The organism is Micromonospora sp. URMC 105, assembly GCF_051386295.1.
Classification (GTDB): Bacteria; Actinomycetota; Actinomycetes; order Mycobacteriales; family Micromonosporaceae; genus Micromonospora.
The window spans coordinates 1-40490 of record NZ_JBPQTL010000049.1 but is presented as its reverse complement, the minus strand read 5'-3'; the positions used below and the strand labels follow the sequence as shown (position 1 = coordinate 40490).

Here is a 40490-nt window from a genome sequence, read left to right as displayed (position 1 = left end):
GTACCAGCGCGGTACGCCGGCGCGCCCGGCCCGCCTCCCGCCGGGCGATCCGCAGCGCGGCCCGCCACGACCCGAGAGACGGTGAGGAGGAGGTGGTTGACGGTCAGGGCGGTGAGGGCCTGTCCGGCCAGCCACCAGCGGCGGGCCGGGGCGGGCAGGTGTGCGGCGGCGACCAGGAGCCACACCGCGAACGGCAGCCAGATCCGCTCCACCTCGGCCTTGCTCATCCCGGACAGGTCCGCGCCGACAGCCGCCAGCGTGGCCGCCGCCGGCAGCAGCACGGCTGGCCCGAGTAGCCGTACCCGGGACGCGAGCCCGGCCCAGCGCTGCGCGACGAGGCCGCCCCACACCTGACCGGCACGCGCGGGAGCCGCCGCCGGAGCCGATCCGGCACGGTGGGCCGCCGACGCGGGTGCGGCCGGGTCCGCCGGGTGGACCGGGGACCGCCAGCCCGCTCGGGCCGCCAGGTACGCGCGGCGCAGCGCCGGCCCGGCCACCGGCCCGGCGGAGAGCAGCAGCGCCGCCAGGTTGGCCCAGACCCAGTAGCCGTACGGGCGGTCGGCCGCCCAGCCCTGGTAGTAGCGCTCCACCACCCGGTCGTACCCCTGCCACCAGTGGAAGCCGGCGAGGCTGAACGCCGCCACCACCGCGGCCACCCCGGCCGTCCCGGCGAGCAGGGCGTTGCGCCGTCGGGCCGGTCGCAGCGCCAGCACCGCCAGGGCCAGCGGCCCGACCAGCACGAAGCCGTACGACAGGTAGAGCGCGAAGCCGAGCAGCAGCCCGCCGGCCAGGGCGGTCACGGGGCCGCGTACCGCCAGCAGGGCCAGGCCGGCGGCGACCACGCCGGTGAAGGCGCCGTCGGCGGACGCGCCGACCCAGACCGCGCCCGGCAGCAGCACCAGGAACGGCAGCACCGCGCGGGCCGCCTCGCCGGCGCCCAGCGCCCGCAGCGCCACCGGTACGGACACCGCGACGCTCGCCCCGACCAGGACGCAGGCCAGCGCCGCCGCCGTGCCGCCGCCCAGGCCGACCCGGTCCAGCCCGACGAAGACCAGCAGCGCGCCCGGCGGGTGGCCGGCGGTGTGGGTGGACCACGAGTCGGGCTGGAAGTCGAGGATCCGGTCGGTGAAACCGGCCAGCATCCCCCGGACTTCGGTCACCCGAGGCACCTCGTGCAGGTACTCCGCCTGCGGGGTGAGCCGCCGGGTCAGCCCCGCCGACCAGCCGTCCACCAGTGCCAGGGCCAGCGTCCAGGCCACCGCGGCCAGGTAGCCGGCGCCGAGCAACGGCGTCCAGCGGGCGGTCCGGGCCCAGCGCAGCCCGGGGCCGAGCACCACGACGGCGACCAGCACCGCGGCCGGGGTGCCCCAGCCCAGGTGCGGCCGCCAGGTGGCGAAGAGCGGCGCGGCGTCGGCGTGCAGGCCCACCCCCCGGTGGTTGAGCACCGCGCCCACGATCACCGCGGCGGCCAGCAGCGCCGCCTCGACACCCAGCACGACGACGTCGCCCCGGTCGTGGGCCGGGGCCCGGTCGGGGGCGGGGGAGCGGGGGAGCGTGGCGCCGGGTCTCATGTCGACCGGACGGTACGGCCTGCCGCCCCGGCCCGTCAGCCGAACCACCGGTACGTCACCGGACGGTAAGAATCACCTGGTCGGTAAGCGTTCCGTAAGGCCGAACGCGGGGCGGGCCGGTGCCTGCGGACCTAGCGTCGGCGGTATGCGGACACAGATCGACGTGGTGCTGCCGTGCCTGGACGAGGCCGCCGCGCTGCCCGGCGTGCTGACCGCCCTGCCGCCCGGCTACCGGGCGATCGTGGTGGACAACGGCTCCCGGGACGGCTCGCCCGAGGTGGCCGCCCGGTACGGCGCGCGGGTGGTGCACGAGCCCCGCCGCGGCTACGGCGCGGCCGTGCACACCGGCATCGAGGCCGCCGAGACGGAGCTGGTCTGCGTTCTGGACGCCGACGGCTCCTTCGCCCCCGCCGAGCTGCCCGCGCTGGTCGCCCCGGTCGCCGCGCAGGTCGCCGACCTGGCCGTCGGTCGCCGCCGGCCGGTCCGCGTCGGGGTCTGGCCGTGGCACGCCCGGGCCGGCACCGCGCTGGTCGCCGCGCTGCTGCGGCACCGGGGCGTACCGCTGCGCGACCTGAGTCCGATCCGGGTGGCCCGGCGCGAGGCGCTGCTGGGGCTGGGCGTCACCGACCGGGCCTTCGGCTACCCGCTGGAGCTGCTGATCCGGGCCGCCGCCGCGGGCTGGCGGATCCACGAGCTCGACGTCGCGTACGCCCCGCGCGCCGCGGGCACCCGCTCGAAGGTCTCCGGCTCGGTCCGTGGCACCCTGCGCGCCACCCGCGACTTCGCCGCCGTGCTGCGCAGCGTGGAGGGTCGGCGATGACGGTGCTGCTGGTGGTCGCGAAGGCGCCCGTGCCGGGCGCGGTGAAGACCCGACTCTGCCCACCGGCCACCGGGGTCCAGGCCGCCCGGGTGGCCGCCGCCGCGCTGCGGGACACCCTGGACGCCGTCCGGGCCACCCCCGGTGTGACGCCGGTGCTGGCGTTGGCCGGACGCCTCGCCGACGCCGAGGACGCCGCCGAGCTGGCCGCCGCCGTCGCCGGTTGGCCGGTCCTGCCGCAGCGGGGCGCGGACTTCGCCGCCCGGCTGGTGCACGCCCACGCCGACGTCGCCGACGCCTTCCCCGGCCGCCCGGTGCTCCAGATCGGCATGGACACCCCGCAGCTCACCCCGGCCCGGCTGGCTGCCGCCGTACGCCGGCTCCGTACCGCCGACGCGGTGCTGGGGCGGGCCGCCGACGGCGGCTGGTGGGCGCTGGGGCTGCGCGACCCCCGGCAGGCGGTGGCGCTGCGGGCGGTGCCGATGTCGACCCCGGACACCGGCCGGTCGACCTGGTCGGCGCTGGCCGAGCGGGGGCTGCGCACCGTGCCGCTGCCGGTGCTGCGGGACGTCGACGACTGGTCGGACGCCCTGGCGGTGGCCGCTGCGGTCCCGGGTGGCCGGTTCGCCCGGGAGGTCGCGGCGGTGCGCCGGGCGATGGTGGTGCGGGCGTGACCGTCCCTACCGTGGACGGCTTCGCCGCCGCGCTGCGTGACCGGGGCGTGGGCGCGTACTGGCTGGTGCCGGCCGACGGGCTGCGCCGCCGGCTGCCGGTGGACCGGTGGCACCGCCCGGCCGACCCGGTGGACGCGGCGGTGCTCGCCCGCTGCGCCGGCCCCACCCTCGACCTGGGCTGCGGACCGGGCCGGGTGACCCTGGCGCTGACCCGGGCCGGCCTGACCACCCTCGGCGTGGACACCTCGGCGCGGGCGGTCGCGCTGACCCGGGGCCGGGGCGCGGTGGCCGTGCAGGCCGACCTGTTCGGGCCGCTGCCGGCGGAGGGACGGTGGGCGCATGCGGTGCTGCTGGACGGGAACATCGGCATCGGGGGTGATCCGGCGGCGCTGCTGCGCCGGTGCCGGGAACTGCTGCGGCCGACCGGCACGGTGCTGGTGGAGCTGGAGCCGCCCGGGTCCGGCGCCTGGCAGGGGCAGGTGCAGGTGGTGACGGGGCGCGACCGGGGGCCGAGCTTCCGCTGGGCCTGGCTGGACCCCGCCGCGGTGGCGGGCCCGGCGGCGGCGGCCGGGCTGGTGGTCGGCGAGGTGTTCCGGGCCGGCCGCCGGTGGTTCGCCGAACTGACCCGCCTGGAGCGCCCGCCCGCACGGTGACCCGCCGCGGCGGCGGCGACCGTGCGGAAGCCGAGCGGAAGCCGCCCTAGGCGTCGGCCAGCGGCAGCCGGACGACGAACCGGCACCCGCCGGCGACGTTGCGCACGTCGACCCGGCCGCCGTGCGCCTCGACCAGCCCGCGCACGATCGCCAGGCCCAGCCCGCCGGAACCCTCGACGCCGCCGTTGCCGCTGCGCGGGGTGCGGGCCGGTTCGCCCCGGAACGCCACGTCGAAGAGCCGGGGCAGGTCGGTCTCCGGGATGCCGCCGCAGGTGTCCGCGACGGCCAGCCAGGCGGTGTCGCCGTCGCGCCCCGCGTCGACCCGCACGGTGCCGTCGTCCGGGGTGTAGCGCACCGCGTTGAGCAGCAGGTTCCCCACCACCCGGGCCAGCTCCGGCTCGCTGGCGGTCACCGTCGGCCAGCCCGACTCGGCGGCGACCAGCCGGATCCGGCGGGCCGCGGCCAGTGGCGCGGTGCCGGCCAGGGCGTCGGAGACCACGTCGCCCAGCGGTACGGCGGACAGCGACAGCCGCAGCGCCCCGGCGTTGATCCGGGACAGTTCGAACAGGTCGTCGACGAGCCGGGTCATCCGGTCGGTCTCCACCCGGACGCGGCGGTGGTACTCGTGCACCGTCTCCGGGTCGGCGACCACCCGGTCCTCCAGCGCCTCGGCCATCGCCCGCAGCCCGGCCAGCGGGGTCCGCAGGTCGTGCGACACCCAGGCGACCAGGTCCCGGCGTCCCTTCTCGATCCGCCGCTCCCGCTCCCGCGCCTGGTCCGCCCAGACCGCCGCCGCGGCGAGCCGCCGGCCGAAGAGCCAGCCGACGGCGAGGCTGACCACCGCCGCCGCGGAGACGGTGATCAGCACCACCTCCAAATCGTGCGGTGAGAGGAACATCGCCTCGGCGATCACCGCGACGCCGGCTGCCACCGCGGTCACGGTCATCGCCAGCAGGACGGAGATGTGCACGGTGATCGACCGGCCGCGCAGCAGCCGCAGCGCCCCCGCGCCGAGCAGCCCGACACAGCAGGCCGCCCCGAGCGCGGCCCCGAAGATCAGCGCGAGGTCAGCCATCGACCGGCTCGTACCGGTAGCCGACGCCCCACACCGTGACGATCCGGCGCGGGTCGGCCGGGTCGGCCTCGATCTTTTCCCGCAGCCGGCGCACGTGGACGGTGACGGTGGACTGGTCGCCGAAGCTCCAGCCCCAGACCCGCTCCAGCAGTTCGGCCCGGCGGAACGCCCGCGCCGGGTGGCGCATCAGGTGGGCCAGCAGGTCGAACTCGCGCAGCGTGAGGGCCAGTTCCCGGCCGTGCAGCCGGGCCACCCGGGGGCCGGTCTCCACGACGAGGCCGCCGTCGGCGAGCACCTCGGCGATCGCGGCGGCCGGCTCGCCGCCGGCCCGGCGCAGCACCGAGCGCACGCGCAGCACCAGCTCGCGCGGGGAGAAGGGCTTGCTCAGATAGTCGTCCGCGCCCAGTTGCAGGCCGAGGATCCGGTCGGCCTCGTCGCCGCGCGCGGTCAACATCACGATGGGTACGCCGTCCGGCCGCTCCCGCAGCCGCCGGCACACCTCCAGCCCGTCGACCCCGGGCAGCATCACGTCGAGCACCACCAGCTGCGGCGGCGCCGCGGCGACGGCGGCCAGCGCGGCCGCACCGTCGCCGACGTGGTCCACCTGGTAGCCGGCGTGTGCCAGGTAGCGGCAGACCACGTCGCTGACCGTCCGGTCGTCGTCGACGACCAGCACCCGCTGCGCCACGCGTACCTCCCCCTCGTGCCGGTCAGCGTAGTGGCGGCGGCGCGCGCGACGAGTCGCGCAGACCTTGCGAGGTCCTTACGGATCGCCGCCGCCCCCCGGCGGGCGGGTCAGCCGGCGCGGGTGTCGGTCCGGCCGGCCCGCTCGGCCATGGCCTCGACAAGGTCCGCCCGGGCCCGCGCCACCCGCGAGCGGATGGTGCCGACGGGGCAGTCGCAGACCTGCGCCGCCTCCGCGTACGACAGGCCGAGGACCTGGGTGGCGACGAACGCCTCCCGCCGCTCGGCCGGCAGCTCGCGCAGCAGCGCGTCGAGCACCACCACGTTCTCGAACCGGCCCGCCGACGGCGGGTCGTACCCGTCGATGGTGGTGGCGGGCGGGCGGGCTCGCCGGGACCGCAGGTGGTCGGCGGCGACCCGCCGGGCGATGCCGAAGAGCCAGGTCCGCGCGGAGGACCGGGCGGCGAACCGGGGCAGCGCCCGCATCGCCCGCAGGTACGTCTCCTGCACCAGGTCGTCGGTCTCCGCGTCGGCCAGCAGGTGGTGCAGGAACCGCCAGGTCGGGCCCTGGGTGGCCCGGACGAACGCGGCCAGCGCCAGCGGGTCGCCCCGCCCGGCGGCCAGCGCCCACGCGGTCACCTGCTCGTCGCCCTCGTCCACCACAGCCGCTCCCTCGTCCGCACGTCCACCCGTTACGACAAAGCGTAGTAGGGCGCTCTTCCGTGTCGGCCGGTGGTACGGACGAACCGGCTCGCCGGTTCAGGCGTCCGGGCAGCGCGGCGACAGGGCGTACCGGACGAGCACCACGTCACCGATCTGGCGGGCCTCGACGACCCGGGCCCGCCGGCCGGGGTGCCACGGGAACGGGCCGTCGCCGCCGAAGCGGGGGGCCCGGGGGTCGCCGACGAAGAACGGGGCGACCACCAGGTGCAGCTCGTCGGCGATCCCGGCGGTGAGGAACTGGGCGTGCACCGACGCGCCGCCCTCCACCATCAGCCGGTCCACCCCGCGCCCGGCTAGGTCGGCCAGCATCCGGGCCGGGTCCACCGGGTCGCCGGCGTCCACGACGGTGGCCAGCCCGTGCAGCAGCTCGGCGGTCTTGTCCACCGCCGGCGACGCGCAGTACACGATCCGCTCCGCGTCGCCGACGGTGAAGAACCGGGCGGTCCGGTCCAGGTCGCCCCGCTCGGTCAGGGTCACCTTCAGCGGCGACGGCGGCAGCCCGCGGGCCACCCGCGCCCGGCGCAGCCGCTCCGCGCGGATCACCAGCCGGGGGTCGTCCCGGCGTACCGTGCCGGCCCCGACCAGGATCGCGTCGCAGCCGGCCCGGACGGCGTCGACCCGCTCCAGGTCGTCGGCGTTGGACAGCAGCAGCCGCTGCTCGGTGGCGTCGTCGAGGTACCCGTCGATCGAGGTGGCGCAGCTGAGCAGCACGTACGGCCGCCCGCCGCCCGGTACGGCAGCCATGTCAGGTCAGCGACGGCGAGTCGGCGGTACGGGCGGCGGCCCGGTGCGCCTTCGCCGCCAGGTAGTCGGCGTTGGCGGGGGAGAGGTAGACCCCCGTCGGGACCACCTCCGTCACCGTCACGTCGAGCCGGTCGAGCTGCTCGGCCTTCTCCGGGTTGTTGCTCAGCAGCGCCAGCCGCCGCACGCCCAGCGCCGCCAGCATCTGCGCGGCCGCCCGGTAGTCGCGTTCGTCCTCGCCGTGCCCGAGCGCCACGTTCGCCTCGTACGTGTCCAGCCCGGCGTCCTGCAACGCGTAGGCGTCCAGCTTCGGATAGAGGCCGATCCCGCGCCCCTCCTGCCGCAGGTAGAGCAGGAAGCCCCCGGCTGCGGCGATGCGCTCCACCGCCTCGCGCAGCTGCGGACCGCAGTCGCAGCGCTGGCTGCCGAACACGTCCCCGGTCAGGCACTCGCTGTGCGGGCGGACCAGGGGCGCGGGCTCGTCCGGGCGCCGGCGCAGCGCGCCCGCCCAGTCGCCGAGACCGAACGCCAGGTGCTCCCGCCCGTCCACCAACCCGTCGAAGGTGAAGACCCGGGCCGTGGTGGCGTACCCGTCGGGAAGGCGGAGCGGGACCGTGACCTGCGTGCGGACCGTGGCGACCGGCAGTGCTGCTGGGTACATGTGTCTCCTCTGTCAGACGCTGCCGGCCAGCCCGGCAGCGGGCACCGGGGCAGAACCACCCTGGTTCACCCTTGATCGGCGCGCAAGGCGGGCCGGCTGCCGGCCCAGCAGCAGCACGGCGGCGCCGGGCAGCGCGGCGATGATCACCAGCGCCCCGTACACCAGCGCGGTGGACACCCCCTGGGCGGCGCCCAGCCCGGCGGCGCCGAACGCCCAGGCGGCCACGCCCTCGCGCGGGCCGAACCCGGCCACGTTCGCCGGCAGCGCCATCGCCAGCAGCGCCAGCAGGGTCAGCGGCACCAGCTGTGCCAGCGGGGCGGTGGCGCCGGCGACCCGGGCCGCCACCACGAAGGTGCCCAGGTGGCCGAGGACGGCGACCGCCGAGGCGAGCAGCACCTTCGGCCCGGTCCGGCGGGTCAGCAGGCCGGCGCGGACGTCGGCCGCGGCGGCGCGCAGCGCCCGGGCCCGCCGGGACGGCCCGGAGCGGGGCAGCGCCCGGGCCAGCAGCACCACGCCGAGGGCGACCGCCAGGGCCAGCGCGGTGGCCTCCGGCAGCCAGGGCCGCACCGGCGACGGCAGCGTCAGCAGGAGCGCCACCGCGAGCGTGACCTGGACGACCTGACCGGCGGTGCGTTCCCAGACCACGGCCCGGACGGCCCGGCCCACGGCGCCGGCCTCCCGGCCGTGCCGCACCGCCCGGTGCACGTCGCCGAGCACCCCGCCGGGCAGCGTGGCGTTGAGGAAGGTCGCCCGGTAGCAGTCGGCCACCGCGGTGCCCAGCGGGAGCCGGACCCCGAGCCCCTCGGCGACCAGCCGCCACCGCCAGGCGCAGCAGACGGTGCTGAGCGCGCCGAGCAGCAGCGCGGCGACCACCGCCGGGGTGTCGATGCGGCTCAGTGCTTCCAGGGCCGGGCCGGTGCCCAGCCACCACAGCAGCGCCACCACCAGGGCGACGCCGCCGAGGTTGCTCACCCAGGTCCAGCTCGGACGGGCCGGGGCGGTGGTGGGTGCGTCGCCGGCAGGCTGTGCCACGCGGGTCCTCCTGTCGAAGATCTCTCCCTCCACCACGTACCGGCCGGCCGTCGGGTTCATTCCGCTCCGGCGAGCAGGTCGTCGTGCCCCACCGTGACGGTCAGCCGGCCCGCCGCCGCCTCGGCCAGCCGGCGGCGCGCGTACGGGCCCGTCCGGGCGGCCAGCTCGGGGCGCTGCTCGACGGCGGCGTCGCACCAGCCGGTGAACCACTCGCCGGTCAGCGCGGCGTGCCCGGCGTCCAGCCGCCACGGGCTGGACCGGACGGTCACGGCGACCCCGTGCCGCCGGAACGCGGCGACGGTGGCGGCGGCGGCGTCCGGCCCGAGCAGGCGCCGGCCGTCCACGGTCCGGCGCTGGTGCGCGTCGAACGCGGCGGCGACCTCCGCGTCCAGTTCGTCGGGCGGGTCGAGCCGCACCCGGCCGACGACGGAGAGCGTGAACAGGGTCGGCCGGCCCGCCCCGGCGCAGGCCGCCACGATCGCCTCGATCTCCTCGGCGGTCAGCATGTCCAGCAGCGCCGAGGCGGTGACCAGGTCGGCGCCGGCCAGGTCGGCGGCGGTGAGCCGGGTGATGTCCGTCCGCCGGGTCTCCACCCGCACCGGGCTGCCGTCGGCGGCGCGCGGCGGGTCGGCGAGGGCCCGGTCGAGCAGACCGGCGTCCCGGTCGTAGAGCACCCAGTGCTGCGGGCCGGGCAGCCGGGGAGCCAGCCAGCGGGCCATGGACCCGGTCCCGCTGCCCAGGTCGTGCACCACCAGGGGCCGGTCGACGGGCAGCCGGGCGCGTACCCGGTCGACGAGGTCCTCGGCGCGGGCGGCCGCGTCGGCGGGCTCGCGCAGCGCGAGCCAGTCGGCGAAGGGGTCGGTGGCGTACGTGGTCAAACCCTCACTCCGTTCAGGACGTGGGCGATCGCGGTGGCGGTGGCCGGCCAGCCGGCGAGGCCGTCGCGGCGGGCCAGGGCGGCCTGCCGCAGCCGGTGGCGCAGCGGCGCCCCGGTGAGCCAGCGGCGCAGCGCGCCGGCCAGCGCGGCCGGGTCGGCGGCGGGCACCAGCAGGCCGGGCGGCTCGCCGTCCGCGGCCCGGCCCAGCGCCTCGGGCACCCCGCCCACCCGGGTCGCGAGCACCGGCAGGCCGCGGGCCAGGGCCTCGGTGACCACCATCCCGTACGTCTCGGCGTGGGAGGCGAGCACCAGCAGGTCGGCGCCGGCGTACGCGGCGTCGAGGTCGGCCCGGGTGCGCGGTCCCACCAGCCGGACCCGCCCGGTCAGCCCCCGCTCGTCCACCAGCCGGCGCAGCCCGGCGACGAAGCCGGGGTCGCGGGTGAGCGCGCCGACGCAGTCCAGCGTCCAGGGCAGCTCGGCGACCTCGGCGAGGGCACGGACCAGCACGTCGTGTCCCTTGTGCCCGGTGACCGCCGCGACGCAGAGCAGCGCCGTGCCTGCCGGCGTGCCCGGGGCCGGCGGTGCGGGGTCCACCCCGGGGGTGGCCACGTGCACCCGGCCGGCGGGCAGTGGGTATCGGTCGAGCAACCGGCGGCGGGTCCACTCGCTGGTGGTGACCACCGCGGCGGCGCAGGCCAGCGCGGCCGCCTCGGCGTCGTCCTCCAGCGGCATGTGCACCAGCACCACCAGGCGCAGCCGCCGGGCGTGCGGGGCCAGCACCTCCGGCACCGCCGAGGCGACCAGCCCGTCGAGCAGCACCACCGCGCCGTCGGGCAGCGCCGCGAGCACCCCGGCCAGGTGGGTCCGCGCCGGCGGGTCGGGGTGCGGCCACCGCCCGGGTACGCCGTGCTCGCGCACCGCCCACCCCCGCTCGGCGAGGCCCCGGCAGACCCGGCGGTCGTACGTGTTGCCGCCGCTCGGGGTCGCCGGGTCGTCGATGTCGCCGGGCAGGACGACGTGCGCCACCGCCACGGTCTACAGCGACCGCTCGTAGCTGGCCCAGGCGATGTGCGACTCGTGCAGCGTCACGGTGATCCCGGCCAGCTCGCGGGCCCCCGCGCCGAGCGCGCCGGCGTGGGCCCGCTCGGCCAGCCGGTCGGCGATCGTGCGGCACAGCACCTCGGTGGTGGTGTTCACCCCGGCGAAGGCGGGCTCGTCGTCGAGGTTGCGGTAGTTCAACTCGGCGAGCACGGCGCGCAGCTCCTCGGTGGCCCGGCCGATGTCCACCACGATGCCGTCCGCGTCCAGCTCGGCGCGGCGGAAGGTCGCGTCCACCACGAACGTCGCCCCGTGCAGCCGCTGCGCGGGCCCGAAGACCTCGCCGGTGAAGCTGTGGGCGACCATCATGTGGTCCCGTACGGTCACGCTGAACACGGCGTCACTCCCCGTCGTAGGTGATGAGGTGGCACAGCGCGGGGAGGCTCCCCGCGGCCAGTCGGTCGAGCACGTCGGGCAGGTCCGCGAAGGCCGACCGGCCGGTGATCAGCGCGTCGAAGACCGGGTCGGCGAGCAGCTCCAGGGCCAGCGCCATCCGGTCGGCGTAGCCGCGCCGCGCGGCCCGGGCCGGGGATACCGTGCCCACCTGGCTGCTGCGGACGGTCAACCGGCCGGAGTGGAACGACCCGCCCAGCGAGAGCTGCACCGGCCGGTCGCCGTACCAGCTCAGCTCGATCACCGTGCCCTCCTGGGCGAGCAGCTCGATGGAGCGCTGCAGGCCCGGGCCGGTCGCGCTGGCGTGCACCACCAGGTCCCGTCCGTCGGCCGCGTCGTCCGGCGCTGCGAACCCGACGCCCAGCGCCGCGGCCACCGCCGCCCGCGCCGGGTCGGTGTCCACCAGCTCGACGCGTACCCCGGGGAAGCGGGCGAGCAGCGCCGCGACGGCGCAGCCGACCATGCCGCCGCCCACCACGCTGACCCGGTCGCCGACCAGCGGCGCGGCGTCCCAGAGCGCGTTCACCGCCGTCTCCACCGTGCCGGCCAGCACCGCCCGCGCCGCCGGCACGCCGTCCGGGACCGGGGTCACGGCCGAGGCCGGCACCACGTACGCGCTCTGGTGCGGGTGCAGGCAGAAGACGGTACGCCCGCGCAGTTCCGCCGGACCGGCCTCGACCACGCCGACGCTGAGGTAGCCGTACTTGACCGGGGCGGGGAAGTCGCCCTCCTGGAACGGGGCGCGCATCGCCGCGTACTGGCTCTGCGGCACGCCGCCGGTGAAGACCAGCGTCTCGGTGCCCCGGCTGACCCCCGAGTACAGCGCGCGCACCAGGACCTCGTCCGGTCCCGGCTCCGGCAACGTGACCGGCCGGATCTCACCCACGCCGGGGGAGCGGAGCCAGAAGGCGCGGGCATCGCGGATCACGCGGGTGTTCTCCTCATCTGGCTGCCGGACCGAACCGAACGGCCGCGCGCTCCGTGTTTCCTGTCGAGGCCGTCGATCATAAACACGGAGGTACGGCAGCCACGGTTCGAACCGGCCCGGTGATCGACCTCACCACCGGGATCGCCTGCTCACCGGGCTCCCCCGGCGCAGTCACCCAGGGAAGGGGACAACGCAGTGTCAGTGCTGTCGCGCCTGCGCCGCCGGGCCACCGTGGACGCACCGGTCCGGCCTTTCGACCCCGCAGCGCAAGCCGATCCGGCCCCCGATGCGCCGTCGGCACCGGAACCGGCCCCTGCCGCTGACGCTGCCGTCGTCGGGCGGCGGGGCCGGCTGCGTACCGTCGCGGGGCGGGTGACCACCGTGGCGGCCGGCCTGCTCGTGTTCGCCGTGCTGGTCGCGCCGAACCGGCTCGACCAGCTCGGCCCCGCCGCGTTCCTGCGCATCCCGGTCGAGGGGCTGGTCGCCGCCGGGCTGCTGCTGGTGCTGCGCGGTGCCCTGCGGCGGGCGGTGGCGCTGCTGTGCGGCGTCGCCCTCGGGCTGCTCGCCATCGTGAAGCTGCTCGACATGGGCATGTCCGCCAGCCTCGCCCGCCCGTTCGACCTGGTGCTGGACTGGGTGCTGCTGGACGACGCGTACGCCTTCGTCCGCGACTCCGTCGGCCGGGCCGGCGCGGTCGGCACGATCGTGGCGCTGGTCGCGCTCGTCGGCGCGCTGCTGGTACTGACCACCCGGTCGGTGCTGCGGCTGACCCGGCTGGTGGCCCGGCACGACCGGCGGGCGGTCCGGGCCCTGGCGGCGGCGGCCGTGGTCTGGGTCGCCGCCGCGACGATCGGCGTGCCGGTCGCCGACTCCGGGACGTCCAGGCTGGTCGGACAGCATCTCGGCCAGGTGGGCACCGGGCTGCGGGACCGGGAGGCCTTCGCCGCCGAGGTCGCCGCCGACGCGTTCCGGGACACCCCCGGCGACCGGCTGCTCACCGCGTTGCGCGGCAAGGACGTGATCGTCGCCTTCGTGGAGAGCTACGGCCGGGACGCGGTGCAGGACCCGGAGTTCGCTCCGCAGGTCGGCGCGGTGCTCGACGGCGGTACGCGCCGGCTCGCCGAGCGGGGTTTCCAGGCCCGCAGCGGCTTCCTGACCTCGCCGACGGCCGGCGGGGGCAGCTGGCTGGCCCACGACACGCTGCTGTCCGGGGTCTGGGTGGACAACCAGCAACGCCACCTCAGCCTGCTGGCCGGCGACCGGCTCACCCTCAACGGCGCCTTCCGGCGGGCCGGTTGGCAGACGGTCGGGGTGCTCCCGGCGGCCACCAAGCCCTGGCCGGAGGGGCGCTTCTTCGGTTTCGACCGCTACCACGACGCGGCGGGGCTGGGCTACCGAGGCCCGAGGTTCAGCTTCGCGCCCATGCCCGACCAGTACACCCTGGCCACCTTCCACCGGCGGGAGCGGGCCACGCCGGGGCACGCCCCGATCATGGCGGAGATCCCGCTGATCTCCAGCCACTCGCCCTGGGCGGCGATCCCCCGGATGCTCGACTGGGGCCACGTCGGGGACGGCTCGATCTACCGCCGGCCCACCTCCGTCGCCGCCAACCCGAAAGACGTGGTGGGGCGCAGCGCCACCGAGGTCCGCACCGGCTACCGGCGATCGATCGAGTACTCGCTGAACAGCCTGATCTCCTACGTGGAGACGTACGGCGACGACGAGCTGGTGCTGGTCTTCCTCGGCGACCACCAGCCGTCACCGGTGGTGACCGGGGAGAACGCGGGCCGGGACGTGCCGATCACCGTCGTGGCCCGCGATCCCGCCGTGCTGGAGCGGGTGGCCGGCTGGGGCTGGGACGAGGGGTTGCGGCCCGGCCCGGGCGCGCCGGTCTGGCGGATGGACACCTTCCGGGACCGGTTTCTCACCACCTTCGGCCCGCAGCCGCCGGCCGGGGCGGCCGCCCCGCCACCCCGCTGAGGGGGTTCACCCCTTGGGCAGGCCCAGCGCCTCGTCGACCCGGCCCAGCACCGCCGCGTCGTCCGTTCCGACTCCGCGCAGCAGGTCGATGGCGGTGGCCCGGATCTGGCCCACGATCATGACCAGTGGCAGCGGCGGGTCGGCCTGCAGCAGCCGGGCGGCGATGCGCACCGCCTCGAGGGCGGCGTGGTCGGCGCCTTCCGCGTGCGGGTCCGCGTCGGAGTGCCCGCCGAGATCGGTGGAGAGGGCTTCCGCGGCGGCGCGCACCGCGTCGCCGAGCGCTCGGATCGCCTCGCCCAGCTGCGGTGGGGCCGGTGTGCCGAGCCGGGTCAACGTCACGCCGTTGCGGGCCAGTACCCGGATGTTGCGCACCGCGTAGTCGAGCTGGCGGCAGGTCGCCTCGACCTCCGCCACCTGGTCGAGGTGGCGGCGCTTGCGTACCCGCAGCCGCAGCGACTCGCTGCAGGCCTGCACCGCGACGCGGAAGCGGTCCACGCAGCCCTCCACCTCGCGGGCCTGGTCCAGCGCCGTCCGGGCGGCCTCCTCGTCGCCGCCGGCCAGCGCCCGGTCGATCCGGATGAGCAGGTCAGCCAGGTCGCCGTAGGTGCGCCGAGCCTCGGCGACGAGCGGGGCGAGCGGGTCGCGGGCCACCATGAGCTGGCTCGCGGCCAGCGCCACCGCGCCGCCGATCAGCGTGTCGACGAACCGGAACGGGACCAGCCCGCCGCCCTGCGGCGCGGCCACCGCGACCAGGTAGAGGGCGGAGACCGCGGCCTGCACGGTGAGGGTGCTGCTCGCCCCGATGGTGAGCATCAGCCCGGTGGTCAGCAGCAGCACGAGGAAGACGGTGCCGGTGCCGGGGCCGAGCGACTGCACCGCCAGGTCGGCGGCGAGCACCCCGGCGGCCACCCCGAGCACCATCTCGACGGTCTGCCGCAGCCGCTTGCCCCGCGCCTCGCCGAGCACGATCAGCGCGGCGCTCGGCGCGAAGAACGGGTCGGGGTGACCGATCAGCCGGGCCGCGACGATCCACGCGACGGTCGCTGCCACGGCCGCCTCCACCGCGGGTCGCCAGCCCTGCCGGAGCCGGTCGACGGCGGTCGCCGTCCACTGTCGCGCCATCTCCGCCATCCCGACTCCTCCGGCCGTACACCGGATCTTGGAGCCCGGTCAGGACGTCGGGACTACCCGCGGCCGTGCCTGCGGCAAACGTGGACGGCGGGTGGCGGGTACCACCAGTGGGGTGCCGGTCTCCGGGTCCTCGACGATCCGGCACGGCAGCCCGAACACCTCCTGGACCAGCTCGGCGGTGACCACGTCCCGGGGGTCACCCTCGGCGACCACCCGGCCGTCGCGCATGGCGATCAGGTGGGTGGCGTAGCGCGCGGCGTGGTGCAGGTCGTGCAGCACCGCCACCAGGGTGCGGCCCTGCTCCTCGTGCAGCCGGGCGCACAGGTCCAGCACCTCGATCTGGTGGGCGACGTCCAGCCAGGTGGTCGGCTCGTCGAGCAGCAGCAGCGGGGTCTGCTGGGCCAGCGCCATGGCGATCCAGACCCGCTGCCGCTGCCCGCCGGAGAGCTCGTCGACCGGCCGGTCCGCCAGCTCGGCGACGCCGGTGGCGGCCATCGACTCGGCGACCACCCGTTCGTCCTCCCGCGACCACTGCCGCAGCAGCCCCTGGTGCGGGTACCGGCCGCGGGCCACCAGGTCGGCCACCGTGATGCCGTCCGGCGCCACCGACGACTGGGGCAGCAGGCCGAGGGTACGGGCCACCGCGCGGGACGGCAGGGCGTGGATGTCCCGCCCGTCCAGCAGCACCGTCCCGGCGCGGGGCCGCAGCGTCCGGGCCAGGGCGCGCAGCAGCGTCGACTTGCCGCAGGCGTTCGGCCCGATCACCACCGTGAACGACCCGTCGGGTACGGCGACCGACAGCTCCTCGGCGACGATGCGCCGCTCGTACGCCAGGGTCAGCCCGACCCCGTCCAGCCGTGGGTTTCCCGACACGTGATCTCCTTCAGTTCCGTCCCGCGCGACGACGCGCGGCGAGCAGCCACACCAGGTACGTCCCGCCGAGCACGCCGGTCACCACGCCGACCGGCAGCTGCTGGCCGGCGAGGGCGCGCTGGGCCAGCAGGTCCGCCGCGACCAGCAGCACCGACCCGGTGAGCGCCGAGGCCACCAGGTTCGGCCCCGGCGCGCGGGTGAGCCGGCGGGCCAGGTGCGGGGCGGTGAGCGCGACGAAGGAGACCGGCCCGGCGGCGGCCGCCGCGACGGAGGCGAGCAGCACCGCCGCGCCGAGCAGCACCTGCCGGACCCGGGCCACCGGCACGCCCAGCGCGGTGGCGGTCTCGTCGCCCAGCTCCACCATGGCCATCGCCCGGCCGCCGGCGAGCACCACCGGGGTGAGCACCGCGAGGACGCCCAGCACCGGCACCGCCTGCGCCCAGCCGCGCCCGTCCAGGCTGCCGGTGAGCCAGAGCACCGCCCGGGCGGCGTCCATCAGTGGCGCCCGGGTGAGCAGCCAGCCGTTGACGCCGGTGAGGATCGCCATGACGCCGATGCCGACCAGGACGAGCCGGTGACCGGCCAGCCCCCGGCTGCCGGTGACGGCCCGGATCAGCAGGCCGGTGCCGAGCCCGCCGGCCAGCGCCGCGCCGGAGAGCGCCAGGCTGCTGCCGCCGAGCACCACGACGACCAGCCCGCCGGTGGCCGCTCCCTGGGTGATGCCGATCATGTCCGGGCTGCCCAGCGGGTTACGCAGCAGCGTCTGGACCACCGCGCCGGAGAGCGCCAGGGCGGCCCCGACGCCCAGCGCGGTGACCAGCCGGGGCAGGCGCAGCTCGCCGACGATGAACTCCTCGGCCGCGCTGCCACCGCCGGTCAGCGTGCGCAGCACGTCGGCCGGGCTCATCGGGTAGTCGCCGCCGGCCACGGCGAGCACGCCGAGGACGGCGGCGAGCAGCGCGGCGCCGGCGACGACGGCCAGCGACCGGGGGCGCCAGCGCAGCGAACGGCCGCCGGGGGTACGCAGGACGGTCATCGCCGGGCCACCAGACGCAGGAAGAGCGGCCCGCCGAGCACGGCGGTGACCAGGCCGACCTGGAGTTCGCCGGGGCGGCCCAGCACCCGGCCCAGCACGTCGGCGCCGAGCAGCAGGACGGGTGCGTACAGCGCGCAGGCGGGCAGCAGCCAGCGCAGGTCCGGCCCGGTCAGCACGTGGACCAGGTGCGGCACGAGCAGTCCGACGAAGACGATCGGCCCGCAGGCGGCGGTGGCCGCGCCGCAGAGCAGCGTGACCGCCGCGATCGCCGCGCCGCGCACCAGCGCCGGTCGGGCGCCGAGCGCCCGTGCGGTGTCGTCGCCCAGGGCCAGCGCGTTCAGCGACCGCGCGCCGGCCAGGGCGACCAGCAACCCGGCCACCACGAAGGGCGCCACGGTACGCAGGGTGGCGAACTCGGCGCCGGCCAGCGAGCCGACCGTCCAGAACCGCAGCCGGTCCAGCGAGGCGGCGTCGAGCAGCATGACCGCGCTGACGTACGAGAAGAGCACCGCGTTCAGCGCCGCCCCGGCCAGCGCGAGGCGGTCCGGGGTGGCCTGCCGGCCGCCGCCGACCGCGTACACCCCGGCGGTGACGGTGGCCGCGCCGAGCAGGGCGAACCACACCCAGCCACCGGCGGTGCCGACGCCGAGCAGGGCGGTGGCGGTGGCGACCGCCGCGGCGGCGCCGGCGTTGATGCCGAGCAGTCCCGGGTCGGCCAGGGGGTTGCGGGTGAGCGCCTGCATCAGCGCCCCGGCCACCCCGAGCGCCGCGCCGGCGAGCAGGCCGAGCAGCGTGCGGGGCAGGCGCATCCGGTGCACCACGGCGTGTTCGGGGGAGGCCGCAGAGACCAGCCCCTGCCAGACCTCGGTGACGGAGAGCGGCCGGGCGCCGACGGCGATGCTCAGCACCGCGACGGCGAGCAGGAGCAGCAGCCCGACGGCGAGCGCCACGGCCGGGCCGGCACGACGGGTGGACGGGGCCGGCGCCGGGGCGGCGGCGAGCGTGGTGACGGACAGGATCGGCTCCGGGGGGAAACGGCATGGCACCGGTTGACTTCGGGTTAGGTTAGGTTAACCTAACCCGGCCATCGCGGATCATCGCGGTCCGGTCCTGATCGAAAGACGTCATCATGCCTGCTTCCATGTCCGCTCGCGGACTCTCCCGCCGGGGCCTGCTCGCCGCCGGCGGCGCCACCCTCGCCACCCTCCTCGTCGGCTGCGGCCAGGCCGACAAGTCCGGCTCCACCGGCGCCAAGGGCTCGACCGGCCCCTGGTCGTTCACCGACGATCGGAACCAGAAGATCGAGCTGGCGAGCGCCCCGACCCGGGTCGTCGCCTTCACCGGGGTCGCCGCCGCGCTGGTCGACTTCGGACTCGACTCGCAGATCGTCGGCGTGTTCGGCGAGACCACCCGCAGCGACGGCTCGGTCGACCCGCAGGCCGGCGGCCTCGACGTGGACCGGGTCACCGTCCTCGGCAACGTCTGGGGCGAGTTCAACGTGGAGAAGTACGCCGGGCTGCGCCCCGAGCTGCTGGTCACCCACATGTACGACCCCGGCGCCCTCTGGTACGTGCCGGACGAGAGCAAGGACAAGATCCTCGCCCTGGCGCCCAGCGCCACCGTCACCACCGCCCGGGTGCCGATGACCCGGCCCATCGAGCGGTACGCCGAGCTCGCCCGCTCCCTCGGCGCCGACCTGAACGCCAAGAAGGTCACCGACGCCAAGGCGCGCTTCGAGGCCGCCGCCGAGTCGGTCCGCCAGGCGGTCAAGGCCAACCCCGGCATCCGGGTGCTCGCCGCCTCCGGCAGCCCCGACCTGTTCTACGTCTCCAACCCGAAGGTCAGCACCGACCTGATGTACTTCGCCGAGCTGGGCGTCGACATCGTGGTGCCGAACAAGCTCGCCACCGGCGACTACTTCGAGAGCCTGAGCTGGGAGAACGCCGGCAAGTTCCCCGCCGACCTGATCCTGCTCGACAACCGGTCCACCGCGCTGCAGCCCAAGGATCTCGCCGCGAAGCCCACCTGGCAGCAGCTGCCCGCCGTGCGCGCCAACCAGGTCACCCCGTGGGACGCGGTGCCCCGCTTCTCGTACGCGGGCGCGGCGCCGCTGCTGGAGAACCTGGCCACCGCGATCCGGTCGGCCAAGCGGGTCGGCTGACGCCGTGACCACCGGCACCGCGACGCCCGTCGCCCTGCGCTACCGCTTCTACCGCGCCCAGGTCCGGCACACCCGGCGGATCGGCGCCTCGCTGATCCGGGTCACCCTGGGCGGGGACGAGCTGGCCGCGTTCGCCGGCGGCGGCCGGGACCAGAGCGTCTCGCTCTTCCTGCCGCACCCCGGACAGCCGGAACCGATGGTCCCGCTCGACGCGGGCGACGACTGGTACGGCCGGTGGCGGGCCACCGACTCGGCCGTCCGGGCGGTGATGCGCTCCTACACCATCAGCGCGCAGCGGCCGGAGGCGTGCGAGGTGGACGTCGACTTCGTCCACCACGGCGACAGCGGCCCGGCCACCCGCTGGGCGTCGCGGGCCCGGCCGGGGGACCGGCTCGTCCTGCTCGGCCCGGCCGAGCACGACAACCGCAGCGTCTGCTTCCGGCCGCCGCCCGGCACCGACCACGTCCTGCTCGCCGCCGACGAGACGGCGCTGCCCGCCGCCGCCGGCATCCTGGCCTGGCTGCCCGCCGACGTCACCGTCCGGGCGTGGATCGAGGTCCCGCACGCCGCCGACGTGCGGGACCTGCCCACCGCGGCGCACGCGGAGGTGCGCTGGCTGGTCCGGGGCACCACCGGGCCCGGCAGTGGCCTGCTGGCCGAGGCGATCCGCGCCGCCCGGTTCCCGGCCGGCGTCCCGTACGCCTGGATCGCCGGTGAGTCCTCGACCGTGCGGGCGGTCCGCCGGCACCTCGTCGCCGAGCGCGGCCTGGACCGGCGGCGGGTGACCTTCGCCGGCTACTGGCGGCGCGGCGCGTCGGAGGAGCAACTGCGCGCGGAGGCGAGCTGACCGAAGGCGGCCAGGTCGAGCCGGCGCAGCCGCTCGGGGTCGGAGAGCACGTCGACGGCGACGATCCGGCCGCCGGTGACGGTGAACCCGAGCACCGACAGCGGCCGGCCCTGCGCGACGACCACCGCGCCCGCGGCCCCGTTGACCAGCGCCGGCCGCAGGAACGGGTGGAGCCGGCCGAAGGTCACCGCCTGCCCGGCGACGGTCCGCGCGCCGGTGAGCACGACCGTGTGGCGGCTGCCGGTGCCGGCGTCGGAGCGCAGCACGACGTCGGGGTGGAGCACGGCGACGAGCGCGTCGAGGTCGCCGTCGCGGGCGGCGGCGAAGAACGCGTCGACCACCGCCCGCTGCCGGGCGAGGTCCGGGTCGGGTACGGGGGACTGCCCGCGTACCCGCCGGCGGGCGCGACTGGCCAGTTGCCGCACGGCGGCCGGGGACCGCTCGACCAGCGGGGCGATCTCCTCGAACGGCACGGCGAACATGTCGTGCAGGACGAACGCGAGCCGTTCGGCCGGGGTCAGCGTCTCCAGCACCACCAGCAGCGCGAGCCCGACGGAGTCGGCCAGCACCGCGGCGTGCTCGGGGTCGGCTCCGGTCTCCGGGCTCACCACCGGCTCCGGCAACCGCGCGTCGAGCGGCTCCTCCCGGCGCCGCCCCCGCGAGCGCAGCACGTTCAGGCAGACCCGGGCCACCACCGTGGTCAGCCAGCCACCGAGGTTCGCCACCTCGGTGGCGTCGGCCCGGCTGACCCGCAGCCAGGCGTCCTGGACGGCGTCCTCGGCCTCGCTCACCGAGCCGAGCATCCGGTAGGCCACCGCCCGCAGCCGGGGCCGGTGCTCCTCGAACCGCTCCGTCAACCAGTCGTGCTCGTCCACCGCCGTCACGTCGCCCCCTCGTGGTGTGCCACGTGAGTAGACACACCCGGCCGACCGGATGTGACCGCCGATCGGCTCGAGGTGAGGTTGCGGGTGCCGCGGGGCGTACCCGGGAAGGGTCAGGCGGCCTCGGCGGCCGTCCGGGGGCGGCGGCCGGGCAGCGCCGTCAGCTCGCGCTCCGGCTGCTCCCACCGGTCGTCGCGGCCCGGGTCGGCGGTCTCCGCCGGCGCGTCACCGGAGAGCGCCAGCGCGCGCTGCGCCTGGCGCGCCGCGTCGCACGGCCACTCCTGGTGGCCGCAGAGCAGGTTGTCGCAGTGCCCGGTCTCGTCCGGCTGGTGTGCGTCCACCACGTCGGCGGCGAGCCGCCACAGAAGCGGGTCGGTCACCCCGGCGGGCGCGGTGCCCCGGTCACGCGGCTGCGGTCGGTCGGTCTCGGACACGGTCTCCCCCTTTGTCGGTACCGGGGGAAAGTCTCCACTCGCACCCCCGGTAAACGCCTAATCGCAGTGGTCAACGCCACGTTGACCGGTTGACCTGCGCCGCTGCTGGGCACCAGCAGCACATGACGACTCGACGGGTGACGGCGGCGGGGCTCGGCGCATGGCTGGTCAAGGGCAACGCGGACGCGGTGGACCTGGCGGCCCGCTTCGCCACCGATCCCCGGGTGACGAGCTGGTGCGTCCGCCCCGGCTACCGGTCCCGGCTGATGCGGGCCGGTCAGCCGGTGGTGCTCTGGGCCAGTGGCAGCCGTGGCCGGCTGACGTACGGGGTCTGGGGGGTCGGGCACCTCACCGGCCCGGCCGTGCCGGGGCCGCCGGGCGAGCCGTGGTCGGTGCCGCTGGAGCTGACGGTGCTGGACCCGGATGACCGGGTGCCGCGGGAGCGGCTGCGGGCCGACAGCCGGCTGGCCGGGGCGGAGGTCCTGCGCCAGCCGCAGGGGGCCAACCCCTCCTGGCTGACCGTCGCCGAGTTCGCCGCGCTCCGGGAGCACCTGCCACCGGCCTGAGCCGGCCCGCGGCCACAACCGCCCGCTTCCGAGGGTTTGCGGCGCGCGGTCCCGGGCAACCGCGGACCACACGGACTCCGACGGAGGTGGTGGACATGGTGAACAGGCCTGGCCGAGGGGCATCGGCGACCGCCCCGTCCCCCGTCCGTCGCGCCGCCCAGGCGGCCGGCGTGCTCTTCCTGCTGGTCGGGGTGCTGGGCTTCATTCCCGGCATCACCACGAACTTCGACCAGATGATGTTCGCCGGGCACGAGTCGAAGGCGAAGCTGCTGGGGCTCTTCCAGGTGTCGATCCTGCACAACCTGGTGCACCTGGCGTTCGGCGTCGCCGGGCTCGCCCTGGCGCGTACCGTCTCCGGCGCACGGACGTACCTGCTCGCCGGTGGCGCGATCTATCTGGTGCTCTGGCTCTACGGCCTGGTGGTCGGGCACGAGAGCGGCGCCAACTTCGTCCCGCTCAACAACGCGGACGACTGGCTGCACCTCTTCCTCGGCCTCGGCATGATCGGCCTGGGGGTGGCGTTGACCCGCCGCCCGGCCGGCGCCCGCCGCTGATCCTCGTCCGGCGACGCCGCGCTCCCGTGAGGGGCGCGGCGTCGTCGTGGGTGTGACCGACGCCCCTGCGCCCTTGCTATGCAACTCGTTGCATAGCAAGATGACCGCATGGCCCTCGAGCACGCGATCCTGGTCTCCCTGCTGGAGCAGCCGGCCTCCGGTTACGAGCTGGCCCGCCGCTTCGACCGCTCGATCGGCCGCTTCTGGACCGCCACCCACCAGCAGATCTACCGGGTGCTCAAGCGGATGGAGACCGACGGCTGGGTCACCGCCGAGGAGGTCGGCCAGGACGGCCGCCCCGACAAGCGGTCCTGGTCGGCCACCGCCGCCGGGCAGGCCGCGCTCGCCGAGTGGCTGCGCGCGCCCGTGCAGCCCGAGGCGGTCCGGCACGAGCTGGCCGTCAAGATCCGTGGTGCCGCCTTCACCGACCGCGCCGGCCGCGCCGAACTCGTCGCCGAGGTCGAGCGCTATCGCGCCGACCACGAGGCCGTCCTCGCCAGCTACCTGGCCGGCGAGCGCCGCGACTTCCCGGCCGGAGACCCCGGCGACACCCGCGCGGCATTGCAGCACGTCGTGCTGCGCGGCGGCATCGCGTACGAGCAGATGGTGCTGGCCTGGCTCGACGACGTCCTCGCCACCCTGCGCGACCTCGACCGCTGACCCACCACCTCGCCGAAGGGACCCCCATGGCCGACCCGTTGCTCAACCCGCGCACCTACGACCCCGTGCACCTGGACGAGGAGACTCGCCGGCTGCTGCGCGCCACCGTCGACTTCTTCGAGCAGCGCGGCAAGAAGGCGCTGGTGGACAGCTACAACGACCACGCCTGGTACGGCGACTTCCTCGACTTCGCCGCCAAGTCCGGCCTCTTCGCCGCGTTCTGCACCCCGGCCGCCGACGGCGGCGGCGATGCGGCCAAGCGCTGGGACACCGCCCGCAACGCCGCGCTGAGCGAGGTGCTCGGCTTCTACGGCCTCGGCTACTGGTACACCTGGCAGGTCACCGTCCTCGGCCTCGGCCCGGTCTGGCAGAGCGACAACGCCGCCGCCCGAGCCCGCGCCGCCGCCCTGCTCGACGGCGGTCACGTGATGGCGTTCGGCCTCTCCGAGCGCAGCCACGGCGCCGACATCTACTCCACCGACATGCTGCTCACCCCGGACGGCGAGGGCGGCTTCCGGGCCACCGGCGGCAAGTACTACATCGGCAACGGCAACGTCGCCGGCCTGGTCTCGGTCTTCGGCCGCCGCGCGGACGTCGAGGGCCCCGAGGGGTACGTCTTCTTCGCCGCCGACAGCCGGCACCCCGCGTACCACCTGGTGCGCAACGTGGTGAACGCGCAGATGTACGTCAGCGAGTTCCGGCTGGAGGACTACCCGGTCCGCGCCGAGGACGTGCTGCACACCGGCAAGGCCGCCTTCGACGCCGCGCTCAACACGGTCAACGTCGGCAAGTTCAACCTCTGCACCGCCTCGATCGGCATCTGCGAGCACGCCATGTACGAGGCGGTCACCCACGCCCACAACCGGGTGCTCTACGGCCGGCGGGTCACCGACTTCCCGCACGTGCGCCGGGAGCTGACCGACGCGTACGCCCGGCTGGTCGCGATGAAGCTGTTCAGCGACCGGGCGGTGGACTACTTCCGCTCGGCGAGCCCGGACGACCGCCGCTACCTGCTGTTCAACCCGATGACCAAGATGAAGGTGACCACCGAGGGCGAGAAGGTCGTCGACCTGCTCTGGGACGTCATCGCCGCCAAGGGCTTCGAGGCGGACACCTACTTCGACAAGGCCGCCCGGGACATCCGGGGCCTGCCCAAGCTCGAAGGCACCGTGCACGTCAACCTGGCCCTGATCTTGAAGTTCATGGCCAACTACCTGTTCCGGCCGGCCGAGTTCCCGCCGGTGCCCACCCGGCACGACCCGGCCGACGACGAGTTCCTGTTCCGGCAGGGCCCGGCCCGGGGGCTCGGCGCGATCCGCTTCCACGACTGGCGGTCCGCGTACGACGCGCACGCCGGGGTGCCGAATGTGGCCCGGTTCCGCGAGCAGGCCGACGGGCTCTGCGCGCTGCTGGCCGCGCACGCGCCGAGCGAGGAGCAGCAGCGCGACCTGGACTTCCTGCTCGCCCTCGGGCAGCTCTTCGCGCTGGTCGTCTACGGTCAGCTGATCCTCGAGCAGGCCACGCTGACCGGCCTGGACGCCGACCTGCTGGACGAGATCTTCGACATCCTGGTCCGCGACTTCTCCGGCCACGCCACCGAGCTGCACGGTAAGGCGGCCACCACCGAGGCGCAGGCCGCCTGGGCGCTGACCCAGGTCCGCCGGCCGGTGGCCGACCCGCAGCGCACCGCCCGCGTCTGGTCCCAGGTGGAGGCGCTCTCCGGCGCGTACGAGATGAACCCCTGACGGCCCCGGTGGTGGGCCCACGCCTGGATCCACCGTTTGCGGCGTGTCGGGGTGTCCGCGTCTCCTGACACCCCGACACGCCGCAAAGCGGGTCGATCAAGCGCCGGTCCCGGGCCCCGTCGACGCCCCTGCCCGGACCGGGGATGGGGCCGGCGGCTCGGTGTGGCGGGCGGCGGTGCCGCGGCGGGCCCAGGCGGAGGTGAGCAGGACCAGCGCCGCGATGTAGGTGACCATCACCAGCAACCGCCGCCCGGGCAGCTCCGCCCCGGCCGCGCCGAGCCCGATCAGCGCGTCGGAGACGAGGAAGAGCGCCCCACCGGCCGCCGCCCGCCGAGAGATCCCGACCGAGGCGGCGGCCATCAGGCTCAGCGCCAGGCTGTAGCCGAGCACCGGCAGCCGCAGGTCGCCCAGCCGCCCCCAGAGCAGCGCGTTCGCGCCCGCCCAGAGCGCCAGGTACCCGCCGAAGGCGGCCAGCGGCGCCCGCCGGTGCCGCAGGAAGGCCGTCAGGAAGCAGAGCTGGGTGCCGAGGAAGCACCCCATCCCGGCCAGGAACGCGGTGGTGCCGGGCAGCAGCAGCGCCACGTCACCCGCCGTCGCGAACACCAGGCCCGCCGCCACCAGGTCCCACTTGCGGCGTACGCGTAGCAGCCAGGCCAGCAGCAGCGGTGCCAGCAGCGGCTTCGCCGCCCACTGCAGGGCGGGTACGTCGAGTGCGACGCCGGCCAGCTCGACGGCGACGACCGCCGCGTACAGCCCGGGCCAGAGCCGCCTCATCGGGCGGGCTGCCAGCCGGGGCGGCCGAAGACGTGCCCCAGCCGGTGCCGCCAGGACGTGTCCCGCCGGACGTCGGCCCAGATCGCCGCGTACTCGTGGGTGGCCACCCGCAGCGGGTTGTAGGTGTCGATGTTCTTGGTCAGGCCGTACCGGACGGCGGCGCGTTCGGGCTCGAAGCTGCCGAAGAGCCGGTCCCAGACGATCAGGATGCCGCCGTAGTTGCGGTCGAGGTACTCGGTGTTGGCGCCGTGGTGGACCCGGTGGTGCGACGGGGTGTTGAAGACCAGCTCGATCGGCCGGGGCAGCACGTCGATCCGCTCGGTGTGCAGGAAGAACTGGTACAGCAGGTTGATCGACTGCTGGAGGAAGATCATCCACGGCGGGATGCCGAGCAGCGCCAGCGGCAGCCAGAACGGCAGCGAGGTCATCGGCGTCGTCCAGCCCTGCCGCAGTGCGGTGGAGAGGTTGTAGAACGTGCTGGAGTGGTGCACCACGTGGGCGGCCCAGAACAGGCGTACCTCGTGGTGGGTGCGGTGGAACCAGTAGTAGGCCAGGTCGTCGGCGAAAAAGAGCAGCACCCAGGTCCAGACGCTGGTGGGGGAGAGCTGCACCGGGGCGAGGGTCCACAGCCACACGTAGAGGCCGACGGTGAGCAGCCGCCAGGGCGTGCCGATGAGCACGCTCCCGACGCCCATGGTGAGGCTGGTGGTGGTGTCACGCAGCTCGTAGCCGCGTTCGTCGTCGTCGGGGGCGAACCGGTACGACAGCGCTTCCACGACGACGAGCAGCAGGAACGCGGGTACGGCGTAGAGCACGGCGGGGATCATGCTCGGCATTCCCTTCCTGGTGGGGTGGCGGGGGTGGTGAGCGCGGCGGTGAGCAGCGCGTGGGCCTGCGCGGCGGCGTCGGCGCCGCGCCCGTCGGCGATCGCCTCGGCCAGCCGGCGGTGGCCGGTGACGTCCAGCAGCTCGGCGGCGCGCCGCTCGGGCGGCACCTCGCCGACGGCCACCGCCCCGGCGACCAGGCTGTTGAAGGACAGCAGGTACGCCGTGTTGCCGGAGCCGTGGACGATGTCGCGCCAGAGCACGATGTTGGCCTTGTCCATCGCGTGCAGGTCCGGCGCGAGCGCCGCGTACGCCTCGACGTCGCGGGTGACGCTGCCCCGCAGCTCGGCACCGGCCCGCTCGGCGCAGAGCCGGGCGGCGTCCACGCCGACGCAGGCGCGCATCTCCAGCATGTCCCGTACCAGCGTGTCGACGGGGAGCACGTCGCCGGACTGCACGAGGGACAGTGCCAGGTCGAGACCGGCGTGCACCCGCCAGTCGAGCACCCGGGTCGCCCCGCCCTGGCTGACCCGGAGCAGGCCGAGCTGCTGCAGGCGGCGCAGCGCCTCGCGGACGGCGTGCCGGTTGACCGCGAACGCGGCGGCCAGTTCCCGCTCGCCCGGCAGCGGGTCGTCGGGGCGGTAGCGGCCGCTGACGATGGCGTCGCGGAGCTGACCGAAGACGTGGTCGGCGACGGAGCTGCGGGGGACGGGAACGAAGGCCACGGCAGCAGTGTGACCCCGCGCACATCAACCCGTCAACTGGTTGGACCAGTCCGCGTACCAGAAAAAGACGGCGGCCGGGTGTCCACCCGGCCGCCGTCGCGTCGTGCCTCAGGCCCGGCCGCGCTCCCGCCGGTAGCGGCGGATCAGCCCCGCGGTGGAGGAGTCCACGTCGGAGAGGTCCGGGGCGTCACCGGTCAGCTTCGGCGCGAGCTGGTTGGCCATGACCTTGCCCAGCTCCACGCCCCACTGGTCGAACGGGTTGATGTCCCAGATCGCGCCCTCGGTGAAGACGATGTGCTCGTAGAGCGCGATCAGCTGGCCGAGGGTGCCCGGGGTCAGCTTCGGCGCGATGATGGAGGTGGTCGGGTGGTTGCCCGGCATGACCCGGTGCGGCACCACGCCCGCCTTCGTGCCCTCCGCCTCGACCTGCTCCTTCGTCCGCCCGAACGCCAGGGCGGCGGTCTGCGCGAAGAAGTTCGACATGAACAGGTCGTGCATGTCGCCGAGATCGTGGTTGGGCTGGCTGAAGGCGATGAAGTCGGCCGGGATCAGTAGGGTGCCCTGGTGGATCAGCTGGTAGAAGGCGTGCTGGCCGTTGGTGCCCGGCTCGCCCCAGAAGATCTCGCCGGTGGCGTGGTCGACCGCGGTGCCGTCCAGGGTCACCGACTTGCCGTTGCTCTCCATGGTCAGCTGCTGCAGGTACGCCGGGAACCGGTGCAGGTACTGCGAGTACGGCAGCACGGCGTGGGTCTGCGCGCCGAGGAAGTTGACGTACCAGACGTTGAGCAGGCCGAGCAGGGCCGGCAGGTTGCGCTCCACCGGCGTGGTCCGGAAGTGCTCGTCCACGGCGTGGTAGCCGGCCAGCAGCTCCCGGAACCGGTCCGGCCCCACCGCCAGCATCACCGACAGGCCGACCGCCGAGGGCAGCGAGTACCGGCCGCCCACCCAGTCCCAGAAGCCGAACATGTTCTGCGGGTCGATGCCGAAGTCGCGGACCCGCTGCTCGTTGGTGCTCACCGCGACGAAGTGCTTCGCGATCGCCGCGTCGTCCTCGGCGTCCAGCCCGGACAGCAGCCAGGTCCGCGCCTGGTTGGCGTTCGCCAGCGTCTCCTGGGTCGAGAACGTCTTCGACACCACCACGAAGAGCGTGGTCGCCGGGTCCAGGTCCTGGGTCTTGTCGTGGATGTCGGTCGGGTCGATGTTGGACACGAACCGGCAGGTGATGCCCGCGTCCCGGTAGGCCTTCAGCGCCTCGTACGCCATCACCGGCCCGAGGTCCGAGCCGCCGATGCCGATGTTGACCACGGTGCTGATCCGCTCGCCGGTGTGCCCGCGCCACTGGCCGGAGCGGACCCGCTCGGCGAACGCCGCCATCCGGTCCAGCACCCGGTGCACGTCGGCGACCACGTCCTGGCCGTCGGCGATCAGGGTGGCGTCGGGGGGCAGCCGCAGCGCGGTGTGCAGCACCGCCCGGTCCTCGGTGGAGTTGATGTGCCGCCCGGCGAACATCGCGCAGATCCGGTCGGTCAGCCGGACCCGTTCGGCCAGCGCGGTGAGCAGGCCCAGCGTCTCGTCGGTGACCAGGTTCTTGCTGTAGTCGACGTGCAGGTCGGCCACCTCGCCGGTGAGCCGTTCACCCCGCTGCGGGTCGGCCGCGAACAGCTCCCGCAGGTGGGTGCCGCGGATCGTCTCGGCGTGCTTGCGCAGCGCCTGCCATTCGTCGGTGGTGGTCACACTCGCAGCCATCGGGTCGATCTTCTCCTTAACGACGGATCGCCGGCGGCCCTCGTCGCACCCGTCGCCGGCTCGTCGTCCAGCCTGCCACCCGGGGCGGGTCGGCGCGACGCGACGCGGCAACCCGTCCCGCCGGGTGGTCGGCGACACGCCCCTGCGACACCTGTACGACACGCCGGTCACGCGGAGACGCCGACCTGTAGCGGAAAGTAGGCTCGCTCTGCCCTGCCCCTCGGCCCGGGAGGACCCATGGCGACGGTGATCGGCCCCCGCCGCTCGTCCGGACAGGACGCCCCGTCCGAGGACGCCGACGAGCTGGAGCTGCCGGAGCTGGAGGACGGCCACTGGATGCACCGCGCGACCGAGTTCGCGCACACCAGCTTCCGGTCGGTCGCCCGGCGGCTGCCGCAGCTGGTCCGGGAGGCGGTCACGCTCGCCTGGGCCACCAGCCGGCGCGACACCCTCGCGGCGATCGGCCTGAACCTCGCGGCCGGGGTGATGACCACCCTCGGGCTGCTCGCCACCACCGGCGTGCTGCGGGAGCTGTTCGCGGCCGGCCCGACCCCCGACCGGGTACGCGCCGCGCTGCCGTCGCTGGTCCTGGCCGCGCTGGCCGTCAGCGCCCGGGGCACGCTCACCGTGGCCGCCGGCTGGGCGCAGGCCCGGCTGATGCCGCAGATCAACTACCAGGTGGAGCTGCGGCTCTTCGAGGCCACCACGGCGGTGGAGCTGGCCGCCTTCGACGACGCCGGCTTCGCCGAGGAGATGGACCGGGTCCGGGACCGGGGGATGGCCGAGGCGGCGTCCATCGTCGACCACACGGTCAACCTGATCACCGGTGTGGTCGGCGTGCTGGCCACCGCCGTGGCGGTGACCGTGATCCAGCCCGTGCTCCTGCCGTGCCTGCTGCTCGCCGCGGTGCCCGAGGCGGTCACCGCGGTCCGGATGGCCCGCCGGCAGTACCTCGCCATGCTGGCCCGGATCACCCGCCGCCGCCGGATGTGGATGCTGGCGCACCTGATGGCCAACCGGCGCACCGCCGTCGAGGTCCGGGCCTACCAGATGCGCGACTTCCTGCTGGGCGAGTTCCGCCGCGTGATGGCCGTGGAGACCCGGGCCGAGCTGCGCCTGGTGCGGGCGCAGAGCGCCACCCGGGCGGTCGGCATGTCCGCCTCCGGTATCGCCGCCTTCGGGGTGTACGCCGTGCTCGGCGGATTGCTGCTCACCGGCGTGGTCGCGCTGGCCGCCGCGGCGACCGCCCTGCTGGCGCTGCAGTCCGCCCGGTCCAGCCTCGGCATCGCCGTCTTCGCCACCAACAACCTCTACGAGGACGCCCTCTACTACCAGGACTACCGGGACTTCCTCGACCGGGCGCGGGGGCGGATCGCGGCGGGACAGGGCCGCCCGGCGCCCGGGTTCGACACCATCGCGCTCGACCGGGTCAGCCTCCGCTACCCGGACACGGACGCCCCCGCGGTGGACGAGGTCTCGCTGACCGTCCGCCGGGGCGAGGTGGTCGCCCTGGTCGGCGAGAACGGCTCCGGCAAGACCACCCTGGCCAAGCTGATCGCCGGCCTCTACCGCCCCACCGGTGGGGTGATCCGCTGGGACGGCGTCGACGCCGCCGAGCTGGACCCGGCCCAGACCGCGGCCCAGGTGGCGGTGATGAGCCAGGAGTACTGGAAGTTCCCCTTCACCGCGGGGCAGAACATCCGCATCGGCCGGCACGACCGCCCCGCCGACCAGGCCGGCCCGACCGTGGAGGAGGCCGCCCGCGCCGCCACCGCGCACGACATGATCGCCGACCTGCCGTTCGGGTACGACACCCTGCTCGACCGGGAGTTCAAGAAGGGTCAGGACCTCTCCGGCGGCCAGTGGCAGCGGCTTGTCGCCGCCCGGGGCCTCTACCGGGACGCCCGGCTGCTGATCTGCGACGAACCCTCCGCCGCCCTCGACGCGCGGGCCGAGCACGCCCTCTTCCAGCAGCTGCGCCGCCGTCCCGACCGGGCGGTCGTCCTGATCACCCATCGGCTGGCCAACGTCCGGCACGCCGACCAGATCTTCGTGCTGGACCACGGCCGGCTGGTGCAGCACGGCACCCACGAGGAGTTGACGGCCGCCGACGGGCTCTACCGGGAACTGTTCGAGCTGCAGGCCAGCGGGTACCTCGCCGGGACCGACGCGGAGGTCGGCGGCGCGACGACGGGGTGAGCGTCCGGGTGCCGGTCAGCCGGCCGGGCGGCGCGCCTCCGGCGCGGCGGTGTCGGGCGCGACCGGACCGGCGACCCGCTGCTCCACCAGCACCACGGCCAGCCAGGAGATGCCGACCAGCAGGGTGGCGACGAGCGGTGGCGGATGCACCACGGCGACCAGCAGGCCGACCGCGACCACCCCGCCCTTGGCGGTGAGCACCGGCGGCGTGCCGTGCAGGCCGATGCCCTGCGAGATGACCAGGAAGCCGGCGACCAGGGCGATCTGGCTGCCGCCGACAAGCAGCGACGCGTCGCCGTGTCCCGGATGGGCGGCCTCCTCGGCGGCCAGTTCGATGCCGGCGCCGGCGGCCACGATGGCGCCGTAGACGATCAGGTGGCCGTAGCCGTAGAGGAAGCTGCGTACCTGGGCGTTGCGCCCGGCGCTCAGCGACCGGTTGATGGCGTCCTCGTCGAAGGCGGCGAAGTACACCCACCAGATGCCGGACGCCACCACGAAGCCGATCACGGCGATCGCCACCGCCGCCGGGTTCCAGCCGGTGGCGTCGATGCCGTTGACGACGGCGAGGACCGCCTCGCCGAGCACCACGATGGTGAACAGCCCGAACCGCTCCGGCATGTGTGAGCGCTGCCGGGGCACGTCGCGGGCCTTCGCGTACACCAGCGGCCCGCAGATCGTGGCGTTGAGGACGACCGCGAGCCCCCACCCCACGTACCGCCACGGTTCGGGCACGAGCACCGACAGCAGCCAGAGCACGGCCCCGACCAGCGAGCCGGTGACGTACCAGCGGCAGAACGTGCGGTGCTGCGGCCGGGTGTGACCGATCACCGCGTACATGGCGCCCAGCAGCAGGAACAACAGGCCGTAGGTGATCGCGTAACGGCCGGAGTCGCCGCCCACCCCGTCGCCGAGGGTGACCGCCAGGACCACCGCGCCGAGCATCGCGGTCAGCTGGGCCACCCGCTGGGCCGGGCGGTCCGTGTCGAACAGGTCGTCGAAGTAGGAATAGCTGATCCAGAGCCACCAGACGGTGACCAGCAGGCCGGTGAAGACCAGCACCCCGCGCGGCGACGGATCGTCCAGCAACAGCACGCCGAGCCGGGACACCGCGACGACGAAGACCAGGTCGAAGAAGAGCTCCAGCCAGCTGGCGTGCCGGGTGGCCGAGCCGGCTGCCGCGGCCGGACGGCGGGTGGACTCAGCCATGCCGGCCTGTCATCGACGCTCCCGGAGTGTGGCGCCGGCCGGACCGCCGGTCGGGGACCCTGGACGTGGATCTCGGCGCAGATTAGCAGCGCGGCAGTGGCCCGGCCGCCGTTTCCATTACCCGGACCGGCCGGGCACCCGGCGCCCGGCCGCGTCCTCACCTCCGGTGGCGAGCCGGTGGGACAGACATCGACCTTCATTGAAGTAACGGAGGGCCTTCGGTACGGTCGGGGCGGGACCCCCTCGACCTTCGCGGTGACGATCGCAGCGTGGCGGATCCCGGCGCGGCCTGCGGGCGGGCGCGCCGGGCGACGGAACCGGTCACCGCGTCGGGCGGCGGTCGAGGCGCGCCGTCCCACCCTCCAGTCTCGAAAGGTCACCTGTCATGACCCATGTCCCCGTCCGCCCGGCCGGACGATCGACGACCCGGGCCCGGCTCCGCGCGGCCCTCGTGGCGACCGCCGCGGGTGTCGCCGCCCTCGGTACGACGCTCGCCCTGGCTCCCGCCGCCGGCGCCGCCACCACCCTGGGCGCCTCCGCCGCCCAGACCGGCCGCTACTTCGGTGCGGCGGTGGCCGCGTACAAGCTCGCCGACGCCACCTACGTCGGGATCCTCGACCGCGAGTTCACCTCGGTCACTGCCGAGAACGAGATGAAGTGGGACGCGACCGAGCCCACGCAGGGCCAGTTCACGTACGCCAACGCCGACCGCATCGTCGACCACGCCCGAGCCAACGGGATGCTGGTGCGCGGACACGCCCTGGCCTGGCACTCCCAGCAGCCCGGCTGGGCGCAGAACCGCAGCGGCAGCGCGCTGCGCTCGGCGATGGTCAACCACGTCACCCAGGTGGCGACCTACTACCGGGGCCGGATCCACTCCTGGGACGTGGTGAACGAGGCGTTCGCCGACGGCGGCACCGGCGCCCGGCGCGACTCCAACCTCCAGCGCACCGGCAACGACTGGATCGAGGTGGCGTTCCGCGCCGCGCGGGCGGCCGACCCGACCGCCAAACTCTGCTACAACGACTACAACACCGACGGGCAGAACGCGAAGAGCAACGCGGTGTACGCGATGGTGCAGGACTTCAAGGCCCGGGGCGTACCGATCGACTGCGTCGGCTTCCAGTCCCACTTCAACAGCGCCTCGCCGGTGCCCGCCGACTACCAGGCCAACCTCCAGCGCTTCGCCGACCTCGGCGTGGACGTGCAGATCACCGAGCTGGACATCGAGGGGTCCGGGTCGGCCCAGGCCGACAACTACGCGCGGGTCGTCCGGGCCTGCCTCGCCGTGACCCGATGCACCGGCATCACCGTCTGGGGCATCCGGGACACCGACTCCTGGCGGGCCGGCGGCACCCCGCTGCTCTTCGACGGCAGCGGTAACAAGAAGCCGGCCTACACCGCCACGCTCGATGCACTCAACGGCGGCGGCACCACCCCGCCGCCCACCACGCCGCCGTCCACCCCGCCGCCCGGTGGTGCGTCCTGCACGGCCACCGTGTCGCTGGACTCCTGGCCCGGCGGCTTCGTCGCGACCGTACGGGTCACCGCCGGCGCGTCGGCCGTCGGAAGCTGGGCCGTCGGGCTCACCCTGCCCGCCGGCGCCGCGGTCACCAACACCTGGAACGCGCAGCCCAGCGGCACCGGCGGCAGCCTGACCTTCCGCAACGTCAGCTACAACGGCCGGTTGGGGGCGGGCGGCAGCACCACGTTCGGCTTCCAGGGCACCGGCGTGGGCCCGTCCGCGACGCCCACCTGCTCGGCGAGCTGAGCCCTTTCTCCGGCGCGGAGGGTCCGCCCTCCGCGCCGGTCAGCCCTGCCGGGCGAAGAAGTCGGCCATGGCCCGGGTGTGCGTGGAGAAGGCCAGCTCGACGGGCTCGGTGAGGACCAGCCACTCGGTGGCCTCCTCGGTCGGCGCCGACGGGGGCAGGCCGTCGGCGGGCCGCTCCGGCAGCTCCCCGAAGATCATGATGGTGCCGCCGGCCGGTGCCCCGTGCACCGCGAACAGGCGTGCCTCGGCGGCCTCGCCGATCAGGCCGGTCTCTTCGCGCAGTTCCCGGACCAGCGCGTCGGCCCACTCCTCGCCGTACTCGATGAAGCCGCCCGGCAGGGCCAGCAGGCCCCGGGCCGGCTCGATGTCCCGGCGGACCACCACCAGGCCCACTCCGGCGTCGGTGCGTACCGGCAGCAGCGCCACCGCGACCGGCAGCGGGTTGCGCCAGACGGTCTCGCCGCAGGTCGTGCAGACCCGAGGCCAGCCGGTGCCCGCCGGGTAGGCGGCGCCGCAGAAGGAGCAGTGCGAGTACGGAGCGGCCGTCATGTCGCCGCACGTTACCGGCCCGGCGACCGGCGCGCCTTCTCTCGGCCGCCCGTCCGCCACCCGGGTCGGGCGAGGTGATCAGGGACAATGGCGCTGGTCGTCCCCGCCCGTCGGCGGGTCGGCCACTCGCGCACCCAGGGCGCCTCACCCGTTCGGAGAGCGACCGGCCTCCTCCCGCAGCGTCTCCCGGGCCTGCATCAGCGCGAAGCCCAGCAGGTTCAGCCCTCGCCAGCGGGCCGGGTCCTCCGCGCGGGGATCGTCGGCGGCCAGCCCGACGCCCCACACCCGGTCCACCGGGCTCGCCTCGACCAGCACCCGGTCGCCGGTGCCCAGCAGGTACGCCCGCAGGTCGTCGTGCTGCCCGAACTTGGCGACGCTGCCGGCGACCACGATGTCGTAGCGCCGGGCCTCCCACGTCGCCTGGTCGAAGCCGCGCACCTGGCGGCCCAGCGCCTTGGCCCGGTGCGGGTGGGCCGCGCCGAGGATCTGCTCGCCGATCTCCTCGTCGCCGAAGAGCGCCGCCTTGTGCCACATCATCCAGTGCTCGGCGGTGGGGAAGCGCCGGCCGCCCACGGTGAACGCCGCCGGCCACCACTGGCTCAGGCATCCCGCGCCGACGGTGCCGTCGCGCCGGGGGCGGTGCCCCCAGAAGCAGAGGTACTTCACCCGTCGTCCACTGTCGACGAGGGCGGTGAGTTCGGCGGCGCTGCGGGGCGGCGGCATGCCCGACAGTCTCGCCCGGGACACCGGCAGTCCGCCTCCGGGTTTTCACCCGGCCACCGTCGGCTGAGGGACGCCGGGGCGCGCGCACGCGGCCCGGCGTAACCCGATCTGCGGTCAGGCGGCCGGCGTGCCGGTGTAGAAGGCGGTGGTGCGCGCCGTCGCGGCCCGCGCGGCCTCCGGGTCGGTGCCGGCGGCGGCGCTGGCCTCGCCCCAGCTCTCGCTGCTCAGGGTGACGTACCGCCGGCCCTCCTCGGAGCCCATCCACGCCTCGGCCTGCTCGGGGGAGATCCCGCTGCCGTCGGCGGCCAGGTGGGAGGCGAGGCCGAGCAGGCCCAGGTCCCAGCCCACACCGACCGCGCCCGGACCGAACTCGGCCCAGCGCTCGTCGTCGACGTGCGCGACGTGCTCCAGCTCGAACCGGGTACGCCCGTCGCCCTCCGGGGTGAGCCGCACCTCGATCCAGCTCACCTCGTCGCCGTACTCCCAGGTGGCGCCGAAGCTCTTGGGCGGGTCACAGCGCTGGATGGTGCCGCCCGCGTTGCCCTCGAGCTGGTAGCGGCCGTGCAGCCGCAGCTCCCCGGAGACCGGCAGGAACCACCGGGGGATGCGTTCGGGATTGGTGCACGCGTCCCAGAGATCCTCCAGCGGCGCGTCGTACGTCCGGCTGATGGTCATCACCCGGGCCTCGCCGGCCTCCAGGGTCCGGCTGCCCACGGTGCGCCGCACGGCGCTGATCTGCTGCGTGACGTCGGTCATCAGGGTTTCTCCTCGGTCCGGTCCTGCGGTGGGTGCAGGCGCCGTTCGCGTCGGCCCCGCGCCAGCTCGGTGGCGAGGGCGTCCAGGGCCGGGGCCCAGAACCGGCGGAAGCCGGCCAGCCACTGGTCGACCTCGCGCAGCGGTCGCGGGTCGACGGCGTAGAGCCGGCGGGCGCCCTGCGGCCGGACGGTCGCGAAGCCGTTGTCCCGCAGCACCCGCAGGTGCTGCGAGACGGCGGGCTGCGAGATGCCGTACTCGCGCTGGATCACCGCGCAGACCTCCCCGGCGCTGAGCTCGCCGTCGGCGAGCAGCTCGAGGATGCGGCGGCGCACCGGGTCGCCGAGGACGTCGAAGGCGTGCACGGGCCCTTTCTATCAGCCGAGGCTTATATAATCAATCAGCCCAGGCGCGCGGCGACGGCGGCGCGCAGCTCGGGCAGCCGGCCGTGCAGCAGGCCCGGGCACTGGGTGTTGTTGAAGTCCTTGTGCCCGTAGATCTCGCGGGGCGCGATGCCGTACTGCTGGCAGGTGAAGGCGCAGAAGGTGATCAGGCTGTTCCAGAGCGCCGCCGGTGGCTGCACGGTCAGGTAGGTGCCGTCGTTCTCGATGCCGATGGCCTGGCTGTTCTGCCCGACGCAGTGCGCGCCCTGCACCATGGTCTGCCCGTGCAGCAGCGCGTAGAGGCTGCCGTGCCGGCCTTCCGTCAGGTGCCCGCCCCGGCTGTTGGTGAAGTGCTGCCCCGAGTCGAGCCAGCCGTTGCTGTCCATGTGCAGGTTCTGGATGTCGCGGGAGTTCGCGTACGCCTTGGCCAGGCTGTAGTCGGTGGTGTTCGGGAACGCCGTGTGATGCACGATGATCTTGTTGGGTCGGCTCTGCACCATGCTGACCGGGGACGACGGGGGCCGGGCGCCCCAGGTCGCGCAGTTGGCGATCACGGGCTGGTCGACCCGGGTGGCGACGGCGCGGGCGCCGCTGCCCCCGCCGAGCTGGGTCAGGGCGGAGACGCCGGCGGCGGCGCCGAGCAGAACCGCGCCGCGCAGCGCGGCCCGGCGGGACACGGGTACGGACATGGAAGCGCTCCTTCGTCGGTGGGGGCGGCGACGGGCCGGGCGGCCCACCGCCGGTGGCGGTCAGCAGGGTCCGTTGCAGGCCAGCACCCGGAGCCGGTCCAGGGTGCCGTTCCAGACGTTCTGGTCGCCGGGGAAGACGCCCGAGGACGCCCACTGCCAGAAGGAGTACGTCGGCCAGCCCGCCGGCAGGGTGCCGACCGTGCCGGCGTACCGGGCGATCCAGAGCGGGTTGTTCGCGGCGAACTGCGAGGTGTTGCCGGTGCAGGTGGTCCACCAGTCGGTGGTGGTGTAGATGGTGGCCCACCGGCCGGTGCGCGCGTGGTACTGGTTGACGAAGGAGGCGATCCAGCTGCGCATCGCGCTCTGGCTCAGCCCGTAGCAGGTCGCGCCGTACGGGTTGTACTCGATGTCGAGCGCGCCGGGCAGCGTCCTGCCGTCCTTGGACCAGCCGCCGCCGTGGTCGACGAAGTAGTTGGCCTGGGTGGCGCCGCTGGTGGTGTCCGGGCGGGCGAAGTGGTACGCGCCCCGGATCATCCCCACGGTGTAGGAGCCGTTGTACTGCTGGGCGAAGTACGGGTTGGTGTAGTAGGTGCCCTCGGTGGCCTTCACGTACGCGAACCGGGCGCCGTTGGTCCACGCGGCCGACCAGTTGACGTTGCCCTGGTAGCTGGAGACGTCCAATCCGGGCAGGCCCGCGGGGGCGGCACCGGCGGCGGTGGCGCCGAGGCCGACGGCGGCGACCGCCGTGACGGCCGCCACGAGTGCGGCCGCGGCCGCACGGAGACGGTTCATCTTTCCTCCCTGGGGGATGCCGCACCGGGCGGCGGGAGTGACGAAAGGAACTGTCAGTATTAGGTCACGAAGCGTAGATAGTTTTCAATAGACCAAATCAAGATTGTCTATGAAGGTTCGGTCTGCTGGTGCGGTCGGCGTTCCGCGGAAGCGGTCCCGCCGCGGCCACACCTGACCGTCCGGCCATGGATCGGCGTCGAGGTAGCCGCCAGAATGGCGGGGGCGGCTGTTGAGCCCGATCGGCCCGGCCGACGAGAAGGGCGATCGCATGGCGCACATCGACCTCGGCGTGGACGAACGGCGCGAGCCCGGCATCGTCGGCCTGCTGCGGTACCGGCCGGAGACCGCCGGTCCGCTGATGGAGCTGGCCGAGGTGCTGCTGCGCGGGCCGAGCAGCCTGACCCGCGGCGAACGCGAGCTGATCGCCGCGTACGTCTCGGCCCGCAACGGGTGCGACTTCTGCCGCGCCTCGCACTCCGCCACCGCCGGTGCCCAGCTCGACGACGGCGCCGAGCTCGTCGACCGGGTCCTCGCCGACCTGCCCACCGCCCCGGTGCCGGAGAAGCTGCGCGCCCTGCTCCGCCTCGCCGACACCGTCCGCGAGGACGGGCGCGCCGTCACCGGCGAGCTGGTCGAGGCCGCCCGCGCCCACGGCGCCACCGACCGCGAGGTGCACGACACCGTGCTGATCGCCGCCGCCTTCAGCATGTACAACCGCTACGTCGACGGCCTCGGAGCGGCCACCCCGGACGACCCCCGGGCGTACGCGATGTCCGCGCAGCGGATCGTGGCCGCCGGCTACCGCGCCTGACGGGAAATCCGTCGCCGGAGTGTCGATCCGCCCGCCCGCCGTTCGTGTGGAGAGTGGAAGCCGATCCACACCAGGAGGACGACATGAAGCAGTACCTGTTGAGCATCTACCAGCCCGCCAGCCAGGGGCAGCCGGACCCGGAGTTCCTGGCCGGGGTGATGCGGGAGCTGGGCGCCATCCGCGAGGAGCTGGAGGCGACCGGCTCGTGGGTCTTCGGGCAGGGGCTGCACGCCCCGGAGACCGCCACCGTGCTGCGCCCGAAGGAGGGCGAGGTGCTGGTCACCGACGGCCCCTTCGTCGAGGGCAAGGAGTACCTGGGCGGCTTCACCATCATCCGCGCCGCCGACCTCGACGCCGCCCTCGACTGGGGCCGCCGGTACGCCCTCGCCACCACGCTGCCGATCGAGGTGCGCCCCTTCCAGGGCGAGGAGTGAGCCTCGACGTCGAGGCGGCCTTCCGCGCCGAGTACGGCCGGGCGGTCGCCGTGCTGGTCCGCGTCCTCGGCGACATCGACCTCGCCGAAGAGGCGGTCCAGGACGCCTTCACCGAGGCGGTGCGGCGCTGGCCGGAGAGCGGGCCACCGCCGAGCCCGGCCGGCTGGATCATCACCACCGCCCGCCGCCGCGCCATCGACCGACTCCGGCGGGAGGCGACCCGAGCGGACCGGCATGCCCAGGCCGCGCTGCTGTACGCCCAGGAGCCACCGGCCGAGGAGGGACCCGTGCGCGACGAGCGGCTCCGCCTGATCTTCACCTGCTGCCACCCGGCCCTCGGCCCGGCCGCCCGGGTCGCGCTCACCCTGCGCCTGCTCGGCGGGTTGGGCACCGCCGAGATCGCCCGCGCCTTCCTGGTCCCCGAGGCCACCATGGCGCAGCGGCTGGTCCGCGCCAAGGCCAAGATCCGCGACGCCGGCATTCCGTACCGCGTCCCGCGCGACGCCGACCTGCCCGACCGGCTGCGGGCCGTCCTCGCCGTGGTCTACCTGATCTTCAACGAGGGGTACACCGCCAGCGCGGGGGACCGGCTGTTCCGCACCGAACTCTGCGCCGAGGCGCTGCGCCTGGGCCGGCTGCTCGTCGACCTCATGCCCGACGAGCCGGAGGCGCTGGGCCTGCTCGCGTTGATGCTGCTCACCGAGGCGCGCCGTCCCGCCCGGGTCGCCGCCGACGGCACGCTGGTCCCGCTCGCCGAACAGGACCACACCCGCTGGGACCGGGCCCTGATCGCCGAGGGTCAGGCTCTGGTACGCCGCTGCCTGCGCCGCAACCGCCCCGGCCCGTACCAGCTCCAAGCCGCGATCAACGCCGTGCACAGCGACCCCCCGACCGACTGGCGCCAGGTCCTCCAGCTCTACGACCAGCTCCACGCCCTCACCCCCACCCCGGTGGTGGCCCTGAACCGTGCGGTGGCCGTCGCCGAGGTACACGGCCCCGCCGTGGCCCTGGCCCTGGTCGACAACCTTGACCTCGACACGTACCACGTCTTCCACGCAGTCCGCGCCGACCTCCTCCGTCGTCTGGGACGGCCTGCCGAGGCCGCCGCGGCCTACGAGGCCGCCATCACCCACACCGCCAACACCCCCGAGCGCACCCACCTCCGCGCCCAACTCGCTGCCCTTTCTTGATCCAGTACGTCTTTCCGAGACGACACGCCGACGAACCTGTCGGATTCTGCGACCCGATCATGAGTGCCCGTAGCAGACGAGCCGTTGGGGTGGGGGTTCTCCACAGGTGGGGGTGGTGTCCACAGG

At 74.9% G+C, this 40490-nt stretch carries 43 protein-coding genes; 15 read left to right on the top strand and 28 right to left on the bottom strand.

Features of this window, described 5'->3' with window-relative positions; translation table 11 throughout:
* Positions 1-1571 (bottom strand): hypothetical protein (locus ACSNN7_RS17355; protein ID WP_436681850.1); only part of this gene is annotated, 1571 nt, incomplete at its 3' end.
* A 145-nt stretch (positions 1572-1716) separates the two neighbouring features.
* On the opposite strand from ACSNN7_RS17355, the gene ACSNN7_RS17350 reads away from it, so the two are divergent.
* The 3 genes from ACSNN7_RS17350 to ACSNN7_RS17340 are packed head-to-tail and all read left to right on the top strand — an operon-like array spanning position 1717 to position 3715.
* Positions 1717-2391: a glycosyltransferase family 2 protein gene (locus ACSNN7_RS17350; protein ID WP_436681849.1), complete on the top strand. Its 675-nt coding sequence runs from the start codon at positions 1717-1719 to the stop codon at positions 2389-2391.
* Positions 2388-3062, top strand: a complete 675-nt coding sequence (locus tag ACSNN7_RS17345) for a TIGR04282 family arsenosugar biosynthesis glycosyltransferase (protein WP_436681848.1) — start codon at positions 2388-2390, stop codon at positions 3060-3062. Before ACSNN7_RS17350 ends, ACSNN7_RS17345 begins: the two co-directional genes overlap by 4 nt.
* Positions 3059-3715: a methyltransferase domain-containing protein gene (locus ACSNN7_RS17340; RefSeq protein WP_436681847.1), complete on the top strand. Its 657-nt coding sequence runs from the start codon at positions 3059-3061 to the stop codon at positions 3713-3715. Before ACSNN7_RS17345 ends, ACSNN7_RS17340 begins: the two co-directional genes overlap by 4 nt.
* 46 nt (positions 3716-3761) lie before the next feature.
* On the opposite strand, the gene ACSNN7_RS17335 is transcribed toward ACSNN7_RS17340, so the two are convergent.
* From ACSNN7_RS17335 to ACSNN7_RS17290, 10 genes are all read right to left on the bottom strand, one after another.
* Positions 3762-4790, bottom strand: coding sequence for a sensor histidine kinase (locus ACSNN7_RS17335; protein WP_436681846.1), 1029 nt, complete (start codon positions 4788-4790; stop codon positions 3762-3764).
* The gene (locus tag ACSNN7_RS17330; protein ID WP_436681845.1) at positions 4783-5478 is read right to left on the bottom strand and encodes a response regulator transcription factor; all 696 of its coding nucleotides are present in this window, start codon (positions 5476-5478) and stop codon (positions 4783-4785) included. Before ACSNN7_RS17330 ends, ACSNN7_RS17335 begins: the two co-directional genes overlap by 8 nt.
* A 107-nt stretch (positions 5479-5585) precedes the next feature.
* Complete coding sequence (locus tag ACSNN7_RS17325; RefSeq protein WP_436681844.1) at positions 5586-6137, bottom strand: sigma-70 family RNA polymerase sigma factor; 552 nt, start codon at positions 6135-6137, stop codon at positions 5586-5588.
* 96 nt (positions 6138-6233) lie between these two features.
* Positions 6234-6941, bottom strand: a complete 708-nt coding sequence (locus ACSNN7_RS17320; RefSeq protein ID WP_436681843.1) for a RibD family protein — start codon at positions 6939-6941, stop codon at positions 6234-6236.
* A gap of 1 nt (position 6942) precedes the next feature.
* Entirely contained in the window at positions 6943-7599 is a 657-nt protein-coding gene (locus ACSNN7_RS17315) for a GTP cyclohydrolase II (protein WP_436681842.1), read from the bottom strand.
* Positions 7600-7611: 12 nt separating this feature from the next.
* Positions 7612-8691 (bottom strand): lysylphosphatidylglycerol synthase domain-containing protein, encoded by a 1080-nt coding sequence (locus ACSNN7_RS17310; protein WP_436681841.1) that lies wholly within the window; start codon positions 8689-8691, stop codon positions 7612-7614.
* Positions 8688-9509 (bottom strand): class I SAM-dependent methyltransferase, encoded by an 822-nt coding sequence (locus ACSNN7_RS17305; protein ID WP_436681840.1) that lies wholly within the window; start codon positions 9507-9509, stop codon positions 8688-8690. The genes ACSNN7_RS17310 and ACSNN7_RS17305 overlap by 4 nt, the downstream gene beginning before the upstream one ends.
* A complete protein-coding gene (locus ACSNN7_RS17300) occupies positions 9506-10540 on the bottom strand; it encodes a glycosyltransferase family 4 protein (protein ID WP_436681839.1) in 1035 nt (344 codons plus the stop codon). The genes ACSNN7_RS17305 and ACSNN7_RS17300 overlap by 4 nt, the downstream gene beginning before the upstream one ends.
* 3 nt (positions 10541-10543) lie before the next feature.
* Positions 10544-10942, bottom strand: a complete 399-nt coding sequence (locus tag ACSNN7_RS17295; RefSeq protein WP_436681838.1) for a 6-pyruvoyl trahydropterin synthase family protein — start codon at positions 10940-10942, stop codon at positions 10544-10546.
* Positions 10943-10946: 4 nt separating this feature from the next.
* Positions 10947-11927, bottom strand: a complete 981-nt coding sequence (locus tag ACSNN7_RS17290; protein ID WP_436681837.1) for a dehydrogenase — start codon at positions 11925-11927, stop codon at positions 10947-10949.
* A 372-nt stretch (positions 11928-12299) separates the two neighbouring features.
* On the opposite strand from ACSNN7_RS17290, the gene ACSNN7_RS17285 reads away from it, so the two are divergent.
* Positions 12300-13907 carry a sulfatase gene (locus tag ACSNN7_RS17285; RefSeq protein WP_436681836.1) on the top strand — a complete coding sequence of 536 codons (1608 nt, stop codon included), beginning with the start codon at positions 12300-12302 and terminating at the stop codon, positions 13905-13907.
* A gap of 6 nt (positions 13908-13913) precedes the next feature.
* Here the strand turns inward: ACSNN7_RS17285 and ACSNN7_RS17280 are convergent, their stop codons facing one another.
* Genes ACSNN7_RS17280 through ACSNN7_RS17265 form a run of 4 tightly spaced genes read right to left on the bottom strand, consistent with a single transcriptional unit; the run spans position 13914 to position 17993 of the window.
* Positions 13914-15038: an FUSC family protein gene (locus ACSNN7_RS17280; RefSeq protein ID WP_436681835.1), complete on the bottom strand. Its 1125-nt coding sequence runs from the start codon at positions 15036-15038 to the stop codon at positions 13914-13916.
* A gap of 39 nt (positions 15039-15077) precedes the next feature.
* Complete coding sequence (locus ACSNN7_RS17275; protein WP_436681852.1) at positions 15078-15878, bottom strand: ABC transporter ATP-binding protein; 801 nt, start codon at positions 15876-15878, stop codon at positions 15078-15080.
* A 43-nt stretch (positions 15879-15921) separates the two neighbouring features.
* Complete coding sequence (locus ACSNN7_RS17270; protein WP_436681834.1) at positions 15922-16947, bottom strand: FecCD family ABC transporter permease; 1026 nt, start codon at positions 16945-16947, stop codon at positions 15922-15924.
* A complete protein-coding gene (locus ACSNN7_RS17265; RefSeq protein WP_436681833.1) occupies positions 16944-17993 on the bottom strand; it encodes a FecCD family ABC transporter permease in 1050 nt (349 codons plus the stop codon). The genes ACSNN7_RS17270 and ACSNN7_RS17265 overlap by 4 nt, the downstream gene beginning before the upstream one ends.
* A gap of 83 nt (positions 17994-18076) precedes the next feature.
* Between ACSNN7_RS17265 and ACSNN7_RS17260 the strand changes: the two genes are divergently transcribed.
* Complete coding sequence (locus ACSNN7_RS17260) at positions 18077-19108, top strand: ABC transporter substrate-binding protein (protein ID WP_436681832.1); 1032 nt, start codon at positions 18077-18079, stop codon at positions 19106-19108.
* A gap of 4 nt (positions 19109-19112) precedes the next feature.
* On the top strand, positions 19113-19955 hold the full coding sequence (locus tag ACSNN7_RS17255; protein WP_436681831.1) for a siderophore-interacting protein: 843 nt from the start codon (positions 19113-19115) through the stop codon (positions 19953-19955).
* Here ACSNN7_RS17255 and sigJ read toward each other — a convergent pair.
* Together sigJ and ACSNN7_RS17245 are read right to left on the bottom strand one after the other, a co-directional pair.
* On the bottom strand, positions 19904-20830 hold the full coding sequence (gene sigJ, locus ACSNN7_RS17250) for an RNA polymerase sigma factor SigJ (RefSeq protein WP_436681851.1): 927 nt from the start codon (positions 20828-20830) through the stop codon (positions 19904-19906). The genes ACSNN7_RS17255 and sigJ overlap by 52 nt on opposite strands.
* A 119-nt stretch (positions 20831-20949) precedes the next feature.
* On the bottom strand, positions 20950-21270 hold the full coding sequence (locus ACSNN7_RS17245; RefSeq protein WP_436681830.1) for a hypothetical protein: 321 nt from the start codon (positions 21268-21270) through the stop codon (positions 20950-20952).
* Between the two features lie 122 nt (positions 21271-21392).
* Between ACSNN7_RS17245 and ACSNN7_RS17240 the strand changes: the two genes are divergently transcribed.
* The 4 genes from ACSNN7_RS17240 to ACSNN7_RS17225 all read left to right on the top strand — a co-directional run bounded on the left by ACSNN7_RS17240 (position 21393) and on the right by ACSNN7_RS17225 (position 24795).
* Complete coding sequence (locus tag ACSNN7_RS17240; protein ID WP_436681829.1) at positions 21393-21836, top strand: hypothetical protein; 444 nt, start codon at positions 21393-21395, stop codon at positions 21834-21836.
* A gap of 95 nt (positions 21837-21931) precedes the next feature.
* Positions 21932-22390, top strand: a complete 459-nt coding sequence (locus tag ACSNN7_RS17235; RefSeq protein WP_436681828.1) for a DUF4383 domain-containing protein — start codon at positions 21932-21934, stop codon at positions 22388-22390.
* Between the two features lie 108 nt (positions 22391-22498).
* Complete coding sequence (locus tag ACSNN7_RS17230) at positions 22499-23050, top strand: PadR family transcriptional regulator (RefSeq protein WP_436681827.1); 552 nt, start codon at positions 22499-22501, stop codon at positions 23048-23050.
* Between the two features lie 26 nt (positions 23051-23076).
* Positions 23077-24795 (top strand): acyl-CoA dehydrogenase, encoded by a 1719-nt coding sequence (locus ACSNN7_RS17225; protein WP_436681826.1) that lies wholly within the window; start codon positions 23077-23079, stop codon positions 24793-24795.
* A gap of 96 nt (positions 24796-24891) precedes the next feature.
* Here ACSNN7_RS17225 and ACSNN7_RS17220 read toward each other — a convergent pair whose 3' ends face one another.
* The 4 genes from ACSNN7_RS17220 to pgi form a co-directional block, all read right to left on the bottom strand.
* Positions 24892-25569, bottom strand: coding sequence for a lysoplasmalogenase (locus ACSNN7_RS17220; protein ID WP_436681825.1), 678 nt, complete (start codon positions 25567-25569; stop codon positions 24892-24894).
* Complete coding sequence (locus ACSNN7_RS17215) at positions 25566-26405, bottom strand: sterol desaturase family protein (RefSeq protein ID WP_436681824.1); 840 nt, start codon at positions 26403-26405, stop codon at positions 25566-25568. Before ACSNN7_RS17215 ends, ACSNN7_RS17220 begins: the two co-directional genes overlap by 4 nt.
* On the bottom strand, positions 26393-27118 hold the full coding sequence (locus ACSNN7_RS17210) for a FadR/GntR family transcriptional regulator (protein ID WP_436681822.1): 726 nt from the start codon (positions 27116-27118) through the stop codon (positions 26393-26395). The genes ACSNN7_RS17215 and ACSNN7_RS17210 overlap by 13 nt, the downstream gene beginning before the upstream one ends.
* A 108-nt stretch (positions 27119-27226) precedes the next feature.
* Positions 27227-28864 carry a glucose-6-phosphate isomerase gene (pgi, locus tag ACSNN7_RS17205; protein WP_436681821.1) on the bottom strand — a complete coding sequence of 546 codons (1638 nt, stop codon included), beginning with the start codon at positions 28862-28864 and terminating at the stop codon, positions 27227-27229.
* A gap of 237 nt (positions 28865-29101) precedes the next feature.
* Between pgi and ACSNN7_RS17200 the strand changes: the two genes are divergently transcribed.
* Positions 29102-31063, top strand: coding sequence for an ABC transporter ATP-binding protein (locus ACSNN7_RS17200; protein ID WP_436681820.1), 1962 nt, complete (start codon positions 29102-29104; stop codon positions 31061-31063).
* Positions 31064-31078: 15 nt separating this feature from the next.
* On the opposite strand, the gene ACSNN7_RS17195 is transcribed toward ACSNN7_RS17200, so the two are convergent.
* Positions 31079-32269, bottom strand: a complete 1191-nt coding sequence (locus ACSNN7_RS17195) for a low temperature requirement protein A (RefSeq protein WP_436681818.1) — start codon at positions 32267-32269, stop codon at positions 31079-31081.
* Between the two features lie 385 nt (positions 32270-32654).
* On the opposite strand from ACSNN7_RS17195, the gene ACSNN7_RS17190 reads away from it, so the two are divergent.
* Complete coding sequence (locus tag ACSNN7_RS17190; protein ID WP_436681817.1) at positions 32655-34040, top strand: endo-1,4-beta-xylanase; 1386 nt, start codon at positions 32655-32657, stop codon at positions 34038-34040.
* A gap of 39 nt (positions 34041-34079) precedes the next feature.
* On the opposite strand, the gene ACSNN7_RS17185 is transcribed toward ACSNN7_RS17190, so the two are convergent.
* From ACSNN7_RS17185 to ACSNN7_RS17160, 6 genes are all read right to left on the bottom strand, one after another.
* Positions 34080-34589 carry an NUDIX domain-containing protein gene (locus ACSNN7_RS17185; RefSeq protein ID WP_436681816.1) on the bottom strand — a complete coding sequence of 170 codons (510 nt, stop codon included), beginning with the start codon at positions 34587-34589 and terminating at the stop codon, positions 34080-34082.
* A gap of 144 nt (positions 34590-34733) precedes the next feature.
* Positions 34734-35312: an NADAR family protein gene (locus ACSNN7_RS17180; RefSeq protein ID WP_436681815.1), complete on the bottom strand. Its 579-nt coding sequence runs from the start codon at positions 35310-35312 to the stop codon at positions 34734-34736.
* A gap of 114 nt (positions 35313-35426) precedes the next feature.
* Positions 35427-36068: an SRPBCC family protein gene (locus tag ACSNN7_RS17175; RefSeq protein WP_436681814.1), complete on the bottom strand. Its 642-nt coding sequence runs from the start codon at positions 36066-36068 to the stop codon at positions 35427-35429.
* On the bottom strand, positions 36068-36430 hold the full coding sequence (locus ACSNN7_RS17170; RefSeq protein WP_436681813.1) for an ArsR/SmtB family transcription factor: 363 nt from the start codon (positions 36428-36430) through the stop codon (positions 36068-36070). Before ACSNN7_RS17170 ends, ACSNN7_RS17175 begins: the two co-directional genes overlap by 1 nt.
* Before the next feature lie 35 nt (positions 36431-36465).
* Positions 36466-37137, bottom strand: coding sequence for a peptidoglycan recognition protein family protein (locus tag ACSNN7_RS17165; protein ID WP_436681812.1), 672 nt, complete (start codon positions 37135-37137; stop codon positions 36466-36468).
* Positions 37138-37197: 60 nt separating this feature from the next.
* Positions 37198-37929 carry a lysozyme gene (locus tag ACSNN7_RS17160; RefSeq protein ID WP_436681811.1) on the bottom strand — a complete coding sequence of 244 codons (732 nt, stop codon included), beginning with the start codon at positions 37927-37929 and terminating at the stop codon, positions 37198-37200.
* Between the two features lie 268 nt (positions 37930-38197).
* Between ACSNN7_RS17160 and ACSNN7_RS17155 the strand changes: the two genes are divergently transcribed.
* The 3 genes from ACSNN7_RS17155 (at position 38198) to ACSNN7_RS17145 (ending at position 40364) form a co-directional block, all read left to right on the top strand.
* Positions 38198-38740 carry a carboxymuconolactone decarboxylase family protein gene (locus ACSNN7_RS17155; RefSeq protein ID WP_436681810.1) on the top strand — a complete coding sequence of 181 codons (543 nt, stop codon included), beginning with the start codon at positions 38198-38200 and terminating at the stop codon, positions 38738-38740.
* An 83-nt stretch (positions 38741-38823) separates the two neighbouring features.
* Positions 38824-39174, top strand: coding sequence for a YciI family protein (locus tag ACSNN7_RS17150; protein ID WP_436681809.1), 351 nt, complete (start codon positions 38824-38826; stop codon positions 39172-39174).
* Entirely contained in the window at positions 39171-40364 is a 1194-nt protein-coding gene (locus ACSNN7_RS17145; protein WP_436681808.1) for an RNA polymerase sigma factor, read from the top strand. The genes ACSNN7_RS17150 and ACSNN7_RS17145 overlap by 4 nt, the downstream gene beginning before the upstream one ends.
* The last annotated feature ends 126 nt before the right edge of the window (positions 40365-40490 follow it).

Coding starts and splice junctions, on each gene's coding strand:
- ACSNN7_RS17350 (WP_436681849.1), top strand. CDS start 1,717: ATGCGGACACAGATCGACGTGGTGCTGCCGTGCCTGGACGAGGCCGCC.
- ACSNN7_RS17345 (WP_436681848.1), top strand. CDS start 2,388: ATGACGGTGCTGCTGGTGGTCGCGAAGGCGCCCGTGCCGGGCGCGGTG.
- ACSNN7_RS17335 (WP_436681846.1), bottom strand. CDS start 4,790: ATGGCTGACCTCGCGCTGATCTTCGGGGCCGCGCTCGGGGCGGCCTGC.
- ACSNN7_RS17320 (WP_436681843.1), bottom strand. CDS start 6,941: ATGGCTGCCGTACCGGGCGGCGGGCGGCCGTACGTGCTGCTCAGCTGC.
- ACSNN7_RS17315 (WP_436681842.1), bottom strand. CDS start 7,599: ATGTACCCAGCAGCACTGCCGGTCGCCACGGTCCGCACGCAGGTCACG.
- ACSNN7_RS17310 (WP_436681841.1), bottom strand. CDS start 8,691: ATGAACCCGACGGCCGGCCGGTACGTGGTGGAGGGAGAGATCTTCGAC.
- ACSNN7_RS17280 (WP_436681835.1), bottom strand. CDS start 15,038: ATGGCGGAGATGGCGCGACAGTGGACGGCGACCGCCGTCGACCGGCTC.
- ACSNN7_RS17270 (WP_436681834.1), bottom strand. CDS start 16,947: ATGACCGTCCTGCGTACCCCCGGCGGCCGTTCGCTGCGCTGGCGCCCC.
- ACSNN7_RS17260 (WP_436681832.1), top strand. CDS start 18,077: ATGCCTGCTTCCATGTCCGCTCGCGGACTCTCCCGCCGGGGCCTGCTC.
- ACSNN7_RS17240 (WP_436681829.1), top strand. CDS start 21,393: ATGACGACTCGACGGGTGACGGCGGCGGGGCTCGGCGCATGGCTGGTC.
- ACSNN7_RS17235 (WP_436681828.1), top strand. CDS start 21,932: ATGGTGAACAGGCCTGGCCGAGGGGCATCGGCGACCGCCCCGTCCCCC.
- ACSNN7_RS17230 (WP_436681827.1), top strand. CDS start 22,499: ATGGCCCTCGAGCACGCGATCCTGGTCTCCCTGCTGGAGCAGCCGGCC.
- ACSNN7_RS17225 (WP_436681826.1), top strand. CDS start 23,077: ATGGCCGACCCGTTGCTCAACCCGCGCACCTACGACCCCGTGCACCTG.
- ACSNN7_RS17220 (WP_436681825.1), bottom strand. CDS start 25,569: ATGAGGCGGCTCTGGCCCGGGCTGTACGCGGCGGTCGTCGCCGTCGAG.
- ACSNN7_RS17215 (WP_436681824.1), bottom strand. CDS start 26,405: ATGCCGAGCATGATCCCCGCCGTGCTCTACGCCGTACCCGCGTTCCTG.
- pgi (WP_436681821.1), bottom strand. CDS start 28,864: ATGGCTGCGAGTGTGACCACCACCGACGAATGGCAGGCGCTGCGCAAG.
- ACSNN7_RS17200 (WP_436681820.1), top strand. CDS start 29,102: ATGGCGACGGTGATCGGCCCCCGCCGCTCGTCCGGACAGGACGCCCCG.
- ACSNN7_RS17195 (WP_436681818.1), bottom strand. CDS start 32,269: ATGGCTGAGTCCACCCGCCGTCCGGCCGCGGCAGCCGGCTCGGCCACC.
- ACSNN7_RS17190 (WP_436681817.1), top strand. CDS start 32,655: ATGACCCATGTCCCCGTCCGCCCGGCCGGACGATCGACGACCCGGGCC.
- ACSNN7_RS17185 (WP_436681816.1), bottom strand. CDS start 34,589: ATGACGGCCGCTCCGTACTCGCACTGCTCCTTCTGCGGCGCCGCCTAC.
- ACSNN7_RS17180 (WP_436681815.1), bottom strand. CDS start 35,312: ATGCCGCCGCCCCGCAGCGCCGCCGAACTCACCGCCCTCGTCGACAGT.
- ACSNN7_RS17175 (WP_436681814.1), bottom strand. CDS start 36,068: ATGACCGACGTCACGCAGCAGATCAGCGCCGTGCGGCGCACCGTGGGC.
- ACSNN7_RS17165 (WP_436681812.1), bottom strand. CDS start 37,137: ATGTCCGTACCCGTGTCCCGCCGGGCCGCGCTGCGCGGCGCGGTTCTG.
- ACSNN7_RS17160 (WP_436681811.1), bottom strand. CDS start 37,929: ATGAACCGTCTCCGTGCGGCCGCGGCCGCACTCGTGGCGGCCGTCACG.
- ACSNN7_RS17155 (WP_436681810.1), top strand. CDS start 38,198: ATGGCGCACATCGACCTCGGCGTGGACGAACGGCGCGAGCCCGGCATC.
- ACSNN7_RS17150 (WP_436681809.1), top strand. CDS start 38,824: ATGAAGCAGTACCTGTTGAGCATCTACCAGCCCGCCAGCCAGGGGCAG.